The sequence below is a fragment of the Streptomyces sp. NPDC096193 genome (assembly GCF_040302905.1).
Lineage (GTDB): Bacteria > Actinomycetota > Actinomycetes > Streptomycetales > Streptomycetaceae > Streptomyces.
Map to the genome: position 1 here is coordinate 57,672 of NZ_JBEOSJ010000020.1, position 56,695 is coordinate 114,366.

51 protein-coding genes, 1 pseudogene and 1 riboswitch (2 of these 53 only partly in view) are annotated in these 56,695 nt (G+C 71.8%); of the genes and pseudogenes, 32 read left to right on the forward strand and 20 right to left on the reverse strand.

Features of this window, described 5'->3' with window-relative positions; genetic code table 11:
- A protein-coding gene (locus tag ABTX78_RS25910; RefSeq protein ID WP_352209193.1) for a flavin monoamine oxidase family protein crosses the window boundary here: on the forward strand, window positions 1–1,141 show its 3' portion. It extends 551 nt beyond the left edge of the window; only the last 1,141 of its 1,692 coding nucleotides appear in the window; its start codon lies off the left edge, out of view; the stop codon is at window positions 1,139–1,141.
- A gap of 23 nt (window positions 1,142–1,164) precedes the next feature.
- Here ABTX78_RS25910 and ABTX78_RS25915 read toward each other — a convergent pair whose 3' ends face one another.
- Both ABTX78_RS25915 and ABTX78_RS25920 read right to left on the reverse strand, forming a co-directional pair.
- The gene (locus ABTX78_RS25915; RefSeq protein WP_352209194.1) at window positions 1,165–1,869 is read right to left on the reverse strand and encodes a DUF5995 family protein; all 705 of its coding nucleotides are present in this window, start codon (window positions 1,867–1,869) and stop codon (window positions 1,165–1,167) included.
- A gap of 79 nt (window positions 1,870–1,948) precedes the next feature.
- Window positions 1,949–3,346, reverse strand: a complete 1,398-nt coding sequence (locus ABTX78_RS25920; RefSeq protein ID WP_352209195.1) for a uracil-xanthine permease family protein — start codon at window positions 3,344–3,346, stop codon at window positions 1,949–1,951.
- Window positions 3,347–3,517: 171 nt separating this feature from the next.
- On the opposite strand from ABTX78_RS25920, the gene ABTX78_RS25925 reads away from it, so the two are divergent.
- On the forward strand, window positions 3,518–4,801 hold the full coding sequence (locus ABTX78_RS25925; RefSeq protein ID WP_352209196.1) for an alginate lyase family protein: 1,284 nt from the start codon (window positions 3,518–3,520) through the stop codon (window positions 4,799–4,801).
- Window positions 4,802–4,874: 73 nt separating this feature from the next.
- Here the strand turns inward: ABTX78_RS25925 and ABTX78_RS25930 are convergent, their stop codons facing one another.
- Window positions 4,875–6,089 (reverse strand): MFS transporter, encoded by a 1,215-nt coding sequence (locus ABTX78_RS25930; protein WP_352209197.1) that lies wholly within the window; start codon window positions 6,087–6,089, stop codon window positions 4,875–4,877.
- 91 nt (window positions 6,090–6,180) lie between these two features.
- Here ABTX78_RS25930 and ABTX78_RS25935 point away from each other — a divergent pair, with 91 nt between their 5' ends.
- Window positions 6,181–7,350, forward strand: coding sequence for an ROK family transcriptional regulator (locus ABTX78_RS25935; RefSeq protein WP_352209198.1), 1,170 nt, complete (start codon window positions 6,181–6,183; stop codon window positions 7,348–7,350).
- Window positions 7,351–7,815: 465 nt separating this feature from the next.
- Here the strand turns inward: ABTX78_RS25935 and ABTX78_RS25940 are convergent, their stop codons facing one another.
- Window positions 7,816–8,565, reverse strand: coding sequence for an SDR family oxidoreductase (locus ABTX78_RS25940; protein WP_352209199.1), 750 nt, complete (start codon window positions 8,563–8,565; stop codon window positions 7,816–7,818).
- Between the two features lie 286 nt (window positions 8,566–8,851).
- A riboswitch (FMN riboswitch) is annotated at window positions 8,852–8,982 on the forward strand.
- 153 nt (window positions 8,983–9,135) lie between these two features.
- On the opposite strand from ABTX78_RS25940, the gene ribD reads away from it, so the two are divergent.
- From ribD to ABTX78_RS25990, 10 genes are all read left to right on the forward strand, one after another.
- Entirely contained in the window at window positions 9,136–10,209 is a 1,074-nt protein-coding gene (gene ribD / locus ABTX78_RS25945; protein WP_352209200.1) for a bifunctional diaminohydroxyphosphoribosylaminopyrimidine deaminase/5-amino-6-(5-phosphoribosylamino)uracil reductase RibD, read from the forward strand.
- Between the two features lie 2 nt (window positions 10,210–10,211).
- Window positions 10,212–10,820 (forward strand): riboflavin synthase, encoded by a 609-nt coding sequence (locus ABTX78_RS25950; protein ID WP_313947511.1) that lies wholly within the window; start codon window positions 10,212–10,214, stop codon window positions 10,818–10,820.
- Window positions 10,817–11,470 (forward strand): nicotinamide mononucleotide transporter family protein, encoded by a 654-nt coding sequence (locus tag ABTX78_RS25955; RefSeq protein WP_352209201.1) that lies wholly within the window; start codon window positions 10,817–10,819, stop codon window positions 11,468–11,470. The genes ABTX78_RS25950 and ABTX78_RS25955 overlap by 4 nt, the downstream gene beginning before the upstream one ends.
- Window positions 11,467–12,756: a bifunctional 3,4-dihydroxy-2-butanone-4-phosphate synthase/GTP cyclohydrolase II gene (locus ABTX78_RS25960; RefSeq protein WP_352209202.1), complete on the forward strand. Its 1,290-nt coding sequence runs from the start codon at window positions 11,467–11,469 to the stop codon at window positions 12,754–12,756. Before ABTX78_RS25955 ends, ABTX78_RS25960 begins: the two co-directional genes overlap by 4 nt.
- 24 nt (window positions 12,757–12,780) lie before the next feature.
- The gene (ribH, locus tag ABTX78_RS25965; RefSeq protein ID WP_313947514.1) at window positions 12,781–13,266 is read left to right on the forward strand and encodes a 6,7-dimethyl-8-ribityllumazine synthase; all 486 of its coding nucleotides are present in this window, start codon (window positions 12,781–12,783) and stop codon (window positions 13,264–13,266) included.
- A 71-nt stretch (window positions 13,267–13,337) separates the two neighbouring features.
- Window positions 13,338–13,610: a phosphoribosyl-ATP diphosphatase gene (locus tag ABTX78_RS25970; protein ID WP_142215995.1), complete on the forward strand. Its 273-nt coding sequence runs from the start codon at window positions 13,338–13,340 to the stop codon at window positions 13,608–13,610.
- 51 nt (window positions 13,611–13,661) lie between these two features.
- Window positions 13,662–14,510, forward strand: coding sequence for an ATP phosphoribosyltransferase (hisG, locus tag ABTX78_RS25975; RefSeq protein ID WP_352209203.1), 849 nt, complete (start codon window positions 13,662–13,664; stop codon window positions 14,508–14,510).
- Window positions 14,511–14,524: 14 nt separating this feature from the next.
- Complete coding sequence (locus ABTX78_RS25980) at window positions 14,525–14,980, forward strand: PH domain-containing protein (protein WP_352209204.1); 456 nt, start codon at window positions 14,525–14,527, stop codon at window positions 14,978–14,980.
- 203 nt (window positions 14,981–15,183) lie between these two features.
- On the forward strand, window positions 15,184–16,524 hold the full coding sequence (locus tag ABTX78_RS25985; RefSeq protein WP_352209205.1) for a hemolysin family protein: 1,341 nt from the start codon (window positions 15,184–15,186) through the stop codon (window positions 16,522–16,524).
- On the forward strand, window positions 16,521–17,612 hold the full coding sequence (locus ABTX78_RS25990) for a hemolysin family protein (protein WP_313947519.1): 1,092 nt from the start codon (window positions 16,521–16,523) through the stop codon (window positions 17,610–17,612). The genes ABTX78_RS25985 and ABTX78_RS25990 overlap by 4 nt, the downstream gene beginning before the upstream one ends.
- Before the next feature lie 3 nt (window positions 17,613–17,615).
- On the opposite strand, the gene ABTX78_RS25995 is transcribed toward ABTX78_RS25990, so the two are convergent.
- Window positions 17,616–19,508, reverse strand: coding sequence for an AAA family ATPase (locus ABTX78_RS25995; RefSeq protein WP_352209206.1), 1,893 nt, complete (start codon window positions 19,506–19,508; stop codon window positions 17,616–17,618).
- Window positions 19,509–19,895: 387 nt separating this feature from the next.
- Window positions 19,896–20,528: a uridine kinase family protein gene (locus tag ABTX78_RS26000; protein WP_352209207.1), complete on the reverse strand. Its 633-nt coding sequence runs from the start codon at window positions 20,526–20,528 to the stop codon at window positions 19,896–19,898.
- A 176-nt stretch (window positions 20,529–20,704) separates the two neighbouring features.
- Between ABTX78_RS26000 and ABTX78_RS26005 the strand changes: the two genes are divergently transcribed.
- The 3 genes from ABTX78_RS26005 to ABTX78_RS26015 all read left to right on the forward strand — a co-directional run bounded on the left by ABTX78_RS26005 (window position 20,705) and on the right by ABTX78_RS26015 (window position 23,093).
- A complete protein-coding gene (locus ABTX78_RS26005) occupies window positions 20,705–22,099 on the forward strand; it encodes a C39 family peptidase (RefSeq protein WP_352209208.1) in 1,395 nt (464 codons plus the stop codon).
- Window positions 22,100–22,220: 121 nt separating this feature from the next.
- The gene (locus tag ABTX78_RS26010) at window positions 22,221–22,364 is read left to right on the forward strand and encodes an SCO1431 family membrane protein (protein ID WP_313947523.1); all 144 of its coding nucleotides are present in this window, start codon (window positions 22,221–22,223) and stop codon (window positions 22,362–22,364) included.
- Between the two features lie 60 nt (window positions 22,365–22,424).
- Entirely contained in the window at window positions 22,425–23,093 is a 669-nt protein-coding gene (locus tag ABTX78_RS26015) for a TetR/AcrR family transcriptional regulator (RefSeq protein WP_502993961.1), read from the forward strand.
- 122 nt (window positions 23,094–23,215) lie between these two features.
- Here ABTX78_RS26015 and ABTX78_RS26020 read toward each other — a convergent pair.
- Window positions 23,216–23,518 (reverse strand): annotated as a pseudogene (locus ABTX78_RS26020) (glycosyl hydrolase family 18 protein); the annotation flags it as partial.
- Between the two features lie 380 nt (window positions 23,519–23,898).
- Here ABTX78_RS26020 and ABTX78_RS26025 point away from each other — a divergent pair.
- Entirely contained in the window at window positions 23,899–25,071 is a 1,173-nt protein-coding gene (locus ABTX78_RS26025; protein ID WP_352209210.1) for an acyl-CoA dehydrogenase family protein, read from the forward strand.
- 60 nt (window positions 25,072–25,131) lie between these two features.
- On the opposite strand, the gene ABTX78_RS26030 is transcribed toward ABTX78_RS26025, so the two are convergent.
- Entirely contained in the window at window positions 25,132–25,428 is a 297-nt protein-coding gene (locus ABTX78_RS26030) for a hypothetical protein (protein ID WP_352209211.1), read from the reverse strand.
- 319 nt (window positions 25,429–25,747) lie between these two features.
- Window positions 25,748–26,155 (reverse strand): hypothetical protein, encoded by a 408-nt coding sequence (locus tag ABTX78_RS26035; protein ID WP_352209212.1) that lies wholly within the window; start codon window positions 26,153–26,155, stop codon window positions 25,748–25,750.
- Between the two features lie 203 nt (window positions 26,156–26,358).
- On the opposite strand from ABTX78_RS26035, the gene ABTX78_RS26040 reads away from it, so the two are divergent.
- The 4 genes from ABTX78_RS26040 (at window position 26,359) to fxsA (ending at window position 30,426) form a co-directional block, all read left to right on the forward strand.
- Window positions 26,359–26,799, forward strand: a complete 441-nt coding sequence (locus tag ABTX78_RS26040) for an Lrp/AsnC family transcriptional regulator (protein ID WP_313947529.1) — start codon at window positions 26,359–26,361, stop codon at window positions 26,797–26,799.
- Between the two features lie 9 nt (window positions 26,800–26,808).
- On the forward strand, window positions 26,809–28,449 hold the full coding sequence (locus tag ABTX78_RS26045) for an amidohydrolase (RefSeq protein WP_352209213.1): 1,641 nt from the start codon (window positions 26,809–26,811) through the stop codon (window positions 28,447–28,449).
- Between the two features lie 516 nt (window positions 28,450–28,965).
- Window positions 28,966–29,757: a polyprenol monophosphomannose synthase gene (locus ABTX78_RS26050; protein WP_352209214.1), complete on the forward strand. Its 792-nt coding sequence runs from the start codon at window positions 28,966–28,968 to the stop codon at window positions 29,755–29,757.
- 90 nt (window positions 29,758–29,847) lie between these two features.
- On the forward strand, window positions 29,848–30,426 hold the full coding sequence (fxsA, locus tag ABTX78_RS26055) for an FxsA family membrane protein (RefSeq protein WP_352209215.1): 579 nt from the start codon (window positions 29,848–29,850) through the stop codon (window positions 30,424–30,426).
- Window positions 30,427–30,666: 240 nt separating this feature from the next.
- Here the strand turns inward: fxsA and ABTX78_RS26060 are convergent, their stop codons facing one another.
- From ABTX78_RS26060 to yczE, 4 genes are all read right to left on the reverse strand, one after another.
- Complete coding sequence (locus ABTX78_RS26060) at window positions 30,667–31,041, reverse strand: RNA polymerase-binding protein RbpA (RefSeq protein WP_003959706.1); 375 nt, start codon at window positions 31,039–31,041, stop codon at window positions 30,667–30,669.
- 266 nt (window positions 31,042–31,307) lie between these two features.
- On the reverse strand, window positions 31,308–32,654 hold the full coding sequence (locus ABTX78_RS26065) for an MFS transporter (RefSeq protein WP_352209216.1): 1,347 nt from the start codon (window positions 32,652–32,654) through the stop codon (window positions 31,308–31,310).
- A gap of 38 nt (window positions 32,655–32,692) precedes the next feature.
- Window positions 32,693–33,457 (reverse strand): glycerophosphodiester phosphodiesterase family protein, encoded by a 765-nt coding sequence (locus tag ABTX78_RS26070; protein WP_352209217.1) that lies wholly within the window; start codon window positions 33,455–33,457, stop codon window positions 32,693–32,695.
- Window positions 33,454–34,110, reverse strand: coding sequence for a membrane protein YczE (gene yczE, locus ABTX78_RS26075; RefSeq protein ID WP_502993962.1), 657 nt, complete (start codon window positions 34,108–34,110; stop codon window positions 33,454–33,456). The genes ABTX78_RS26070 and yczE overlap by 4 nt, the downstream gene beginning before the upstream one ends.
- A 99-nt stretch (window positions 34,111–34,209) precedes the next feature.
- Here yczE and ABTX78_RS26080 point away from each other — a divergent pair, with 99 nt between their 5' ends.
- Window positions 34,210–35,709, forward strand: a complete 1,500-nt coding sequence (locus tag ABTX78_RS26080) for an SCO1417 family PLP biosynthesis transcription factor (protein WP_352209219.1) — start codon at window positions 34,210–34,212, stop codon at window positions 35,707–35,709.
- A gap of 27 nt (window positions 35,710–35,736) precedes the next feature.
- On the opposite strand, the gene ABTX78_RS26085 is transcribed toward ABTX78_RS26080, so the two are convergent.
- Entirely contained in the window at window positions 35,737–37,341 is a 1,605-nt protein-coding gene (locus tag ABTX78_RS26085; protein WP_352209220.1) for an ATP-binding protein, read from the reverse strand.
- Between the two features lie 51 nt (window positions 37,342–37,392).
- Window positions 37,393–37,587 (reverse strand): hypothetical protein, encoded by a 195-nt coding sequence (locus ABTX78_RS26090; RefSeq protein ID WP_313947538.1) that lies wholly within the window; start codon window positions 37,585–37,587, stop codon window positions 37,393–37,395.
- A 299-nt stretch (window positions 37,588–37,886) separates the two neighbouring features.
- Between ABTX78_RS26090 and ABTX78_RS26095 the strand changes: the two genes are divergently transcribed.
- The 6 genes from ABTX78_RS26095 (at window position 37,887) to ABTX78_RS26120 (ending at window position 47,148) form a co-directional block, all read left to right on the forward strand.
- A complete protein-coding gene (locus ABTX78_RS26095; protein ID WP_352209221.1) occupies window positions 37,887–38,279 on the forward strand; it encodes an ankyrin repeat domain-containing protein in 393 nt (130 codons plus the stop codon).
- A 255-nt stretch (window positions 38,280–38,534) separates the two neighbouring features.
- A complete protein-coding gene (locus ABTX78_RS26100) occupies window positions 38,535–39,953 on the forward strand; it encodes a HEAT repeat domain-containing protein (RefSeq protein WP_352209222.1) in 1,419 nt (472 codons plus the stop codon).
- 94 nt (window positions 39,954–40,047) lie between these two features.
- On the forward strand, window positions 40,048–41,172 hold the full coding sequence (locus tag ABTX78_RS26105) for a glycosyltransferase family 4 protein (protein WP_352209223.1): 1,125 nt from the start codon (window positions 40,048–40,050) through the stop codon (window positions 41,170–41,172).
- Window positions 41,169–42,347: a glycosyltransferase gene (locus ABTX78_RS26110; RefSeq protein ID WP_352209224.1), complete on the forward strand. Its 1,179-nt coding sequence runs from the start codon at window positions 41,169–41,171 to the stop codon at window positions 42,345–42,347. The genes ABTX78_RS26105 and ABTX78_RS26110 overlap by 4 nt, the downstream gene beginning before the upstream one ends.
- 359 nt (window positions 42,348–42,706) lie before the next feature.
- A complete protein-coding gene (locus ABTX78_RS26115) occupies window positions 42,707–43,558 on the forward strand; it encodes an SGNH/GDSL hydrolase family protein (RefSeq protein ID WP_502993964.1) in 852 nt (283 codons plus the stop codon).
- Window positions 43,555–47,148: a hydantoinase B/oxoprolinase family protein gene (locus ABTX78_RS26120; RefSeq protein WP_352209226.1), complete on the forward strand. Its 3,594-nt coding sequence runs from the start codon at window positions 43,555–43,557 to the stop codon at window positions 47,146–47,148. The genes ABTX78_RS26115 and ABTX78_RS26120 overlap by 4 nt, the downstream gene beginning before the upstream one ends.
- A gap of 40 nt (window positions 47,149–47,188) precedes the next feature.
- On the opposite strand, the gene ABTX78_RS26125 is transcribed toward ABTX78_RS26120, so the two are convergent.
- From ABTX78_RS26125 to ABTX78_RS26145, 5 genes are read right to left on the reverse strand one after another with little or no spacing between them, the layout of a single operon-like run.
- A complete protein-coding gene (locus tag ABTX78_RS26125) occupies window positions 47,189–48,055 on the reverse strand; it encodes a 5-oxoprolinase subunit C family protein (RefSeq protein WP_352209227.1) in 867 nt (288 codons plus the stop codon).
- Window positions 48,052–48,669 carry a 5-oxoprolinase subunit PxpB gene (pxpB, locus tag ABTX78_RS26130; protein ID WP_352209228.1) on the reverse strand — a complete coding sequence of 206 codons (618 nt, stop codon included), beginning with the start codon at window positions 48,667–48,669 and terminating at the stop codon, window positions 48,052–48,054. Before pxpB ends, ABTX78_RS26125 begins: the two co-directional genes overlap by 4 nt.
- Entirely contained in the window at window positions 48,666–49,430 is a 765-nt protein-coding gene (locus ABTX78_RS26135) for a LamB/YcsF family protein (protein ID WP_352209229.1), read from the reverse strand. Before ABTX78_RS26135 ends, pxpB begins: the two co-directional genes overlap by 4 nt.
- 51 nt (window positions 49,431–49,481) lie before the next feature.
- Entirely contained in the window at window positions 49,482–50,294 is an 813-nt protein-coding gene (locus ABTX78_RS26140) for a putative hydro-lyase (RefSeq protein WP_352209230.1), read from the reverse strand.
- Window positions 50,291–51,568, reverse strand: coding sequence for an MFS transporter (locus tag ABTX78_RS26145; RefSeq protein ID WP_352209231.1), 1,278 nt, complete (start codon window positions 51,566–51,568; stop codon window positions 50,291–50,293). Before ABTX78_RS26145 ends, ABTX78_RS26140 begins: the two co-directional genes overlap by 4 nt.
- Window positions 51,569–51,727: 159 nt before the next feature.
- Here ABTX78_RS26145 and ABTX78_RS26150 point away from each other — a divergent pair, with 159 nt between their 5' ends.
- The 4 genes from ABTX78_RS26150 to ABTX78_RS26165 all read left to right on the forward strand — a co-directional run.
- Window positions 51,728–52,444, forward strand: a complete 717-nt coding sequence (locus ABTX78_RS26150; RefSeq protein ID WP_352209232.1) for a GntR family transcriptional regulator — start codon at window positions 51,728–51,730, stop codon at window positions 52,442–52,444.
- A gap of 202 nt (window positions 52,445–52,646) precedes the next feature.
- Entirely contained in the window at window positions 52,647–54,173 is a 1,527-nt protein-coding gene (locus ABTX78_RS26155; protein ID WP_352209233.1) for a hypothetical protein, read from the forward strand.
- Window positions 54,174–54,390: 217 nt separating this feature from the next.
- Window positions 54,391–55,290, forward strand: coding sequence for a hypothetical protein (locus ABTX78_RS26160; RefSeq protein ID WP_352209234.1), 900 nt, complete (start codon window positions 54,391–54,393; stop codon window positions 55,288–55,290).
- Between the two features lie 75 nt (window positions 55,291–55,365).
- A protein-coding gene (locus ABTX78_RS26165) for a hypothetical protein (protein WP_352209235.1) crosses the window boundary here: on the forward strand, window positions 55,366–56,695 show its start. The gene runs 3,815 nt beyond the window's last position; the window shows 1,330 of its 5,145 coding nt (coding positions 1–1,330); its start codon is at window positions 55,366–55,368; its stop codon lies beyond the right edge, outside the window.

Consider the following 56,695-nt stretch of genomic DNA (forward strand, 5'->3'; position numbering starts at 1 on the left):
GCGCGACCGTGACGTGCCCCGTATCCGTGAGATCTGGGCGAAGCTCGTCGAGAAGCTCGACAACCAGACCTTCTACGGGTTCCTGTGCGACTCGGAGGCCTTCAAGTCCTTCCGGCACCGCGAGATCTTCGGCCAGGTCGGATTCGGCACCGGCGGCTGGGACACCGACTTCCCCAACTCCATCCTGGAGATCCTCCGCGTCGTCTACACCGAGGCGGACGACCACCACCGCGGGATCGTCGGCGGTTCGCAGCAGTTGCCGGTGCGTCTGTGGGAGCGCGAGCCGCGGAAGATCGTGCACTGGCCGCTGGGCACCTCGCTCGCCTCCCTGCACGACGGCGAGCCCCGTCCGGCCGTGACCCGACTCAACCGCACGGCGGGCAACCGCATCACCGTCACCGACGCGTCCGGCGACATCCGTACCTTCCAGGCGGCGATCTTCACCGCTCAGTCCTGGCTGCTGCTCTCCAAGATCGACTGCGACGACTCGCTCTTCCCCATCGACCACTGGACGGCGATGGAGCGCACCCACTACATGGAGTCGTCCAAGCTCTTCGTCCCGGTCGACCGGCCGTTCTGGCTCGACAAGGACGAGACGACCGGCCGCGACACGATGTCGATGACGCTCACCGACCGGATGACGCGCGGCACGTATCTGCTGGACAACGGCCCGGACAAGCCGGCCGTCATCTGCCTCTCCTACACCTGGTGCGACGACAGCCTGAAGTGGCTGCCGCTGTCTGCGAACGAGCGCATGGAGGTCATGCTCAAGTCGCTCGGCGAGATCTACCCGAACGTCGACATCCGCAGCCACGTCATCGGCAACCCCGTCACCGTGTCCTGGGAGAACGAGCCGTACTTCATGGGCGCGTTCAAGGCGAACCTGCCCGGCCACTACCGCTACCAGCGCCGGCTGTTCACCCACTTCATGCAGGACTCGCTGCCCGCCGACAAGCGCGGCATCTTCCTCGCCGGTGACGACATCTCGTGGACCGCGGGCTGGGCGGAGGGCGCGGTGCAGACCGCGCTGAACGCCGTGTGGGGTGTGATGGCGCACTTCGGCGGCACGACCGATCCGACCAACCCGGGTCCCGGTGACGTGTTCGACGAGATCGCTCCCGTCGAGCTGCCGGAGGACTGACCTCCGGGGTCCCGGCCCTCCGGTCAGGACCAGGGCGTCAGCAGGCAGCGCCCGACCAGGCCGACGCCCGTGTCCAGCCGTTCGGTGAACTCGTCGGCCAGCTCCGGCAGCGTCCGTACGCCCCACAGCAGCCGGGCCGCGGACCAGGCGCCGTCGCGCGCCCGGTCCAGGCTCCACGCGCCCAGCAGATGGGTGAGTGGATCCGCGATCTCCAGCAGATCGGGTCCCGGCATCAGGTCCTCCCTGATGCGCTCCTCCAGGAGCGTGAGGATGTCGCCGACCCGGTCGAACTCGCCCTCCAGATCGGCCGGTTCGCAGTCGAGCACCCGGCAGCTGTCGACGACGGCGAGCGCCAGGTCGTGCCCGATGTGGGCGTTGATCCCGGCGAGGGCGAACTGCACCGGGTGGATGCCGGGGTGGCGCCGGTACTGGAACAGCGGACGCCAGCACGCCGGCGGCCGCTCGCCCACCGCAGCCGCGTCCACGACCGCCAGATAGCGCCGGGCGAAGAGCACGTCCAGCGTGGCGGCGGCCCGCCGGTCGGGGAAGTCGCCCGCCGCGATGCGCCGGTCGATCTCCTCGGTGACCGTCAGATAGACGCGGTTGAAGACCGCGACCCCGTCCGTCGCGGGCCAGATCGAGCGGAACGAAACCATCCGCTCCACCACGGAGTCGACCGGGGACGGGCGGCAGTCGGCCGGCGGTGCGAGCAGTTCCCTCTGCGCCATACCGGAAGCGTCCCAGCCGCAGGCCCACGGGTGCGGTGACCGGCCGGGACTTCCCCGAAACGAGGGAATACGCGGGCGGCTACGGCTGCTCGTCCGGGTGCTTGTCGGCCTCGTCGTACGTGGAGGTGCCCGAGTCCAGCAGGGGCTCCTGCCGCTTGAGATGGGCGGGGGCGAAGGCCCGCAGCAGGTGGTAGCCGGCGATGACCACGATCGTTCCGAGGGCGATGCCGCTGAGCTCGAAGGTGTCGGTGATCTTCAGGCTGACCCCGCCGACGCCGATGATGATGCCCGCCGCCGCCGGTACGAGGTTCAGCGGATTGCGCATGTCCACCTTGGCGTTGATCCAGATCTGGGCGCCGAGCAGGCCGATCATGCCGTACAGGATCACGGTGATCCCGCCGAGGACCCCGCCGGGGATGGCGGCGACCACCGCACCGAACTTCGGGCAGAGTCCGAACAGCAGGGCGAAGCAGGCCGCGGCCCAGTAGGCGGCGGTCGAGTAGACGCGGGTGGCCGCCATGACGCCGATGTTCTCGGAGTACGTCGTGTTCGGCGGCCCGCCGACGGCCGTCGACAGCATGGAGGCCGCGCCGTCCGCTGCGATCGCGGTGCCGAGCTTGTCGTCGAGCGGCTCGCGGATCATCTCGCCGACGGCCTTGACGTGTCCGGCGTTCTCCGCGATCAGCGCGATGACCACCGGCAGGGCGACCAGGATCGCCGACCACTCGAAGCTCGGTGCGTGGAAGGACGGGAGGCCGATCCAGTCGGCCCTGCCCACGCCCGACAGGTCGAGCCGCCAGTGGTCGACGGCTTCCGCGCCGCCGGCGGGGGAGTGGATCCTGCCGAAGATCCGGTCGAGGACGAAGGACAGCGCGTAACCGAAGACGAGTCCCAGGAAGATGGCGATCCGGGAGAAGAAACCGCGCAGACACACCACGGCTAGCGCGGTGAACAGCATCGTCAGCAGGGCCGTCCACTGGTCCTGCGGCCAGTACGTCGTGGCGGTCACCGGCGCCAGGTTGAAGCCGATGAGCATGACGACCGCACCGGTCACGATCGGCGGCATCACGGTGTGGATGATGTGCGCCCCGAAGCGCTGCACCGCGAGGCCCGCGAGGAAGAGCGCCGCGCCGACGACGAAGACCGCGCCGGTCACGGTGGCGCTGTCACCGCCCGAGGCCCGGATGGTGGCGGCGACGCCCACGAAGGAGAGCGAACAGCCGAGGTAACTGGGCACCTTCCCGCGGGTCGCCAGCAGGAAGATCGCCGTCGCGATGCCGGACATCATGATCGCGAGGTTGGGGTCGAGCCCCATCAGGATCGGGGACACGAAGGACGCCCCGAACATCGCCACCACATGCTGGGCCCCGAGACCCGCGGTGCGCGGCCAGGAGAGCCGCTCGTCGGGGCGTACGACGGCGCCCGGAGCGGGAGTCCGCCCGTCGCCGTGCAGGGTCCAGCGCACGCCGAGGTTCACGGGCCGCTCCACTTCCACAGTCGTTCGATGATCGGCGCAATCGTAGTGGCCGATAAGCGCCGCAGTCCCATCCGTGAATCGTGCGCGCAGCATTGTCACTCGTACCTGGTGGCCCTACGCTCGCACGGTCCCGTTCATGAATCTCGTTCACGTATCTGATGGGAGTGCTCGATGACCGTAAGACCTCGACGCCGCTGGGGAGTTGTGCTCACCGCTCTCGCCGGCTGCGTCGCCGTCCTCGTACCGACCGCGGCGTCCCAGGCCGCCACCGCCGGCTCGCACCAGGTGCCGAGGACGGCGGTCATCGACGGCAAGCGGCTGGAAGACGCCAGAAAGCGGCTGGAGCGCGGTGATCCGGCCCTGCGCCGGGCCGTCAGGGATCTGACCGTCCGCGCGGACGGCTGGCTCGGGCAGGGGCCCTGGACCGTGGTGGACAAGCCCAAGCCCGCGCCGAGCGGCGATGTCCACGACTATCTGAGCCAGGCGCCCTACTGGTGGCCCTCGCACCCCAAGACCCCCGAGAATCCCTGGGGTTGCCCCTACGTCCAGCGGGACGGCGAGCGCAATCCCGAGGTCGACACCGGCACCGACCGCCCCGACATCGGCAAGGTCGTCAACTCCACCACCACGCTCAGCCTCGCCTGGTACTACACCGGCGAGAAGAAGTACGCCGAGCACGCCTCGAAGATCCTGCGCACCTGGTTCGTGGACCCGGCCACCCGGATGAACCCCCACCTGAACCACGGGCAGTTCATCCCCTGCAAGTACGACGGCCGAGCGATCGGGATCATCGACTTCTCGCAGATGTACACCAGCGTGCTGGACGCCATCGCGATCCTCGACACCGGAGCCCCCGGCTGGTCCGGGAAGGACCGCTCCGGCATGCGTGCCTGGAACACCGCGTTCCTGGACTGGCTGGTGAACAGCCCGTTCGGCAAGCAGGAGGCGGCGGCCAAGAACAACCACGGCACCTTCCACGACATGCAGGTCGCCGCTCTCGCCGTCGCGACCGGGGACAAGGCGCTCGCCCGCCGGACCGTCCTCGACGCGCGCGCGAAGCGCATCGACCCGCAGATAGCCGCCGACGGGAGCCAGCCGCAGGAGCTCGCCCGCACCCGCAGCTGGCACTACTCGACCTTCGACCTGGTCGCGTACACACGGCTCGCGGACATCGGCAGGAAGGTCGGCGTCGACCTGTGGGCCTACCGCGGGCCGCAGGGGCAGAGCCTGTTCAAGGCTGTCGACTATCTGCTGCCCGCGGCGACCGGCGCGGCCCCGTGGCCGCATCCGGAGCTCGAGTTCTACCGGTACGCGGCGACCGATGTCGTGCACGCGGCGGCCGACGCGGGTGACCGCAGGGCCAAGGCGGCCGTCCCCCGGCTCCAGGCACCTCCGGGCGGAGATCTCTGGGCGCTGCGGCCCGCGGCGGAACAGCTCGATTCGATCGCCGGCTGACCGAGGCCGGGAAGCGGAGAAGCCCGGCGCGCGCGGAGCCCGCCGGGTTCCATGAACGGCTCAGGTCCGGGCCTCAGGTCCGGGGCTCGGATACGGCCCGGTCCTGAGTCCCCGCCTTGGCCTGCTCCCGCCCGGCCGACCGCAGCACGCCCGCCCCCAGGGTCAGCCCGAACGCCAGGGCCGTCACCAGGGAGAAGGAGACCACCAGGCTGGTGGCGTCGGCGACCGCACCGATCGCCGAGGGCGCGATCAGGCCCGAGGTGTAGGTGATGGTCGCGACGCCCGCGATGGCCTGGCTGGGGTTCGGGCCGCTGCGTCCGGCCGCCGCGAAGGCGAGCGGGACGACGACGGCGACACCCAGTCCGATGAATCCGAAGCCGGTCATCGTCAGCGCCGGATGCGGTGCGAGGACGACCGTGAGCCCGCCCGCCGTCGCGAGGACTCCGCCCCAGCGCACCGTACGCACGGGACCGAAACGGTCCACGATCCGGTCGCCCGCGAGCCGGGCGACGGCCATCGTCAGAGCGAAGGCCGTGGTCGACGCGGCCGCGAGACCCGGCGACGTGTCCATCACGTCCCGCAGGTAGACCGCCGACCAGTCCAGGCTCGCGCCCTCGGCGAAGACCGCGCAGAACCCGATCGCCCCGATGACGACGGCCGATTTGGGCGGCAGGGCGAAGCGCGGCGGCGGCTCCTCGTCGGGCGCGCTGCGCAGATCCAGTACGCCCTGGCAGGCGATCAGTCCGAGCACGGTCAGGGCAAGCGCCGCGAGGGTGTGGTGCAGGCGGGCGTCGGTACCCAGATGGGCCGCGAGGGTGCCGCCGGCCGATCCGATCAGGGCGCCCGCGCTCCACATGCCGTGCAGTCCGGACATGATCGAGCGGTCGAGCCGGTTCTCGATCTCCACCCCGAGGGCGTTCATCGCCACGTCGGACATGCCTGCCGTCGCGCCGAACACGAACAGCGCCGCGCACAGACCGAGCAGGTTGGGCGCGAGGGCCGGGAGCGTCAGGGCGAGGGTCCACAGGGCGAGCAGTCCGCGCAGCGCGTTGCGCGCGCCGAAGCGATGGCTGACCGCGCCGGCGAGGGGCATCGCGACCGACGCGCCGAGGGCGGGGAAGGCGAGAGCGAGGCCCAGCTGTCCCGCGCTGACCGCGGCATGGTCCTGGATCCACGGAATGCGGGTGGCGAAGCTGCCGGTGACCGCGCCGTGCACACAGAAGACCGCGGCGACGGCGAACCGCGCCCGCCGCAACCGCCGCTGCCCGTAGGCCGCTTCCTCCGCCATGACTCTGCTCCTCCCCTTGGTTGGTCGGCGTAAACTATCAGGAACCCTGCCTGATAAATAGTGGGCGGGTCAGATCTGGAAGGATCCAGGCATGCCCGCATCCCCCAGTACCGCCCGGGCCATCAACGACCGGGTCGCCCTTCAACTGCTCCAGCGCGAGGGCCCGTTGACGGCAGGGCAGCTCAAGGTCATGACCGGCCTGTCCCGGCCCACCGTCGCCGACCTGGTGGAACGGCTCCAGGGCTCCGGCCTGATCCAGGTCGTCGGAGAGTCGGGGGAGCAGCGGCGTGGGCCCAATGCCCGGGTGTACGGGATCGTCGCCGACCGCGCGCATCTCGCCGCCCTCGACGTCCGCACCCAGGGGGTGACCCTCGTCGTCGCCGATCTGCTGGGCGTCACCCTCGCCGAGGCGTCGCTGCCCATCGGCGACGACACCGGCACCGAGCCCGCCGTCGAGCGGGCGGTCGCCCTCCTGGAACGGACCGTGCGCGAGGCGGGTGCGGCCCGGCTGCACAGCGTCGGCATCGGGGCGCCCGGCCTCATCGACCCTTTGAGCGGCGAACTGCGCGACACCTCCGGGCTGCCCGCCTGGCACCGCCGCCTGGTCGCCGCGCTCCAGGACCGGCTGCCGGCCCGGGTCGTGGTGGAGAACGAGACCAATCTCGCCGCGCTCGCCGAACAGCGGGCCGGCGCCGCGCGCGACCGCGACACCTTCGTCTATCTGTGGCTCGGCCACGGGGTCGGCGCCGCGCTCTTCCTGGACGGCAGGCTCCGCCGCGGAGCTTCGGGCGGTGCGGGCGAGATCGGCTTCCTGCCGGTGCCGGGCACGGCCGGGCTGCCGTCGGCGAACGACTGTGACGGCGGCTTCCACTCGCTGGCGGGCTCCGCCGCGATCTGCGAACTGGCCGAGCAGTACGGCATCGAGGCAGCACCGGCGCGCGGCCCCGCGGCGGCCGCGCTGGTCGCCGCCGCGGTCGCCGGGGACCACGCAGGCTTCCTCGACGCACTGGCGCACCGCCTCTCGCTCGGTGCGGCCGCGGTCGCCTCGGTCCTCGACCCGGGCTGTGTCGTCCTGGGCGGCGAGGTCGGCCGGGCGGGCGGCGAGGAGCTGGCCGCCCGGGTCGAGACCAGGCTGGCGGCGCTGACCCCGCTCCCGACCCAGGTCCGCGCCGGTGATCTGGGCGGCGACGCGGTGCTGCACGGTGCGCTGCTGACGGCCCGGGAGGCGGCGCAGGACGAGCTGTTCGCCCCGGGGGCGTGAACTCGCCGGTGCGGGACGCTCGACGCGATGTGCTCTGCGGGGCCGGGCGTGCGGGGCGCGGGGCCCGCGGGAGCGGGACGCTCGGCGTGCGGGGCGCCCGCGCGGCGGTTCAGGACGCTCGACGCGAGGACGCGAGCCCAGCCGTAGCGGGGCGTTGGGCGTACGGGGCGCCGCGGGAGCGGGAGGCTCATCGTGCGGATCGCCCGCCCGGCGGTCCAGGACGCTGGGCGCGGGGACGCGAGCCCGGCGGTACCGGGGCGCTCCGCGCCGGGTGCCCAGCACAGCTCTGCGGCGCCCGTGTGTTCAGCGTGCGGGGCGCGGGCCCTGCGGGAGCGGGGCGTTCAGCGTGCGGATCGCTCGCCCGGCGGTAGCGGGACGCTCGTCGTGCGGATCGCCCGCCCGGCGGTTCAGGACGCTCGGCGCGGGGGCGCGGGGGCGCGAGGACGCGACGCGTCGGGGCGGCGCTCAGTCCTTCCGCCGCGCCAGGAACTCCTCGAACGTGACCCGCCCCACCGCCCGTTCCGGTGTCAGATGGCCGCCCGCGCGGAAGCCCGCGTACGCCTTGCCCGCGAGCCGCACCGGCACGATCCGGCGGCGGCGTCCGGTCGCCCGGAGGTGTACGCGGGCCAGGTCGGCGAGCGGCCGGATCTGCGGGCCGCCCATGTCGGCGACCCGGCCAACGGGCGGTCCGAGGGCCAACTCGGCCAGCCGGTCGGCCACTTCGCCCGCGTCGACCGGCTGGACGCGTACACCCGACGGCAGGGGCAGTACAGGAAGCCTGGACGCGCCGGCCAGCAGGCTCAGCACCAGCTCGTGGAACTGGGTCGTGCGCAGCACCGTCCATCCCGGGCCGCCGGACGCGCCCGACCGCTCGATCAGTTGCTCCACCTCGCGCTTCACCCGGTAGTAGCCGAGCGGAACCCGGTCCACGCCGACGATGGAGATGTAGATCAGATGTCCGACACCGGCCCGGCGGGCCGCCGTGAGCAAGCGGGCAGCGGACCGGTCGTCGCCGCCGCGGGGGCTCGTCGCGCAGTGGACGATCGCGTCGACCCCTTCGACCGCAGCGTCCAGGCCCGTACCGTCGCGCAGATCCACGGCGTACGGCTGGGCACGGCGGCTGAGGACGCGGACGTCGTGCCCGTCGCGGCGCAGACGCGCGCTCACCAGAGTGCCCAGTGTCCCCGTGCCGCCCGTCACCAGGATCGAGGTCATGGTGCTCACCCTGCCAGGTCCGGCAGAAGCCCGACGGCGGCAAGGGCCGGGACTCCGCCGCCGGGCAGTCCACACCCCGCAGGCATGCCGAGGTGGGCCAGAGACTAAAAGGACTAGACCAGTGCGTCAATAGGTCCGAACCGACCGCGGTCCGAGGGGGGTTCACCCCGCGGTCCGGCCGGGCGCTCGCCCTCTTGCGTGGCATGTCTAGACTTGTGAGTCAGCACACATCTGATCACTCGCATGGCCCACGCCCAGGCGTGGCAGAATTGCCCTGTATCAGCAGCAGCGCACTCCGGGGTCGGTGAAATTCCGAACCGGCGGTTACAGTCCGCGACCCGTCCGCATCCAGCGGCCGGTTGACCAGGTGAAATTCCTGGACCGACGGTTAAAGTCCGGATGGGAGGCAGTGCGCGGCGGGCGGCCCTACGCGGCATGCCGGTCGTAGTGGCTGGTCGTCTACCGGCGACCGGCGTGCTCGGCCCAGGCGCAGCCGTACGGCGACGTCCCGCTTCTCTGTCGTTCGTCGACAGGCCCCGGAGTCCGTGCCCGAAGAGGCAGGAGGACCCGGTGGCCACCGCAGCCGACATCACCGCCATGCGCCGAGCGATCACGCTCGCCGCCCGCGGACTCGGCTCCACCAGCCCCAACCCGGTAGTCGGGTGTGTCATCACCGATGCCTCCGGCCGGATCGTCGGCGAGGGCTACCACGAGCGCGCCGGCGGCCCGCACGCCGAGGTCCACGCCCTGCGCGACGCGGGTGACCGGGCCCGTGGCGGCACCGCCTACGTCACCCTCGAACCCTGCAACCACACCGGTCGCACCGGCCCCTGTTCCCAGGCTCTCGTCGACGCGGGGATGGGCCGCGTGGTGTACGCCGTCGCCGACCCCAACCCACAGGCCACCGGCGGCGGTGACACCCTGCGCGCCGCCGGGATCCCGGCGGAGGCGGGCCTGCTCGCCGAGGAGGCCGCGGCGGGCAACACCGCCTGGCTCACCGCCATGCGCCGCGGCCGCCCGTTCGTCCGGTGGAAGTACGCCGCGACCCTGGACGGCCGTATCGCCGCCGCCGACCGCACCAGCCGCTGGATCACCTCGTCCGAGTCCCGCGCCGACGTCCACCGGCTGCGCGCCGAGGCCGACGCGGTCGTGGTCGGCTCCGGCACGTTCCGCGCGGACGACCCGCACCTCGCGGTCCGCGGGATCGAGGGCGCGACCCAGCCCCTGCGGGTCGTTCTCGACACCGAGGCCACTGCGGTGAAGCCCGGCGCCCGGATCCTCGACGACGCGGCGCCCACGCTGGTCGCGATCGCCGACGACGCGACCACCGATCTCCCCGATGTCGTACGGCTGCCGAGGGCCGCGCGCGGGCTGTCCGTGCCTGCACTGCTGGCGGCCCTCCACGAACGCGGCGTCCGCTCCGTCCTGCTCGAAGGCGGGCCCACCCTCGCCGGCGCCTTCGTCGCCGAGGGAGCGGTCGACCAGGTGGTCGGCTATCTGGCCCCCGTCCTCCTCGGCGCGGGCCCCGCGGCCCTCGCCGACGCCGGAATCTCCACTCTCCCCGAGGCGTTGCGCCTCGACGTGACGGAGGCCGTCCGTATCGGCCCCGATCTGCGTATCACTGCCACACCGAAGGAGCGCTGAGCGTGTTCACCGGAATCGTCGAAGAATTGGGTGAGGTCACCGCCGTCGAGAATCTCGGCGACTCCTCGCGTTTCCGACTGCGCGGACCCGTCGTCACCGACGGCGCCAAGCACGGCGACTCGATCGCCGTCAACGGCGTCTGCCTCACGGTGGTCGACACCGCCGACGGCGAGTTCACGGCCGACGTGATGGCCGAGACGCTCGACCGCTCCAGTCTCGGTGCGCTTCAGGCAGGTTCCCGCGTCAACCTTGAACGGCCCATGGCCGTCGGCGGGCGGCTCGGCGGGCACATCGTCCAGGGACATGTCGACAATGTCGGCACGGTCCTGGAACGCAAGCCCTCCGAGAACTGGGAGATCGTCAAGATCTCGCTCCCCGCCGACCTCACGCGCTATGTGGTCGAGAAGGGCTCCATCACCGTCGACGGCGTCAGCCTCACCGTCGTCGACGCCGGACCCGACTACTTCACGATCAGCCTCATCCCCACCACCCTCGCGCTGACCACGCTCGGCATCAAGCAGAGCGGTGACCCGGTCAACCTCGAGGTCGACGTCATCGCCAAGTACGTCGAGCGGCTGCTCGGCGCCGGTACCGAGGAGACGGCACGGTGAGCGCTCTGTCCTGGCTCAACACCGAGGCCTTCACGGCCTTCGACCAGCACATCCTGTGGTCGGACATGATCGGGAACTGCGTCGGGCTGTTCGCGCTCGCGCTCGGCTGGCGGCGCTCCATCTGGACCTGGCCGGCCCAGTTCGCCTCCGGCGTCATCCTCGTCGCGGCGTACGCCTCCGCCCAGCTCAGCGGCGGAGTCGGCAAGCAGCTCCTCGTCATCGGTGTGGCGCTCTGGGGCTGGCAGCAATGGCGCCGCGGCCGGCAGCAGGCCCAGGACGGGTCCATCGCCGTCCGCTTCGCCACCTGGAAGGAGCGCGGCCTCCTCGCGGGCGGTGCCGTCGTCGGCACACTGGCCGTGGGCGGGCTGTTCACCCTCTACCCGTCGCTGTCGTGGAGCCCGTGGGCCGACGCGTACATCTTCGTCGGCACGCTCGTCGCGATGGTCGCCCAGGCCCGTGGGCTGGTCGAGTTCTGGTTCGCCTGGCTGCTCGTCGACCTCGTCGGCGTCCCGCTGGCCTTCAACAGCGGCCTGGCCTTCTCCGGTCTGGTCTACGTGGTCTACTTCGCGCTCGTCCTGTGGGGCATGCGCGACTGGTGGCTGCGCTCCCGTGGGAGCGTCAAGCCCGCTCTGGAAGGAGCAGCAGCATGACGGCACAGCCCACCTGGTACTCCACCGACAACGTCGAGGACTTCGCCCTCGACCCGGTCGAGCAGGCCATCCGTGACATCGCCGCCGGCCGCCCCGTCGTGGTCGTCGACGACGAGGACCGCGAGAACGAGGGAGACCTCGTCATCGCCGCAGAGAAGGCCACCCCCGAGATCGTCGCCTTCATGATGAGCGAGTGCCGCGGGCTGATCTGCGCGCCGATGGAGAGCGGCGAGCTGGAGCGGCTGGAGCTGCCCCAGATGGTGGAGCACAACACCGAGTCCATGCAGACGGCCTTCACCGTCTCCGTCGACGCGAGCTCCGCCCACGGGGTCACCACCGGAATCTCGGCTGCCGACCGCGCCACCACACTCCAGCTGCTCGCCGGCGGCCGCGCCGAGGCCTCCGACTTCGTGCGCCCCGGCCATGTCTTCCCGCTGCGGGCCAAGTCCGGCGGCGTCCTGGTCCGCAACGGTCACACCGAGGCCGCCGTCGACCTCGCCCGGCTCGCCGGCCTGCGCCCCGCCGGCGCGATCGTCGAGATCGCCGGCGAGGACGGGGTGATGCTGCGGCTGCCCGAGCTGATCCCGTTCGCCCGCAAGCACGGCCTGACGATCATCTCCATCGAGGACCTGATCGCCTACCGGCGCTCCGCCGAGCCGACGGTCAAGCGCGAGGCCGAGGTCAATCTGCCCACCTCCTTCGGGCAGTTCACGGCCTACGGCTACCGCTCCACCGTCGACGGCATCGAGCATGTGGCGCTCGTCCACGGCGACATCGGCGACGGCGAGGACGTCCTCGTGCGGGTCCACTCCGAGTGCCTGACCGGCGACATCTTCCACTCGCTGCGCTGCGACTGCGGTCCCCAGCTCCAGGAGTCCATGGAGCACATCACCAAGAACGGCCGGGGAGTGGTCGTCTATCTCCGCGGTCACGAGGGCCGCGGCATCGGCCTGCTGTCCAAGCTGCGCGCGTACGAACTCCAGGAGCGCGGCCGCGACACCCTCGACGCCAACCTCGAACTGGGGCTGCCCGCCGACGCCCGTGACTACGCGGCCGGCGCCCAGATCCTCGAGGATCTCGGTGTCCGCAGCCTGCGGCTGATGACCAACAACCCCGACAAGATCAGCGCGCTGGTCCGGCACGGCCTCACCGTGCACGGCCGCGAGCCCATGCCCGTCCACGCGGGCGAGCACAACCTCCGGTATCTGCGCACCAAGCGGGACCGGATGGGACACGATCTGCCCCGGCTCGACGCCACCGGCGCGTCCGCCTGCGGCAACCAGTAAAGCCAGTAAGCGTCAAGGAGAGACATGAGCGGCAAGGGTGCACCCGAACTGTCCGTACGCAACTGCGGCGATCTGCGGGTCGCGGTGATCGCGGCGCAGTGGCACGAGAAGGTCATGGACGGGCTGGTCGACGGCGCTCTGCGCGCACTGCACGAGCTGGGCATCGACGAGCCGACACTGCTGCGCGTCCCCGGCAGCTTCGAGCTTCCGGTGGTCGCCAAGGTGCTGGCCGGCCGCGGCTACGACGCGATCGTGGCGCTCGGCGTCGTCATCCGCGGCGGTACACCGCACTTCGAGTACGTGTGCCAGGGCGTCACCCAGGGCCTCACCCAGGTGTCGATCGACACCGGTGTCCCGATCGGGTTCGGCGTGCTGACCTGTGACAACGAGGAGCAGGCGCTGGACCGGGCCGGGATCGAGGGGTCGCACGAGGACAAGGGGCACGAGGCAGTGACCGCCGCCGTGGCCACCGCGGCCACGCTCCGGACCGTCAGCGAACCCTGGCGCTGAGCGTCCCGCCGGCGCCCCTCGGCCGAGGCGCTGCATGTCCGCCCTTCCGCACCCTTTACTCTGAGACCATCATGGCGAACAAAACCTTCGAAGAGCTCTTCGCAGAGCTGCAGCTCAAGGCGAAGAACGGCGACCCGGCCACCTCCCGCACCGCCGAACTGGTGGACAAGGGAGTGCATGCCATCGGCAAGAAGGTCGTCGAGGAGGCCGCCGAGGTCTGGATGGCCGCCGAGTACGAGGGCAAGGAAGCCGCCGCCGAGGAGATCTCGCAGCTGCTGTACCACGTCCAGGTGATGATGGTCGCGCGCGGGATCTCGCTCGACGACGTCTACGCCCACCTCTGAGCACACCCGTCACACGCAGAACACTCCCTACGCACGAAGGAAGCCCGACTCATGCTGCGCATCGCCGTCCCCAACAAGGGTTCACTGTCCGGACCTGCGTCGGCGATGCTCCATGAGGCCGGCTACCAGCAGCGCAAGGAGTCCAAGGAGCTCGTGCTCGTCGACCCCGAGAACGAGGTCGAGTTCTTCTACCTGCGTCCGCGCGACATCGCGATCTATGTGAGCTCCGGCCGGCTCGACATCGGTATCACGGGCCGCGATCTGCTGCTGGACTCCGGCGCCAGCGCCGAGGAGATCCTCCAGCTCGGCTTCGCCCGTTCCACCTTCCGCTACGCGACCAAGCCCGGCACCGCGTCCGGGGTCGGCGAGTTCGGCGGCATGACGGTCGCCACCTCCTACGAGGGCATCGTCGCCAAGCACCTCGCCGAGCACGGCGTCGACGCCTCCGTCGTCCACCTCGACGGCGCGGTCGAGACGGCGATCGAGCTCGGCGTGGCCCAGGTCATCGCCGACGTCGTGGAGACCGGGACCTCGCTGCGCAACGCGGGCCTCCAAGTGATCGGCGAGCCGATCATGACCTCCGAGGCGGTCGTCATCCGGCGCACCGGCGCGGACACCGACGACCCGAAGGTGCAGCAGTTCCTGCGCCGCCTCCAGGGCGTCCTGGTCGCGCGGAGCTACGTGATGATGGACTACGACTGCCGGGTCGAGCACCTGGAGCAGGCCGTGGCCCTCACCCCGGGCCTCGAGTCCCCGACCATCTCGCCGCTGCACCACGAGGGCTGGGTCGCCGTGCGCTCCATGGTCGCCGCCAAGGAGGCGCAGCGGATCATGGACGATCTCTACGACCTGGGCGCTCGCGCCATCCTCACCACCGCCATTCACGCCTGCCGGCTCTGAGGATGTCCGACACCATGCCCGCTTCCGCGCCCGAAGTCCCCGCGCTCCCGGTCACGTTCCGGCCCACACGCACCCGTGTCGTCCTGCTGACCGTGGGTGCGGCGATGTTCGTCGTCATCACCGCCGTCGCCCTGCTGCTGGAGAACCTCAGCGCTGCGGAGCGGAGCAGCTTCGTCTTCACCGCGGTGCTGTTCTTCGGCGTCCTGATGCTGCTGAGCCGGCCCAAGGTCGTGGCCGACACGAGCGGGGTCACCGTCGTCAACCTCACCAGGACCCGTCGCCTGGAGTGGGCGGAGATCCTCCGTGTCAACCTCCGTCCGGGTGACCCCTGGGTCTTCCTGGATCTGAGTGACGGAACCAGCCTGCCGGTCCTGGGCATCCAGCCCGGAATCGCCAGGCAGCACGCGATCCGTGACTTCCGCGCGCTGCGGGCGCTGTCGGAGTCCCGCGGCAGCTCGGACGCTCACTGAGCCTTTCGAGCGGCGATGCCCCTGCCGCGTCCGCGGCTTGCTTGTCTACTCTTGGGGACGGCGGCGCCAGGCGCGCCCCGTCCCGCCCACCCCCGGCCGCCCGCGGCCCGCGGGACTCTCCACCGACCCGAGGAGTGACTCCCTCCAGCAATGGACGGATCGTCCGGTAGTACCTGCGCCGCCCCCTCCCAGGAGGCGGCGGCATGATCATCCCCCTGTCGCTGCTCACCGCAGCCTTCCTTCTGATCCTCGCCAACGGCTTCTTCGTCGCGGCGGAGTTCGGTCTCGTCACCGTCGACCGGCCCGACGCCGAACGGGCCGCCGCCGAGGGCGACCGCCGGGCCGGCAACGTCGTCCGGGCGCTGCGCGAGCTGTCGTTCCAGCTGTCCGGCACCCAGCTCGGCATCACCATCACCTCGCTCGTCGTCGGCATGCTCGCCGAACCGGCACTCGCCCGGCTGCTCCACGGGCCACTGACGGCCACCGGGCTGCCCGCGGGGGCCGTCTCCGGAGCCGCGGTGGTGATCGGCATGCTGCTCGCGTCCGCCGTCCAGATGGTGATCGGCGAGTTGGTCCCCAAGAACTGGGCCGTCTCCCGGCCGCTCCAGGTCGCGCGGTTCGTCGCCGGCCCGCAGTATCTGTTCTCGACCCTCTTCCGCCCGGTCATCACGCTGCTCAACTCGACCGCCAACCGTCTCGTACGGCTGTTCGGTGTCGAGCCGGCCGACGAGCTGGCGTCCGCGCGCACCCCCGGCGAGCTGATGTCCCTGGCCCGCCATTCGGCCCTGGCCGGCGCGCTGGAGCAGGACACCGCGGACCTGTTCGTCCGCACCCTCTCGCTCGGCCATCTCACGGCGCAGCATGTGATGACGCCGCGGGTGAAGATGAGCGCGCTCCGGACCGATGCCACGGCGGCCGACGTCCTCAACCTCACCCGGGCGACCGGGCTTTCACGCTTCCCCGTCTACCGCGAGCGCATCGACGAGATCGTCGGCATGGTGCACCTCAAGGACGCCCTCGCGGTCCCCGCCGACCAGCGCACGCGCGTCCCCGTCGGCGAGGTCGCCGTAGCGCCGCTGCTGGTCCCCGAGACCCTGCCGGTCCAGCAGTTGCTGGAGCGGCTGCGCAGCGAGCAGCCGATCGCCGTGGTGGTCGACGAGTACGGCGGCACCGCCGGGGTCGTCACCCTGGAGGACATCGTCGAGGAGCTCGTCGGCGAGGTGCGCGACGAGCACGACGCCGAGGCCGACGCCCAGCCCGAACTCGCGCCGGTGGCCGCCGAGGACGGGCGGCCGGCCTGGGAGGCCGACGGCAGCTGCCGGGTGCTCACCCTGCGCCGCATAGGCCTCGATGTGCCCGACGGCCCGTACGAGACCGTGGCCGGACTGGTCGCCGATCTGCTGGGCCGCATCCCCGCCCCCGGTGACCGGGCCGAACTTCCCGGCTGGCGGCTCTCCGTGCGTCAGGTGGAGCGCTACCGCGCCGAGCGGGTGCGCCTCGTGCGCACCGCCGACGTCCCGGTGCTCACGGAGGCCGCGCGATGAGCGTTCTCCAACTCGCCTTCGCCGGCCTGCTGGTGCTCGCGAACGGGTTCTTCGTGGGGGCCGAGTTCGCGCTCGTGTCCGTCCGCCGCAGCCAGGTCGAACCCCTCGCCGCGGAGGGCTCGGCCCGGGCCCGCCAGGTGCTGCACGGACTGGAGAACCTGCCACAGATGATGGCGGCCGCCCAGTTCGGCATCACCATCTGCTCGCTGACCCTCGGCGCTGTCGCCGAGCCGACCGTCGCGCATCTGCTGGAGCCGGTCTTCCACGCGGCACACGTCCCCGAGGGCCTGATCCATCCGCTCGGCTTCGTGATCGCGCTCGCCGTGGTCGTCTTCCTGCATCTCGTCATCGGCGAGATGGTCCCCAAGAACCTCGCCATGGCCGCACCGGAGAAGACCGCGCTCTGGCTCAGCCCGGGCCTCGTCGCCTTCGCCCGGCTGTGCCGTCCGGTCACCGCGGCACTCGGCGCCTGCGCCCGGCTGGTGCTGCGTGCCTTCCGGGTCGAGCCGAGGGACGAGGTGGAGTCGGTCTTCACCAGCGACCAGCTGGGCCAGCTGGTCGAGGACTCGGGGCAGGCCGGGCTGCTGGAGCCGGCCGAGCAGGAGCGGCTGGAGGACGCGCTCGAACTGGGCTCCCGCCCGGTGAGCGACGTCCTGATCACCCGCGCCGCCCTCGTGACGGTGCCGCCGTCGGTCACTCCGCGCCGGATCGAGGAACTGACCGTCCGTACCGGCTACTCCCGCTTCCCCGTGAGCGCCGAGGGGCCGGGGCCGTACATGGGGTACCTCCATGTGAAGGACGTCCTCGACCTGGAGGACCGTGAACGGGCGGTGCCCCAGCACATCTGGCGGCCCATGGCCACGTTGCGGGCCGAGCTGCCGCTGGACGACGCCCTCACCGTGATGCGCCGGGCCGCCACCCATCTGGCGCAGGTCGCGGACGCGTCGGGACAGGTACTGGGCCTGGTCGCCCTGGAGGACGTGCTGGAGATGCTGGTGGGCGAGGTCCGCGACCCGTCCCACCGGATCACCGTGCCGTCCACGCCCCGGACCACGCCCCCGGCCCGGGACACCGCGCTGGTCGGCTGAGGCTCAGAGCGGTGGAGGCTCCTGGGAGCCGCGGTCCCGCGGACCGCGGCCCGACAGGACCTCGCCGTACGCCTGCATGAGATCGGGCAGCCGCAGGGTGGCCAGATCCTCGCGGGTCGGCGTGCCGGGGTAGCCGGACAGCCGCAGATCGCGGTACGCGCAGCTCTTCTCGTACAGGGTGCGCAGAAAGCGGCCGTTGCCCAGCTCGTCGATCCAGCTCTGGTCGACCACATGGCCGCTGATGGACCGCAGCTCGTCGACGGCCTCCTCGTCCCACGTGTCGCCGTTGTCGGCGGCCAGCACCTGCCCGATCGCCGTGAGCTCCAGGGGTCGGTACGAGGGAAAGTCGACGCGGGTGGTGAAGCGTGACGACAGCCCGGGGTTCGTGGCGAGCAGCCGGTCCATGCCCTCGGGATAGCCGGCCAGGATGACCACGAGATTGTCGCGGTTGTCCTCCGCCCGCTTCAGCAGCACCTGCAGAGCCTCGTCGCCGTACGCATCGCCCTTGCTGTAGCCGGAGTTGGACAGGCTGTACGCCTCGTCCACGAACAGCACACCGCCGAGCGCCGAGTCGATCAGCTCGTTGGCCTTCACCGCCGTCTGGCCGAGAAACTCGCCCACCAGATCGGACCGTTGGGCCTCCACCAGATGGTCGCCGCCGAGCAGCCCCAGCGCGTAGAAGACCCGGCCGAGGATGCGGGCCACGGTGGTCTTGCCGGTGCCGGAAGGGCCGGAGAAGACGAAGTGGCGCTTGGGCGGCTGTACGGGCAGCCCCTGGCCGGCCCGCAGCCTTGCCATCTTCAGCTGCGCCGACAGGGCGTTGACCTGCCGCTTCACCGGTTCCAGACCCACCATCCGGTCCAGCTCGGCGAGAGCGTCGGCGAGCAGGTCCGGGTCGGTGGGGCCGGCCGGGAAGAGCGGGGGCGCCGGCTGTGCGGGCACCGCCGCCCGGTGGCGGATGGTCTCGGGCGGTGCGGCGGGCACCGAGCCGGGCAGCTGCGTCTGCGGATCGATGCCGATACGGGCGTCGGCGGCCGGGGAGCCTTCCCCCTCCGCCTGAGCGTCCACCGCGTCCTGGCCGTATCCGGCGAGGGAGACGGCGAGCCCGGCCGAGTCGTCGAAGCCGTCCATCCCGTCGTACTCGGCGATCGCGGCGAGCCGGGCCGAGGTGTCCATGAACGCCGGGTCGATACGGTGCACCGCCCGGTACAGTGGCAGCGCGGCCGCGCTGCGCCCGGTGCCCTCATGAGCGCGCGCCAGCCAGTACCGCAGCTCCTTGCGCTGCGGCTGCTCGCTGCGACAGCGCATCAGGGCGGCCGACAGCAGCGGCTCGGCCTGTCCGTACATCTCCAGACGCACCCGGGCCATGCCGCCGAAGAGCCCGGCCTCGATGCCCAGCACCTGATCGTTGACCAGCGGCTCGGTGTGGCGTACGAGCTGCTCCCAGTCCTTGACCAGGTAGGCGCGGCAGGCGTGCAGAAACCGGACCTGCGGGTCCGCGTCCACCGGCGGCAGCCCGGCGAGCGCCCGGTCGAGCTCGGGCACATGGCGGCCGTCGAGCCAGTGGGAGGCGTGCGCCAGCAGGAGATCGCGCGGGCTTTCGAGCACGGGCTGGACCCACCAGCCCAGCCAGTACCAGGAGTTGAGTGTGCGGCGGTGCCGGGCGCGCTGTTCGCCGAAGCGTTCGCGGTTGCGGTACATGCGCAGCAACGCGGTCGTCGTGTCGACGCGCAGCGCATGGAGCCCGAGCCAGCCGTCCGCCATCCCGGGGTCGAGCCGCACGGCGCTGCGGAACTCCTCCTCCGCCTGGGGGTAGGCCCCCATGGTGTAGGCGTCCACGCCGCGCACCCAGGCGAGGTCGGCCGGGGCCGGTGCGCCCTGAGTGCCGATGTCCATCAGGTCCCCCACAAAGTGCACCTGGGCTGTGTTTTCCGGGGGAGCCCCCCGGACCCCCGGCGCCGGGAGGGCGACCGTGGGCAATGCACTGAACCGCCTTGCCGAGGACGGGAATTGACCCCACCGAGGTGCATCGTACCTGCGCAGAGGGGTTGGGCCTAAGGGCACCACAAATGATCCATTGGCGGTGACCCTGGGTGAGCGAAGGCGGGCTGTCGCGCCGGTGAAGTGGGGGAGAGGGGCAGAACGAAGCCCCCGATCACGGGGGAACAACCGGGGGCTTCGCGTCCGCGGCGACTCCGGAAAGCCGCACATTGAGAACGTAAGACCTGTACGCCCCGTCGGTCAAGAAGAGTTGGAGCACTCTTGAGGCGGATTTACGACTGCTCAATATGGGGGTGAAATCCGGTTACCCTCTGTGATGATTCCGTTCAATCGTGCTGTCGCAGAAGGCCTCGGCAGTACCTCATATCCCTCGGAACACTCGCGTACCAGCGAATTCGCGAATGAATACGAGGGGTCGGTCAGGAAATGGCGAGTCTCCGCCATCGTCCAGTCGTCCCAGAACGCCGAAAGCGCATCCCCGTCGCGCAGACGGCCCCGCTGCCAGGACCCGTCGGCGTCCCTGTCCATCCAGAACAGCCATGCCAGATGAGGGCGCAGCGCCCGCCGGCCGGCGCCGACGCCCTCGACCAGCACTATGGGCGCCGGTTCGAGCGTCCGCGCCGAGGTGTACCGCCGCCGGTCCCAGTCGTACGGCTCGTAGCGCGCCTCCGCGCCCCGCGAGAGCGGGGCGAGTACCTGGCGGAGCAGCCGGTGCGTCCAGTCGAAGAACTCCTCGTGGCTCGCCAGGTCGTCGAGATGCAGCACCGGCACTCCGCCCCCGAGGGCCTCCGCGAGCCGTGCGGTGAAGGTGCTCTTGCCCGACCCCGCGTGGCCGTCCACGGCGATCAGCCGCACCGGCCCGCAGGAAGGCGGCAGCGCCCGCAGGACCGGTGCCAGCTGTTCGAGGTCGTCCATTCGGCCACCTTACGAGGGCGCGGTGGAATGCCGCAGGTCACTCCCTATGCGCCGGCCCGCAGAACTTTCAAAGGACAAGACCGATATTGGTGGCGCGACGCGATGCCGGGATGCTGGCAGAACTTGGCAGGGACCCGTAATAGTGGGCCCACTGCAGGCACCGACTTGGGAGCCCCATGGCCAGAGCCACTTCCACTTCCCGCAGAACCGTGCTCGGCGCCGCGTTCGCGGCAGCGGCGGGAGCGGGCGTCCTGTCCTCGTCGGCCGCCGCGGCCACCGCACCCCGGGCGCGAAGAGGTGCCGTGAACGCCGCCGCGGCTCGGAACGGTGCAGGAACGATTCCGTTCGTCGACAACCAGTTCTGGGCGACGTACACCGACTGGCGAGGTGGCACCCTCGCAGGCACCAGGGCGGTCGACGGCAGCCGTCCCGGCGTCGTGATCGCCGCACCCGCCGGCCGTGTCGACTACACCGACCCGCACACCGGGAAGACCGCCGCCTGGGAGTACGCCACCTGGACCTCCCCGGTCCACCGCACCGCGGTGCCCGCGACGGAGCTCGTCGCCTCCTGGAACGCGCACACGCCGCCCGGCACGTGGATCCAGGTCGACCTGCGCGGCCACTACTCCGACGGCACCGTCAGCCCCTGGTTCGTGATGGGGCGCTGGGCGGCGGGCGACGGCGACATCCGGCGGACCTCCGTCGACGGTCAGTCCGACGGCAAGGCCTCCATCTGGACCGACACCTTCTCGATCGACGACGCGGCGAGCGGTCTGCGCCTCGCGACCTACCAGCTGCGCGTCAGGCTCCACCGCAGGCCAGGCTCCGGCCTGACGCCCACGGTCCGGCGGCTCGGCGCGATGGCCTCGGACGTTCCCGACCGGTTCACCGTCCCGGCCTCCACCCCGAAGCTCGCGCGCGAGCTGGCCGTGCCGCGCTACTCGCAGAACACGCACGTCGGCCAGTACCCCGAGTACGACAACGGCGGCGAGGCCTGGTGCAGCCCCACCTCCTCTCAGATGATCATCGAGTACTGGGGCCGGAAGCCGTCCCCCGCGGACCTCGCCTGGGTCAACCCGGCCTTCGCCGATCCGCAGGTCTGCCACGCGGCCCGCTTCACCTTCGACCACCAGTACGAGGGCTGCGGGAACTGGCCGTTCAACGCCGCGTACGCGGCGACCTACCCGGAGATGAACGCGGTCGTCACCCGGCTGTCCTCGCTCGCCGACCTGGAGACGCTGGTGCGCGCGGGCATCCCGGCCATGACGTCGCAGTCGTTCCTCAAGGAGGAGCTGACGGGGGCGGGCTACGGCACCGCCGGTCATCTGATGACCGTGATCGGGTTCACAGCCGCGGGCGATGTGATCGCGAACGACCCCGCGTCGCCGGACAACGCGGCCGTACGCAGGGTCTACCGCCGCCGCGAGTGGGAGAACATCTGGCTGCGGACAAAGCGGTACAACGCGAGCGGGAACGTGTCCTCCGGCACAGGGGGCGTCTGCTACCTCTACTGGCCGGAGGGCCCGACGGCCGCTCAGCGCAAGGCTCTGGAGGCCTTCGGCATCCACTGAGGCGCCGACCGGGCCCCGGGGGCAGTGACGTACGTCTCTACCCTCGGGTCCCGGTCTTTGGCACTGTGGTCGGGTCACCCGGGGGGACGTACACCTGTCAGCCGACCGAGCGAGATGCCCCATGACTTCTTCCGCCACCACCGCAGACCGCGTCCGGACCCGTACCGGCGGCCCCGACGAGGACTCGAACCTCCTCGAGCACATTCTCGGCTGGACCCTCGTCGTCGTGTTCGCCATGCTCGTGACCCAGATCGGCCTGATCTAGCCGCTGCGCAGGTCTGCCATACTGCGGGAATCCTGTGGCAGTTGGAGACTAGGGCGCAATTTGAATAATAGTCAACAACGCGGTGCGACCGAACGATCCCAGGTGCGCCGCGTTGAACTCATCGCAACCGGGCGGAAGTTGTTCGCCGACACTTCCTACGACGCGCTGTCGATGGACGACATCGCGAAACACGCCGGTGTGGCCAAGGGTTTGATCTACTACTACTTCAAGAGCAAACGCGGCTACTACCTCGCGATCATCGAGGACTCGGTGGCCGATCTCGTCTCCGGCGCGGCGAGCGACACCGAACTGCCGCGCGCCCAGCGGGTGCAGCGCACCGTCGAGGGCTATCTGCGCTACGCCCAGCACCACGAGGCAGCCTTCCGCACCATCGTCACCGGCGGCGTCGGGTTCGACACCGAAGTGCAGTCCATACGCGGGGCGGTGCGCGAGGAACTGATCGCCACCATCGCCGAGGGTGCCTACGGCAGACGCGACATCCCCATGATCGCCCGCCTCGCGCTGCTCGGCTGGCTCAGCAGCGTCGAGCAGATCACGCTGGACTGGCTCGCGCACCAGGAGCTGGAGCGGGAGATCGTCTGCGCTCTGCTGATGCGCCAGCTCCGGGCCACTCTCGGCACCATCGAGGAGTTCGAGCCGAAGTGCCCGCAGCCACCGCGCGAACACGTGCCGCCGCCGTATCCGCAGGACACCGTGGTCCAGGCCTGACCTGGGTCTTTCGGGTCTGAGGGGCGGTTTCGGGCCCGACCGGGTGCGTCCGGACCTGTCAGCGGGGCGGGAAGCCCGACCGGCTCCCCGCCCCGCTGACCGTTCTCCTCCGGCTGGCTGCCGGCCTTGATCGGCTCCCCGCTGGCGGTGTCGCCGCTGAGCTCCCAGAAGAGGGTGCCTCCCAGCCCCTGCCGGCTCTTGTCGTCCATCTTGCCGGTGATGGTGGCGGGGGTGTCGTAGCTCCACCACTGGTTCCCGCAGCGCGCGTACGCGGTGCCGGCGACCGTCCCGTTCGCCGGGCACTTCGTCAGTTCCTTGTAGTCGTCGATACCGGGCTCGTACGTGCCGGGCGCGGGTCCCGTCGCCGTGCCGCCGGGCGCCTTCCGGGGCACGCCCGTCCAGCCGCGTCCGTAGAAGCCGATGCCGTGCCGGGGCGGCGGCCGTCGCCGCCGACTTCTCCTGTGGGGCGCTTTCGCCCGCGGCGGCGGCGTGGGCACCCGTCAGCAGGGTCGCGCGGAGCGCGGCGGTGCGGGGAACGCGGTACGCGTTGCGGGAACGACAGAAGGACTAGACCATTGGGTCAATGGTTCGGACCTGGTTCCCCCGCAGGGGAACGGGGGCCGGGCCGGACGGCTCCACCCGTGACGGAAGTCCGCTGATCGGGCATACTCAACCCGCCACAGCCGCCGTCCAGCCCCATCCGTGATCCGGAAAGGCAGCATCGGCCTGGCAGGAAGACCCGGCGGCGCGCACACACCCTTCGCGCGCGACCGCCGCATCGCCCGACAGGGAGGAGAGCGCCGCCATGCCCGACCGCGCCCCGCAGCCGGTGGAACGTCAACTGCCCACCGAGGAGTCCAGGGATCTCATCGCCCTGGTGCGCGACATCATCGAGCGGGAGATCGCTCCACGGGCGGCCGAGGAGGAGGAGGCGGGACACTTCCCCCGCGAGCTCTTCACCCTCCTGTCCCAGTCAGGTCTGCTCGGCCTTCCCTACGACAGCGAGTACGGCGGCGGGGACCAGCCGTACGAGGTCTATCTCCAGGTCCTGGAGGAGCTGGCCGCCGCCCGGCTCACCGTGGGTCTCGGCGTCAGCGTCCACTCCCTTTCCTGCCACGCACTGGCCGGATACGGCAGCAAGCAGCAGCAGAGCGACTATCTGCCCGCCATGCTCGGCGGCGGACTGCTCGGCGCGTACTGCCTGTCGGAGCCCTCGTCCGGCTCGGACGCCGCCTCCCTGCGCACCAAGGCCGTCCGCGACGGCGACGACTGGGTGATCACCGGCACGAAGGCCTGGATCACGCACGGCGGGATCGCCGACTTCTGCACCGTGCTCGCCCGCTCCGGCGGGGAGGGCGCTCGCGGCATCACGGCCTTCCTGGTGCCCGGGGACGCCGACGGTCTGAACGCGGCCGCGCCCGAGAAGAAGATGGGCATGAAGGGCTCGCCCACCGCCCAGATCAACTTCGACGGAGTCCGGGTCTCGGACGCCCGCCGCATCGGCGACGAGGGACAGGGCTTCGCGATCGCGCTCTCGGCCCTGGACTCCGGCCGACTCGGCATCTCCGCGTGCGCCATCGGCGTCGCGCAGGCCGCTCTCGACGAGGCCGTCTCGTACGCCACCGGCCGCCTCCAGTTCGGCCGGCCCATCGCCGACTTCCAGGGCCTGCGCTTCATGCTGGCCGACATGGCCACCCGGATCGAGGCGGGCCGTTCGCTCTATCTGGCGGCCGCCCGGCTTCGGGACGCGGGACGCCCGTTCTCCCGTGAGGCCGCCATGGCGAAACTCTTCTGCACGGACACGGCGATGAGCGTGACGACCGACGCCGTGCAGGTGCTGGGAGGCTACGGCTACACCATGGACTTCCCCGTCGAGCGCTACATGCGCGAGGCCAAGGTCCTGCAGATCGTCGAGGGCACCAATCAGATCCAGCGCATGGTCATCGCGCGCCACCTGGCCGGTCCCGAGACCCGCTGAACCGACGGCGCCGCGGACCGCTCCCGGGCGGTCCCCGGCGCCGTCGGGCGTTCGGCCGCGTCAGCGGATCGAGACGCTGCCCGCCATCTCCGTGTAGTGGGTCCGGCCGGGGTGGACGATCGCGTCGACGGTCCCCCGGCAGTCGAATCCGGTCCACACGGTGGCCGTCGCGTCGGTCCTGTTGGTGATCGAGGACGGGAACCAGGTGACCGGGTAGCACCCGCTCGGATTCTCGTACGCGTCCCGGTTGATGATCAGCGTGCCCCGGGCCGCGTACGCGGAGTTCGGAACCGCGAGCGTCAGCGCCGCCGCCGTCGCGAGCGCACCGAGCACCGTGGCCGTCCGTCTGTGCGTCATCCGTCAGCTCCTTCCACCGGCAGTGGGCCGCGCCCGAAGCGGCCCGCAGGTGGTCCCCACGTAAGCACGCGGGGGGAGAGCGGACGGACGGAGCGCGCAGGCCCGGTCCCGTCAAGTACCGCGTTCACGCCACCAATTCACGACGGGAACCGGGCGCGGTGGAGCAACTCCTGTGAACCGGGGCCGCGTTCGGCTCCAGCTCGCGGCCGTACGAGCGCCGGAGACCGGCGGCGTGGTCGGGCGGGACTCAGCCGTCGGCAGCGCGCAGCCCGAACTGCCCGACAGGGACTGCGCGTTACGACATCCTGCCGGGACGCCCTCAGGCGCGGCGGCTGCGCATCGACGGCATCCGCACCGGACGCGAGCCCGGGCCGCCGACGTGCGAGAAGGGCTGCATCCGCCAGTCCAGGCCCTGAGGCAGCGTCAACAGCAGTGCGGTGTCCTGCTCCTGGACCTCCAGCGACTCGTCCGCGGCGCTCGCCTGCGAGGCGGGCCGGCCGGTGCCGGTGCACACGGTGAGACCGAACGGGTTCCACGGAGTCGGGCACAGCGCGTGCTCCGGAAGGACGTCCTCGTCGGCCAGCAGCGCGATCGGCTGCACGCAGTCCGGGCAGATGACCCGGTACATCTCGTAGGTGTCGTACGCGTCCAGCTCGTCCATCTCGGCGGGCTCAGCCGGATCAACGGGCTCCGGTTCGGTACGGCCGGTGTTCTTGACACTCTGCATGGAGATCTCCCCCTCGGGTGGGCCGACCAGGCACGTGCGGCCTCGACCACAGCAAGCACTTCCCCACGCGCCCGGCAGGTAACCGTGCGGTCACGGCGGAGGCGCCGCCGGGGCTGTGGTGTTCGTCACATGCCCCCCGCAGGTGCCCTCGCATGCCTCTTTCGGCTGTGCCGGAAGCCACCTGGGCAATTAGGTTGATCCGCATGGAGGAGCTGGATCGTCAGATCGTGGAGTTGCTCGTCAAGGACGGGCGGATGAGCTACACCGACCTGGGCAAGGCCACCGGCCTGTCCACATCGGCGGTGCACCAGCGCGTCCGCCGTCTCGAACAGCGCGGCGTCATCCGCGGATACGCGGCGGTCGTCGACCCCGAGTCGGTCGGGCTCCCGATCACCGCGTTCATCTCGGTCAAACCGTTCGACCCCAGCGCCCCCGACGACATCGCCGAACGACTCGCGGACGTCCCGGAGATCGAGGCCTGCCACAGCGTCGCCGGCGACGAGAACTACATCCTCAAGGTCCGTGTCTCCACCCCGCACGACCTCGAGCACCTGCTGGCCCGCATCCGCACCCTCTCCGGCGTCTCCACCCGCACCACGGTCGTGCTGTCGACCCCGTACGAGGCACGCCCGCCGCGTATCTAGGCTGGTCCCATGACCGAGAGCACCGCCCCCCGCGCCGAAGACCGCACCGTCCTGCTGCGCGGCGGAGAAGTCCACAGCCCCGCCGACCCCTTCGCCACCGCGATGGTCGTCGAACGAGGCCACATCGCCTGGGTGGGCTCCGAGGGGGCGGCCGACGGCTTCGCCGACGGGGTCGACGAGATCGTCGACCTCGAAGGGGCCCTCGTCACCCCGGCGTTCACCGACGCCCATGTGCACACCACGGCCACCGGCCTCGCGCTCACCGGGCTCGACCTCTCCGGCGCCGCCACCCTCGCCGACGCCCTGCGTCTCGTACGCGAGCACAGTGCGGCGCACCCCGGAGCTGCCGTCCTCCTCGGCCACGGCTGGGACAGCGCCCGCTGGCCGGAACGGCGTCACCCTTCCCGCGCCGAACTCGACGAGGCGGCCGGCGGCCGACCGCTCTATCTGCCGCGTATCGACGTCCACTCCGCCGTGGTCACCACCGCGCTGCTCGACCTCGTCCCCTCGGTGACCGGTCTGTCCGGCTACCACCCGGACGAGCCGCTCACCGGCGCCGCCCACCACGCGGTGCGGGCCGCCGCGCACGCGGCCGTTGCCCCGGCCCAGCGCGAGGCCGCCCAGCGGGCCGCGCTCGACCACGCCGCGTCCCTCGGCATCGGCACCCTGCACGAGTGCGCCGGTCCCGACATCTCGGACGAGGACGACTTCGCCGGTCTGCTCGCACTCGCCCGCGGCGGAGACGTGCCGCGCGTCGTCGGCTACTGGGCCGAACGCGTGGCCGGCGAGAAGGACGCCCTGCGCCTCAGGGAACTCGGAGCGGCCGGGGCCGCCGGCGATCTCTTCGTCGACGGCTCCCTCGGCTCCCACACCGCCTGCCTCCACACCCCCTACGCCGACGCCGACCACACCGGAACCGCTCACCTCGACGCCGGGGCCGTCGCCGCCCATGTGGCCGCCTGCACCGAGGCGGGGCTCCAGGCCGGCTTCCACGCCATCGGCGACGCCGCCCTCACCACCGTCGTGGACGGCATCCGGGCCGTCGCCGACACGCTCGGCCTCGCCCGCGTCCGCGCCGCCAGACACCGCGTCGAGCACGCCGAGATGCTGACGCCCGAAACCATCGCCGCCTTCGCCGAGTTCGGCCTCACCGCCTCCGTGCAGCCCGCCTTCGACGCGGCCTGGGGCGGCGACGAGGGCATGTACGCCGAGCGGCTCGGTGTGGAGCGGGCGCGCACCCTCAACCCGTACGCCGCCCTGCTGCGCGCGGGCGTCCCGCTCGCCCTCGGCTCCGACGCCCCCGTCACGCCGCTCGACCCCTGGGGCACCATCCGCGCCGCGGCCTTCCACCGCACCGCCGAGCACCGGGTGTCCGTACGGGCCGCCTTCACCGCCCACACCCGGGGCGGCTGGCGGGCCGTGGGGCGTGATGACGCGGGCGTCCTGGTCCCCGGGGCGCCGGCCGACTACGCCCTGTGGCACACCGACGAACTGATCGTCCAGGCGCCGGACGACCGGGTAGCCCGCTGGTCGACGGACCCGCGCTCCGGCACCCCCGGCCTGCCCGACCTCACCCCCGGCACCGAGCTGCCGGTCTGTCTGCGAACGGTGGTATCTGGACAAACGATCTTTGAGCGGCCGAAAGAGTGACGTACGGACATTTCGTACCGCCGACCGGTGCTTCCGAGGTTCGGCCACGACCTGCGGATCTTCGTCTCCGGCCCGGGAAATTGGGCAAATCGCGCAGATCGCACGACTGTTGACACGGAGCGCCCACCGGCCGGTAGGTTCGGCCGAGTCCACCACAGGACGTCCGGCCGGAGAACTTTCTCCCAGTCGTCGAACGCCGCTGGGCCATGGGGCAGAGCACCGCACCGGTGCCCTGCCACTGGGAGCCAGGTTCAGCGCCCGCGCCTCGGGGGCGAGGGAAGGATTCAGCCGGCCGGCAGGTGTGACCCGGGTAGGGCCCGGCGTTCAGTAGACAACGGCTCTCGGTCGACCCGCAGCCAGCGGGTCCCAGGTCGGCCCGAAGGACGCCGGGCCCTGATCCGCACCCGCTGCCTCTCCCCGCCGCACGGCACCCGACACCCCAGGTCCGTGCCGCCGCAGCCTCCCGCCGCACGATCGCTATGGTGGGGCTCTGTGCACGGACATTAAGGGGCAGCAGTGAACGACGGCGCTGGGTCTACCCAAGGCGAAGCCCAGGGGAGGCGGTACGAACCGCTCGGCAGATCCTTGGTGATCATCCCGACCTACAACGAGGCCGAGAACATCAAGGCGATCGTCTCCCGGGTGCGCGAGGCCGTGCCCGACGTGGACATCCTCGTCGCCGATGACAACAGCCCCGACGGCACCGGCAAGATCGCGGACGAGCTCGCGGGCCACGACGAGCAGGTGCACGTCCTGCACCGCAAGGGCAAGGAAGGCCTCGGCGCCGCTTACCTCGCCGGCTTCGCCTGGGGCATGGAGCACGACTACGGCGTCCTGATCGAGATGGACGCCGACGGCTCGCACCAGCCCGAGGAACTGCCCCGTCTGCTGACCGCCCTCAAGGGCGCCGACCTGGTGCTCGGTTCGCGCTGGGTCCCCGGCGGCCGGGTCGTCAACTGGCCCAAGTACCGCGAGTTTCTGTCCCGCGGCGGCAGCACCTACTCCCGCCTCCTCCTCGGCGTCCCGATCCGCGACGTCACGGGCGGCTTCCGCGCCTTCAGGGCCGACACCCTCAAGGGCCTCGGACTCGGCGACGTCGCCTCCCAGGGCTACTGCTTCCAGGTTGACCTCGCCCGCCGCGCGGTGGCCGAGGGCTACCACGTGGTCGAGGTGCCGATCACCTTCGTCGAGCGGGAGCTGGGCGACTCCAAGATGAACCGCGACATCGTCGTCGAGGCGCTGTGGCGCGTCACCGCGTGGGGTGTCGGCGACCGGGCGAATCGTCTCCTCGGCCGCAAATCCTCGTAGCGGCGACGGTGGTGCCCCTCCCGTCCGTACCGCGATCTTCTTGATCACCCGCTTACGCCACTCCGGCGGGCGCCCAGGCACACTGGGAGCATGACGACCGGCGCAATGCCCCCGACAGCCCCCAAGCGCTCACGCGCCCGCAACCTGATTCCCCTCGCTGTTGCCGCCTGGCTGGTGCTCGAGATCTGGCTGCTGACCCTCGTCGCCGGGGCGGCCGGCGGGCTGACCGTTCTCGCCCTGCTGATCGGCGCCGGCATCGTCGGCGGCGCCGTAGTGAAGCGCGCCGGACGGAGGGCCTTCCGCAACCTCACCGAGACCGTGCAGAGGCAGCAGAACGGCCAGGCGCCGCCCCCGGAGAGCGGCAGCACCGGCAACGGCTTCCTGATGCTCGGCGGGCTGCTGATCATGCTGCCCGGCTTGATCTCCGACGTGGTGGGCCTGGCCCTGCTCGTCCCGCCCGTCCGCTCGTACCTCGGGCGCCGCGCGGAGCGGTCCCTCGAGCGCCGGATGCGGGCGGCGGACCCCGGCAGCCTGGGAGACGCCTTCCAGCAGGCCCGTATTCACCGCCCCGACGGCAAGATTGTGCAGGGTGAAGTCATCCGCCAGGACGCGGGACAGCAGTCCGGCGGGTACCAGGACGAGGGCCCGAGGCCGCCGCTCACGCCCTGAGCGGCACCCTTTTGGCGCGCGGCGGGTTCGCGGGTGGCGTGCGTGTGGCCCGGTGCGCACCCGCTCCGAGTTTGAGCCGCCGTCCTGCTGACCCCGAACGCCGCCGTCCTGCGGACCCCGGACACAACAGAGCCGCGGGCCGTCTCACCTGGTCGGTGAAACGGCCCGCGGCTCTTGTCGTGCGTCATGCTGTTGTAGGTGGCGCCAGATGGTGCGATGCGGTGTACGCGGTCAGGCGGATCAGGCAGACTTCCGGCTGTCCCGCGGGTGCACGGCGATGTTCATGGCACCGGAGCGCAGGACGGCCAGCCTCTCGGCCAGCACCTCCTCCAACTCCTCGCGGGTACGCCGCTCCATGAGCATGTCCCAGTGCGTTCGCGCCGGCTTGCCCTTCTTCTCCTCGGGGCCATCCCCGTCGACCAGGAGTGCCTGGGCGCCGCACGCCTTGCACTCCCACTCCGGGGGAATTTCCGCCTCGACCGAGAACGGCATCTCAAACCGATGTCCGTTCTGGCATGCGTACTCCACCGCCTGGCGCGGGGCCAGATCGATGCCGCGGTCCGTCTCGTAGCTGGTAACCACGAGGCGCGTGCCGCGGAGAGCTCGCTCACTCATGAATCGTGCCTCCCGGGCTTGTCGCCCACAGGACAGGTGTCGCTGTCGTCGTCATCCGGTCAACGTCCGGTCGGCGGTAAAGATTCCCGTTCCGGGTCATGCGTCGCCCGTCGTGCCGCTGGTATCCCATTGGTTGGGGTACCCACCAGTGCCCGGTTTGTCACATCTGACAGGAAGTGTCACCCAGTGATTTCACTTCTTCAGCTCGCAGTAACGGTCCGCCTGGCAGGCCAAAGGCGTACACTACCGGCCTTTCACTTCAACGTCTAAATCCGGTCCGGCACGGGGTTGCCCGCGGCTGCCACCGCACGGCGTACGGGTACCCGGGCGAGCAGCACGAAACCCAGCCCGAAAAAGACCACCAAAGAGATGATCGCGTCCCGATAACTCCCGGTCAGCTGGTACGCGAGGCCGAAGACCAGCGGTCCGAGCCAGCTCAGGCCGCGATCGCTCATCTCGTACGCCGAGAAGTACTCCGCCTCCTTGCCGCGGGGGACCAGGTGTGAGAAGAGCGACCTCGACAGGGCCTGGCTGCCGCCGAGGACGAGCCCGATCGCGGCGGCGAGGGCGAAGAACCACACCGGAGCCTTCGCCGGGAGGAAGAACCCGCCCGCCAGGATCACGGCCCACACTGCGAGCGACCCGAGAATCGTCCGCTTGGCCCCGTGCGTTCTGGCCAGCCGTCCCATTCCGAGAGCACCGGCCACGGCCAGCACCTGCACCAGCAGAACCGCGACGATCAGGGTCGTCTGGTCGAGCTCCAGCTCCTCGGAGCCGTAGATCGAGGCCTGCGAGATGACCGTCTGGATGCCGTCGTTGTAGACGAGATACGCCAGCAGGAACGACATCGTCAGCGGATGCTTCCGCATGTCCTTGAGGGTCGCCACCAGCTGCCGCCAGCCCGATCCGACCGCCCCCTCGCCGTTCGGCGCGATCCGCCGGTCCCGCAGACGCCGCAGCGGAACCAGCGTGAAGGCGCCCCACCACACACCGGCCGACGCCAGACAGATCCGTACGGCGGCGGATTCGGAGAGGCCGAACGACTCGTGGCCCGAGTAGACGATCAGATTGAGCACCAGGACCAGAGCGCCGGAGGTGTAGCCGAAGGCCCAGCCGCGCGACGAGACCGCGTCGCGTTCGTCCGGCTCGGCGATCTGCGGCAGATAGGCGTTGTACAGGACCATGGAGACGGACAGCGAGGCGTTCGCGACGACCAGCAGAAACGCGCCCAGCAGATAGCGGTCGCCGCCCACGAGGAACATGGCCGTCGTGGCCGTCGCACCCACATACGCGGCCACGGCCAGCAGCGGCTTCTTCCGCCCCGTCCGGTCCGCCCACGCGCCCGCCATCGGCATCAGCAGCACGGCCAGCACCACGGACGCGGAGACCGCGTAGGCGAACACCGATCCCGCGCGTATCGGGACGCCGAGGGGATGGACGAAGCCGTCCGCGTCGGCCGCGGCCTTCGCCACCGACGTCAGATAGGGGCCGAGGAAGACGGTGAGCACACTCGTCGAGTAGACGGAGCAGGCGAAGTCGTAGAAGTACCAGCCGCGTTGCTCGCGCCGGCGGTCGCCCGCCCCCGTCGTCTCCGCCGCGATGTCGGTCGTCACGCCCGCCCCCTGGCTCGTCCGTGGTGCAGACGCGCGGGTCAGACCCAGACTCCCCGGTCGGTCAGTACCGTGCGCAACGTCTCCAGATGATCGGTCATGATGCCATCCACTCCGAGGTCCAGGAGCGCTGCCATCCGGTCCGCGTCGTTGATGGTCCAGACGTGCACCTGAAGACCCCGGGCGTGCGCCGACTGCACGAAGCGGCGGTCCACCACGCGTACCCCGCCATGGGACTCCGGTACCTGCGCGCACACGGCGCCCATCCGTACCGCCGCCGGAATGCCGAACGACCGCAGCCGCAGGCCCACCACTCCCCGCACGCCGTAGGACGTGGCGAGGCGCGGACCCGCGAGGCGCATCGCCCGGGCCACACGGCCCTCGGAGAACGAGCCGATGCAGACCCGGTCCCAGGCGCCGGCCCGGCGCACGAGATCCACCAGCGGCACCAGCGCGGGCTCCGCCTTGATGTCGATGTTCCAGCGGGCCTCGGGGAATTCCTCCAGCAGCTCCTCGAACAGCGGCAGCGGCTCCTTGCCGGCCACCTTCGCCTGCTGGATCTCGCTCCACGGGAGGTCCGAGATCCGGCCCTCGGCGTCCGTCAGCCGGTCCAGCGTCGAGTCGTGGAAGGCCACCAGCTTGCCGTCGGCCGTGGTGTGCACATCCGTCTCGAAGTAGCGGTAGCCGAGATCGGCCGCACGGCGGAACGCTGCGGTGGTGTTCTCGATCCCGTCCGCCGCGCCGCCGCGATGGGCGAAAGGCAGGACGGAGGGGTGGTCGAGATAGGGGTGGAGTACACGGTTCACTTGCGCAGTATCGCCGGTCCGGGTGTCGAACCGGCGACGACCGTGCTGCTTGCGTCCTGATCGGAGATGGCGAAGACGCGCAGGAAAAGCTGCGCGAGCGGGCCGATGGCCAGGGCGTAGGCGATGGTGCCGATGCCCACCGAGCCGCCCAGCACGAAGCCCGTCGCCACGACGGCCACCTCGATCGCCGTACGCACCAGTCGGATCGAGCGTCCCGTGAGCCGGTGCAGACCGGTCATCAGACCGTCGCGCGGGCCCGGTCCGAACCGTGCCGCGATGTAGAGCCCGGTCGCCACCCCGTTGAGCACGATGCCCGCGACCAGGAGCGTGACCCGGACGGGCAGGGCGTGGGCGTCCGGGACGAGCGCGAGCGTGCCGTCCATCGCCAGACCGACGACGAAGACGTTCGACACGGTGCCGAGGCCCGGTCGCTGCCGGATCGGCACCCACAGCAGCAGCACCACGGCGCCGACGATGATCGAGACCACGCCCATGGTCAGACCGGTCCGCTCCGCCAGGCCCTGGTGCAGCACCCCCCAGGGTTCGAGTCCCAGCCCGGCGCGCACCAGCAGTGCCGCACTCACGCCGTAGAGGGTGAGACCGATGTACAGCTGCGACAGCCGGCGAGTGAGATGCGCGGACTTCCCCGTCACGATGACGCCCCTCTGGTGATGGTGGACTGACCCATGACACTCTGTGGCTATGCCACACACGGCAACCATGGCCAATTCGATGAAGGTGGACTGACTTCCATGACGCAGTGGACCTCTGCGGTGGGCGCAGCCCAGCTCGCCCGGCAGCTCACCGCCCAGCAGCCGCGTCCCGCCGGCCCGGGGACCCGTAAGCCGCCGGCCTACCGGGCCCTCGCCGACGGTATCCGGCTGCTCGTTCTCGAAGGCAGGGTCCCCGTCGCCGCCCGCCTCCCCGCGGAGCGCGAACTCGCGGTGTCCCTCTCCGTCAGCCGCACCACGGTCGCCGCCGCCTATGAGGCGCTGCGTACCGAGGGCTTCCTCGAGTCCCGCAGGGGTGCGGGCAGCTGGACCGCCGTACCGGCGGGGAACCCGCTGCCCGCGCGGGGCCTGGAGCCGCTGCCGCCCGAGTCGCTCGGCTCCATGATCGACCTGGGCTGCGCCGCCCTGCCCGCGCCCGAGCCGTGGCTGACCCGAGGTGTCCAGGGAGCGCTGGAGGAACTGCCGCCGTACGCCCACACCCACGGCGACTACCCGGCGGGCCTCCCCGCCCTCCGGCAGATGCTCGCCGACCGCTACACCGAGCGCGGTATCCCGACCATGCCCGAACAGATCATGGTCACCACCGGCGCGATGGGTGCCATGGACGCCATCTGCCATCTGTTCGCCGGGCGCGGGGAGCGAGTGGCCGTCGAGTCGCCCTCGTACGCCAACATCCTCCAGCTGATGCGCGAGGCCGGGGCACGTCTCGTGCCCGTGGCGATGGAGGAGGGGCTGGGCGGCTGGGACCTGCCGCGGTGGCGGCAGGTGCTGCGGGACGCGGCACCCCGGCTCGCGTATGTCGTGGCCGACTTCCACAACCCCACCGGCGCGCTCGCGGACGAGGACCAGCGCCGCCGGCTGGTCGACGCGGCCCGCTCCGCCGGCACGGTCCTCGTCGTGGACGAGACGATGTCCGAGCTGCATCTGGAGGACGGTCTCGACATGCCGCGGCCCGTCTGCGCCTTCGACCCGGCGGGCAGCACCGTGCTCACCGTCGGCTCGGCCAGCAAGGCCTTCTGGGCCGGTATGCGCATCGGCTGGGTGCGGGCCGCACCGGATGTGATCCGCTCGCTCGTCGCCGCCCGCGCCTACGCCGACCTGGGCACCCCGGTCCTGGAGCAGCTCGCCGTGAACTGGCTGATGCGCACCGGCGGCTGGGACCAGGCGGTCTCCATCCGGCGCGACCAGGCCCGGGAGAACCGCGACGCGCTGGTCGCCGCACTGCGCCGGGAACTGCCGGACTGGGAGTTCGCCGTCCCGAGCGGCGGTCTCACCCTCTGGGTGCGCACCGGCGGGCTGTCCGGCTCCCGGCTCGCCGAGGTCGGCGAACGGGTCGGGGTGCGCGTCCCCTCGGGGCCGCGCTTCGGAGTGGACGGGGCCTTCGAAGGTTTCGTCCGTCTGCCGTTCACGGTCGGTGGGCCGGTGGCCGACGAGGCGGCAGCGCGGCTGGCCGCTGCCGCGCGGCTGGTGGAGGCGGGAGCGAAGGCGGGCACGGAGACGCCGCGCACCTTCGTCGCCTGATCTCTCCCGGCGCCGTCCGGGCCGGGGTCAGCCCTCGGCCGGAACCGGGTCGGGCGCCCCGGCCTCGGCCTTCTCCGCCTTCTTCAGCCCGTTCACCGGCTCCGCGGGCTCGTCCGGCGCCCGCCCGTCGATGTGCTCGGGCAGCAGCTCAAGCACCGCTTGGCGGTGTGCCTCGCTCGTCGCGTCGTCGTAGGGGTCCGGGGTCGCCGGCACCTGGAGCCGCAGCACCGGTCCGGTGCCGAGCCGTGCGTAACCGCGGCCGGGCGGGACGTCCGGCCGCGGGGTGGTGTGCGGCGTCTTCCCGAGCACGGTGCTGATCTGCTCGGGGGTCGCGGGGCCGAGCACCACGCGGCCGCGGGTGTGCGTCCGTACGGTCTCGGTCAGTGCGTCCAGACTGTCGAACTGCTCCGCCACCACGACCGTGACCTGGGCGGCGCGGCCGTGCCGCAGCGGCACCTGGAGCAGCTGCTGGGGCTCGGTGTCCCCGTCGGCCGCGGCCAGGTGGCCGAAGATGCTCGGGCGGTCCACCAGGATCCACAGCGGCCGCTTGGTGTCCTCGGGCGCGGATCGCCCGGCCTGGCGGGCGCGGTTCGCGGCGATCAGGCGGCGCTCGGTCTCGTGCGCCGCCCACTCCAGGCTGGCGAGCGCCCCGGCCAGTCCGCATTCGACGGCCAGCACGCCGGAGCGTCCGGTCAGGCAGGCGTACTCACCGGTGCCGCTGCCCTCGACGATCAGTACGTCGCCGTGCTGGAGCGCCTGGAGGGCGATGGACCGGAGAAGGGTCGTGGTGCCGCTGCCCGACTCGCCGACGACCAGCAGATGCGGCTCCGTGGAGCGCGGGCCCGTACGCCAGATCACCGGCGGTGCGTCCCGTGTCTCCTCGCCGTGGGCCACCGGCACGGTGCGCTGGACCGCACCCTCGTCGGTGAAGCCCAGCACGGTCTCGCCGGGGACCGTGACGAAGCGCTGGGCGGCGATGGCGGTGGACAGCGCGGGCAGGACGCTCATGACGAGGCGGTTGCCCTCCTCGTCCCAGGTGAAGTGGTACTCGCGGCCGCGGCCCGACTTGGCGTGCAGAAGCTGCTCGATCCGGTCGCGGGACTCCGCCTCGCCGTCCGTGAAGTACGCCGGGTAGGCGATGTGCAGCCGGGTCAGACGGCCGTCCTCGTCGAAGGCGTACTCACTGAAGGCGCCTGACCAGTCGCCTCCGTGGGCGAAGAGCGGGGCCGGGTCGTCGGGGACCGAGAAGTAGGGCACCAGGGCTTCGTAGAGCGCCTTGAGCCGTCCGATCTCCGCCTCGTCGGGCCCCGTCTTCACCGGTTCGGGCATCCGCCCCTTCCAGGCGGCCGCGGCCATCACCGAGATGAGGGCCAGCAGCGGCCCGTACGGGATGAGCGCGACCACCAGGACGCCGCCCGCGACCAGGAACAGGGTGGGACCACGCCGTTCCTTGGGTGTGGCGGCCCACCGCAGCCGGGTCAGTCCGGCCAGCCTCCGCAGACCACGCGAGACCGTGATCAGCGGATGGAGTACGTCCGTGGCGTTGTCGGCGGCCGTGCGCGCGATCTCCCGGCTCCGGGCGATCTGCGCTGTTCCGCTGCTCAGAATGCGGGGGAGTGGTCGCCGGGCCACGTGGGTCTCCTGGGGGTGCTGAATGCGGATGTACCGAAGGGGCGGGAGTGGTCAGAACTTGATCCCGCCCAGCAGGCTGGCGAGGCTCTGGCTGCCGGCCTTGATGCTGGGGGCGATGGCGGTGCCCGCGAGGAAGAAGCCGAAGAGGGTGCAGACGACGGCGTGGGACGCCTTGAGGCCGTCCTTCCTGAAGAACAGGAAGACGATGATCAGCAGCAGCACGACGCCTGAGATGGACAGGATCATGATGAGTTCTCCTGGGTGAGGGGACAGTCACCTTGAGTACTTCCAACCTGACAGGAAGTATCTATGCGATAAAAGGTGCAAATGGGTGAAAATCTCAGGATTTCACTCCACTGGCGGACGTCGGCTCTCCACCCGAGGGGCACACTCCGCGCTCGCACGGCACAGTGCCTCCCTCGTGGGTGATCCATGCCTCGGGCAGGGCGCTCCGTCCCGGTCGCCGGGCAGTACTCTGACGATTCACTCGTACGGCTGTCCCTGCCGTGCGCCCCAGGTCAACGAAGTGAGAGGCGGTCCGTCCGATGAGCGAAGCCCCGGACCCCGAGGTGATCGAACTCGCGACCAAGGTCTTCGACCTGGCGCGGCAGGGCGAGACCGAAACGCTCGCCGCGTACGTCGACGCCGGTGTGCCCGCGAACCTCACCAACGACCGCGGCGACACCCTGGTGATGCTCGCCGCCTACCACGGCCACGCCTCCGCCGTCGAGGCGCTGCTCGCCCGCGGCGCCGAGCCGGACCGTCCCAACGACCGCGGCCAGACCCCGCTCGCCGGCGCGGTCTTCAAGGGCGAGGACGAAGTCATCCGCGTTCTGCTGGCCGGCGGAGCGGATCCTTCCGCCGGGATGCCCTCCGCCGTGGATACTGCGCAGATGTTTGGGAAGACAGAGCTCCTGGAGCTCTTCGGCGGCCGGTGACCGGCCGCCGGAAGGCCGCCGGGAGGGACGCCGTAAATGTGGTCGCGGTGGCGAAATGGGTGGGTCATCATGACGTCGGGCCCTATCCCGGACTTCATCCGGGAGTTCCCCTGGGGCCACCGACGAGAGGCAGGACGATGGTCTACACCAAGCGGAAGACGACGACGGGCGGCCCTACATGTTGCTGCGCGGCCTAGGCATCCCCTTTCCCGGATTTCCCCGGTTGCGTCGACAGCTTGATGTGAGGCTCTCCCCATGTTCGATCCAGTCATAGCGCCGAGCGGCACGTTGCTCGGCCTGCTGCAGAGGGGCCGCGGCGACGGCACGCTGCACGCGCTCGCCGCGCCGCGCGCCGAAGCGCTCGCCGCCCTCAACCACTGCGTGCTCAACGACCCCCGCCACGACTGGCAGGTCGAGAACCGCTCCCTGTACTACGCCCGCCTCTACCTCGACCTCCACGGCGGTCTCGAGGAGATCGAGCGGCACCTGAGCGACACCGACGACCACCTCGACACCGACGAGTCCAGGACCGGCCTCGCGCTCGCGGTGCTCGGCCATCTCGCCTCCTACGGCAGGACCGACGCCCTCAGGCTCTTGCGCGGCTATGCCGCGACCGGCGCCAACTGGGCGTGGGCCCTGGACGAACTCGCCCTGCGCGACGACGACGCCGGCCTGCGCGCCCTCGCGGCCCCCGTCCTCGCCCGTTTCCCGGCCACCCCCGAGGGCGAGGCCGAACTGGCCGCCGCCGTCCGCGACGCCTTCGAACCCCGGCCGTGGCGGCTGTGGGCGGACGACCGGCGCGAGAACGTCGGCGCGCGGGTCCGCGCGGCCCGGGAGGCAGGCTCCTTCGACCGCTGGCAGCGCCAGATGCGACCGTCCGGGCCCCGGCCCGGCTGGAGCGTCCAGGCCGTCTTCGACTGGGCGGACGAAGGCGTCGAACGCGGCGCCGCACTGCATGTGCCCGCCGCCCGATGTCTGTCCGCCGTGGCCGGCTCCGAGGACCGGCCCGCCATCCTCGCCGCCGCACGCGACGGGGCCGACGGCGCCCGCTGCGCCGCGTTGCACTACCTCGCCCAGTCACGCGACCCCGCCGTCCTCGACCTGATCGAGGCCGCCGTCGGCACCGGCTCGCGGACGGTCGCCGAGGCCGCCGTCGCCGCGTTCGAGCGGATGTGCGGCGACGAAGCCGTGGACCGGGCCCGCGGCTGGGTCCACCGGCCCGACGCCCTCGGCGCCTCCGCCGCCGGTGTCCTCGCCTGCCGCGGCACCACCCAGGACGCCACGCTGGTCCTCGGCGCACTGCGGGAGACCGTGCGGGCCGACGGCCCGGACGCCCCGCTGCTGTGGACCCTCGTCGACGGAGCGGGCCGGCTCGGCATCGCCTGCGCCGCGCCCGTCCTGCGCCACATCTACCGCGAGACCGCGTCCTCCTGTCTGCGCGGCAGGGCCGCCCGCGCCCTGGCCTGCACCGATGGCTCGTTCCCGACCGGATTCGCCGTGGAATGCCTGTGGGACTGCGAGGAGACCACCCGGGAAGTCGCGGCCCTCCACGCCGAGACCGGTGACGTCCGCGTGGCCGAGAGGCTGCGCCGGCTGGCCGCCGATCCGGCCGAGGAGGCCGAGGTACAAACGGCCGTACGGAGCAGAATCGGCCCGGACATGCCCGCCGTGTGACATTAGGGACGCCGCCACAAACGCTCATGGGACGTTCCACAAGCGGAAAGATCCACGTTGTCGCAGCCACCCCGGGCCAGACGACAACACGGGTATGCGAGTCGTCATCATCACCGAATCATTTCCGCCAGACGTCAATGGTGTGGCGCACTGCGCCCTGCAGACCGCCCGGCATCTCGCCGCGCGCGGCCATGACCCCCTCGTCATAGCCCCGGCGGTCGCCGGGGCGGACGGCTCCGACGAGAGCGCGCCCTGCCCCGTGGTGCGCGTGCCCTCCCTGCCGCTCCCCGGCTATCCGCAGGTGCGGGTGGCGCTTCCCAGCCGCAAGGTGGCGGCGACGATCGCCGCCCACCGGGCCGAGCTGGTCCACCTGGCCAGCCCGTTCGTCCTCGGCGTACGCGGCATGGCCGCCGCGTCCAAGCTTGGGCTGCCGGCCGTCGCGGTCTACCAGACCGACCTCGCCGGCTACGCCCGTACCTACGTCGGAGCGGGTGAGAACGCCGCCTGGCGGCGCATCCGCACCGTGCACAGCGCGGCCGACCGCACCCTCGCCCCCTCCACCGCGGCCCTGCGGGACCTGGAGGAGCACGGGGTCGAGAGGGTGCGGCTGTGGCCACGCGGCGTGGACACCGCACGATTCCGGCCGGAACTGCGGGACGAGCAGCTGCGCCGCAGCCTCGCCCCGAACGGCGAGCTGATCGTCGGCTATGTGGGGCGCCTCGCCCCCGAGAAGCACGTCGAACTCCTCGCCGGGGCCTGCGCCACACCCGGGGTACGGGTGGTCGTCGTCGGCGACGGCCCGAGCGAGCCGTCCCTGCGCACCGCGCTGCCCGGAGCCGTCTTCATCGGCCGCAGGACCGGCGCGGACCTCGCCCGGATCTTCGCGTCGCTGGACGTCTTCGCGCACACCGGACCGTACGAGACCTTCTGCCAGACCGTGCAGGAGGCCATGGCCAGTGGCGTTCCCGTCATCGCGCCCGCCGCGGGCGGACCGCTCGACCTCGTCGACCACCTGCGCACCGGCCTGCTCGTCGAGCCGCGGGACGGGGACGCGGTACGGACCGCCGTCGCCACCCTCGCCGCGGACCCGCAGCTGCGGGCCGCCTACGGCCGGGCCGGAAGGGCCGCCGTCGAAGGACGGACCTGGGCCGTGATCGGCGACGCCCTGCTCGACCACTACGCCGAGGTCCTCGGCGCCCGGACGGCGGTGGCGGCATGAGCGGGCTGCGGATCGTACGACTGGCGAACTTCGTCACCCCCGCCTCCGGGGGCCTGCGCACCGCGCTGCGCGAACTCGGCCAGGGCTACCTCGCCGCCGGCCACGAGCCGGTGCTGATCGTGCCCGGCGACGTGGAGAGCGACCGGATGACCCCGCAGGGCCGGGTGATCACCCTGCCCGGACCCGAGATACCCGGCACCGGCGGCTACCGCGTACTCGCCGCCAAGCGACGCCTGCGGGAGGTGCTCGACAGCATCAAACCCGACCGGCTGGAGGTCTCCGACCGGACCACCCTGCGGTGGACCGGCGAGTGGGCACGGCGCCACAGAGTCCACTCCGTGATGGTCTCCCACGAGACCGCGGACGGGGTACTGCGCACCTGGGGCCTGTCCGAAGCAGTCTCGGCCCGCGCCGCCGACCGGCTGAACCGCCGCAGTGCCTGGGCGTACTCGCGGATCGTGTGCACCACCGAGTGGGCGGAGCGCGAGTTCGTCCGCATCGGGGCACGCAACGTCGTACGCGCGCCTCTCGGCGTCGACCTGGTCCACTGCCGTCCCGGCCGGCGCAGCACGGTCCTGCGGGCCAAGCACGCGGCCGGGGCCGAGGTGCTGCTGCTGCTCTGCTCCCGGCTCTCGGTGGAGAAGCGCCCCGGCATGGCACTGGACGCCCTCGCCGAACTGCGCCGGCGCGGCGTACGGGCCACGCTCGTCGTCGCCGGCGACGGCCCGCTGCGGACCTCTCTGATCCGCCGGGCACGGGCGGAGCGGCTGCCGGCCGAGTTCCTCGGATACGTCGGGGACCGCGAGGCCGTGGCCGACCTCCAGGCGGCGGCGGACATCTGTCTCGCCCCCGGCCCCGCGGAGACGTTCGGGCTCTCCGCCCTGGAGGCACTGGCCTGCGGAACCCCCGTCGTCGCGAGTGCCTCCTCGGCGCTGCCCGAGGTGATCGGCGACGCGGGAGCGGCGGCCGAGGACACCCCGCGGGACTTCGCCCAGGCCGTACAGGTGCTGCTGGCCCGCCCGGAACGGGAACGCCGCGAGGCGGCCAGGGCGCGCGCCGAGCTCTTCGACTGGCAGCGCTCGGTGACCGCCTTCCTCGACGCGCTGGAAGCCCCGGCGGTCCGGCCGACCGGCCGGCCCGCACCGCACGTCCTCGGAGAGGGAGTGACGGTATGACGGCCTCGCCCGCCGGGGCGCTCGCCGACGAGTCGAAGGACGACCCGTCAGCAGCCTCCCCGGGCCCGACAGCAGCCACCCGGCATCTGACGGCAGCCTCCCCGCAACCGACGACGGCCACCGCGGACCCGACCGGGGCGGGGCGTACGGCGATCGTCGCGGGCGCGGAGGTCTACCCCGTACCGGACCTCGCCCCCGCGCCCGAACTGCCGGGCTCCGGCGTCATCGTCCGCCCGGCACCCCCGGCACCCCCGGAAGCGCCGGCACTCCCGGCCCGCCCGGCCCGCCCGGCACGGGTCCGACCGCTCACGGCGGTACCCGGCCCGGGGAGCGGCACCCCGTCCGCTCCGCCGCGCGCCCTGCGGTTCGCGGCCCTCGGCGACTCCCTCACGGAAGGCGTCGGCGACCGGGTCGGCGACGGCTGGCGGGGCTGGGCCGCCCTCCTCGCGGCCGGGCTGGGGGACCGCTCGGCACCCGCCGAGTTCCGCAACTTCGCCGTCAGCGGCGCCCTCACCGAGGACGTCGCCGAGCGGCAGGCACCCGAGGCGCTGGCATTCCGGCCCGACATCGCCTCCGTGCTCGTCGGCGTCAACGACACCCTGCGCTGCACCTTCGACATCGAGGAGCTCACCCGCCACCTCGACTCCGTCTTCGACCGGCTGACGGCACGGGGCACCGTCCTGCTGACCGCCTGCCTCCCCGACCCGGGGACCATGCTGGGGCTTCCGCTCCCGCTGGCCCGGCCGCTCGCCCGCCGCCAGCGCGCGGTCAACGCGGTCGTGCACGCCCTGTCCGCCCGCTACGACGCCGTCCACCTCCACGCCGGCGACGGCGCGTGGGTCCTCGACCGGTCCATGTGGAGCGCGGACCGGCTGCACCCGGGGGAGCGCGGCCACCGCATGATCGCGCTGCGCTTCCACGAGCTGCTCGGCGGGTACGGGCTCGCCCGTGGTCAGGCGCCCGGCGCCGAACCGACCCAGCCCGCGCCGACCAGGGCGGCCTCCCTGCTGTGGCTCGCCACGGCCGGCACCGGCTGGGTGGCCCGGCGCTGCACCGATCTGCTGCCGCAGTTGATGCGACTCGCCGGTTCCGAGGTGCGCCACTGGGCGCGCGGCACCAGCGAACGCCTGGACCGGAGCGCGGAGCACGCACTCACCGCCGCTCTCGCCGCCGTGTCCCTGGAGGTCCCGCTTGCCAGAATGGGGGAATGAGCGGGCGCTGGGAGTTCTGGATCGACCGTGGCGGCACCTTCACCGACGTCGTGGGCCGGCGCCCCGACGGCAGGCTGGTGACCCGGAAGCTGCTCTCGCACAACCCCGAGCGTTATCGGGACGCGGCCGTGGCGGGGATCCGGCTGTTGCTCGGCACCGGGCCTGACCAGCCCGTGCCCGGCGATCGCGTCGACAGCGTGAAGATGGGCACCACCGTCGCCACCAACGCCCTGCTGGAGCGCCGCGGTGAACCGACCGTCCTGGTCGTCACCGAGGGCTTCCGTGACGCCCTGCGCATCGCCTACCAGAACCGGCCGCGGATCTTCGACCGCAGGATCGTCCTGCCCGAGGCCGTGTACGACAAGGTCATCGAGGTCCCCGAACGCGTCGACGCGCACGGGGAGATCATCCGGCCGCTCGACCTGGACGACGTCACCGAGCAGCTGACGGCCGCCCGCGACGACGGCTTTCGCAGCGCGGCCATCGTGCTGATGCACGGCTACCGCCACCCCGGCCACGAGCAGCGCATCGCCGAAGCCGCACGCGCACTCGGCTACACCCAGATCAGCTGCTCCCACGAGGTCAGCCCGCTCATCAAGATCGTGCCGCGTGGCGACACGACCGTCGTCGACGCCTACCTCTCGCCCATCCTCCGGCGCTACGTCGACGAGGTCGCCTCCGAACTCGCCGACATCCGGCTGATGTTCATGCAGTCCAACGGCGGACTGCGCGAGGCCGCCCACTTCCGGGGCAAGGACGCCGTCCTGTCCGGCCCGGCCGGCGGGGTCGTCGGCATGGCGCGCACCGCCCAACAGGCCGGTCACGGGCGGGTCATCGGCTTCGACATGGGCGGTACGTCCACCGATGTGTCCCACTACGCGGGGGAGTTCGAGCGCGAACTCGGCACCCAGGTCGCCGGCGTCCGGATGCGCGCGCCGATGATGAACATCCACACCGTCGCCGCCGGCGGCGGTTCCGTGCTCCATTTCGACGGCCGCCGGTACCGGGTCGGGCCCGACTCCGCCGGCGCGGACCCCGGGCCTGCCTGCTACCGCCGCGGCGGGCCTCTCACCGTCACCGACGCCAATGTGATGCTCGGCCGGATCCAGCCCGACCACTTCCCCGCCGTCTTCGGGCCCGGCGGCGACCGGCCGCTGGACGCCGGCGTCGTACGGGAACGGTTCACCGAACTCGCCGAGAAGGTCCACCGGGAGAGCGGAGCCCGGCGCACACCCGAGGAGGTCGCCGCCGGATTCCTCGAGATCGCCGTACTGAACATGGCGAACGCGGTCAAGAAGATCTCCGTCGAGCGCGGCCACGACGTCACCGGCTACGCCCTCAACTCCTTCGGCGGCGCGGGCGGCCAGCACGCCTGTGCCGTCGCGGACGCCCTGGGCGTCGACACCGTGATCGTGCCGCCGCTCGCGGGGGTGCTCTCCGCGTACGGCATCGGCCTCGCCGACGCGACCGCCATGCTGGAGCAGTCCGTGGAGGCGGAGCTGGACGAGGAGACGTGCGCGCGGGTCGCCACCCTCTGCGACGAGCTGGCCGGCCGCACCCGGGACGAACTGCGCGACGACAACGTCCCGGACGACGCGATCACCACCCGCGCACGCGTCCTGCTCCGCTACGCCGGCACGGACGCGAGCCTGCCCGTACCGCTGGACAGCGCGTCCGCCATGCGGGAGTCCTTCACCTCGGCCCACCGGGCCCGTTACGCCTTCACCATGGACAAGCCGCTCGTCGTGGAGGCGGTCTCCGTCGAGGCGGTGGGGACGGCGGGCGAGCACGGCGCTCATGTCGTCGAGGAGACCGAGGGCGGGGGCGAGTTCGTCCCCCGGGCGCGCGTGCCGATGTTCGTGGGCGGCGAGCGGCTGGAGGTGCCGCTGTACCGGCGCGGCGATCTCGGGCACGGCGACACCGTCGAAGGGCCCGCGATCATCGCCGAGTCCGACGCCACCACGGTCGTCGACCCGGGCTGGCGGGCCGCGCCGGACGAGGGCGGTCATCTGCTCCTGACGCGCGTACGGCCCCGGCCCGGCAGGACCGCCGTCGGCACCGACGTCGACCCGGTGCTGCTGGAGGTCTTCAACAACCTCTTCATGGCCATCGCCGAGCAGATGGGGGTGCGGCTGGAGAACACCGCCCACTCCGTCAACATCAAGGAACGGCTGGACTTCTCGTGCGCCCTCTTCGACGCCGAGGGCAATCTGATCGCCAACGCGCCCCACATTCCCGTCCACCTCGGCTCGATGGGTGAGTCGATCAAGGAGGTACTGCGCCGCAACGGGGACGGTCTGCGGCCGGGCGACGTCTACGCCATCAACGATCCGTACCACGGGGGCACGCATCTGCCCGATGTGACCGTCGTGACGCCCGTGTTCGACGGTGACGAGCTGCGCTTCCTCGTCGCCTCCCGCGGGCACCACGCGGAGATCGGCGGCATCACCCCCGGCTCGATGCCCGCCTTCAGCGAGACGATCGACCAGGAGGGCGTGCTCTTCGACAACTGGCTGCTCGTCCGGGACGGCGTGCTGCGCGAGGAGGAGACCCGCGACCTGCTGACCACGGCGGCCCACCCCTCCCGGGCACCCGACACCAACCTCGCCGACCTGCGCGCCCAGATCGCGGCCAACGAGAAGGGCATCGAGGAACTACGCCGTATGGTCGACGAGTTCGGGCTCGACGTCGTCCAGGCCTATATGCGTCACGTCCGGAACAACGCCGAGGAATCCGTTCGCAGGATCGTGGCCGGACTCGACGACGGTGAGTACTGCTACGAGACCGACGGCGGCGCGGTCATCCGTGTAGCGCTGCGGGTGGACCGCGACGAACGCAGTGCCGTCATCGACTTCACCGGCACCTCGCCGCAGCAGCCGGGGAACTTCAACGCGCCCACCTCGGTGGTGATGGCCGCCGTGCTCTATGTCTTCCGCACGCTCGTCGCCGACGACATCCCGCTCAACAGCGGCTGTCTGGAGCCGCTGGAGGTCCGGGTGCCGGAGGGATCCATGCTGGCGCCCGTCCACCCGGCGGCGACCGTCGCGGGCAATGTCGAGACCTCGCAGGCCATCACCGGCGCCCTGTACGCGGCGCTCGGCGTGCAGGCGGAGGGCTCCGGCACGATGAACAACCTGACGTTCGGCAACGACCGCGTGCAGTACTACGAGACGGTGGCGAGCGGTTCGGGGGCGGGTGACGGGTTCGACGGCGCCGACGCCGTCCAGACGCACATGACCAACTCACGGCTCACCGACCCCGAGGTGCTGGAGTGGCGCTACCCGGTGCGGGTGGACGCCTTCGCGGTACGCGAGGACAGCGCGGGCGACGGGCGCTGGCACGGCGGACAGGGCGTGGAGCGCAGGATCCGCTTCCTGGAGCCGATGACGGTGGCGCTGCTCACCGGGCACCGCCGCGTCCCGCCGTACGGGATGGCCGGCGGCGCGACGGGCGCGCTCGGCGAGAACCGGGTGGAGCGCGCCGACGGGGGTGTGACGGAACTGAAGGGCGTCGACTCGGTGGACGTGGGGCCGGACGACGTCCTGGTGGTCAGGACGCCCGGCGGCGGTGGCTACGGGGAGAGGGCCTGAGGTCTGCGCCGTGTCCGCCGGCCGCCGAACCGGGGCCGGGTCAGCGGACGGGGACGAAACGGACCGGGGTGCCGGGTGCCGCCTGGGCCGCGGCGGGGAGGTCACGCCCGTCCACGACGGCCACGACCGGATAGCCCCCGGTCGTCGGGTGATCGGCGAGGAAGACCACGGGGCAGCCGTCCGGCGGCACCTGGACGGCCCCCAGGACCATGCCCTCGCTGGGCAGTTCACCGGTCCGGGCCCGCTCCAGCGCCGGGCCGTGCGTCCGCAGCCCGATGCGGTTGCTCGACGCCGAGACCCGGTATCCGCCGGAAGCCAGCGTCCGCAGGGCCCCGTCCGTGAACCAGTCCGCGCGCGGTCCGAGCCGTACCCGCAGGATCAGCTCCGCGGGCGGCGCGGGCCAGGGCACACCGCCGTCGAGCCGCGCCGGCGGCCCGGTGGGCCTGCCGAGCGGCAGCACCGCGCCGTCCGCGAGCGGCGCCGGTCCGAGACCGGACAGCAGGTCCGTGGAGCGGCTGCCCAGGACGGGTTCCACGGCGAACCCTCCGGCGACCGCCAGATACGACCGGACGCCCCGCGCGGCCCAGCCGGCCTCGACGAGGGAGCCCGCGGCCACCCGGACCGGCGCGCCCCAGGCCACGGGCCGTCCGTCGACGGTGACCGGGCAGGGCGCCCCGCCGACCGCCACCGTGACCGCGCAACGCGGCCGCAGCGCACAGCCGTTGAGCGTCGTCTCCAGGACGGCCGCGCCCTCCGCGTTGCCCACCAGTCGGTTGACCGTCCGGGCGGCCGGCGGATCGAGCGCCCCGGACCGGGGCACGCCGAGGTGGGCGTGCCCCGGGCGGCCCAGATCCTGCACGGTGCTCAGCGCCCCGGCCCGTACGACGGCGATCGCTCGGTCGGTCATCGGCCCTCCGGCACGAAGCGCACCCGGGTCCCGGGGGAGAGGAGGGCGGCCGGTTCACGCGCCGGGTCCCACAGCTCCAGAGCCGTGGAGCCGATCAGCTGCCAGCCGCCGGGGGAGGAGCGCGGATAGATCCCGGTGTACGGACCGGCGAGACCGAGGGAACCGGCGGGGACCGCGGTGCGCGGGGTCGCCCGGCGCGGCACGGCGTACTGCTGCGGAAGACCGGTGAGATAGCCGAACCCGGGGGCGAACCCGCAGAAGGCGACGCGGAATTCGGTCGCTGCGTGGATCTCCACCACCTGCTCCCCCGTCACCTGCCACAGCGCGGCGACGTCGGCGAGATCGGGGCCGTCGTAACGCACCGGCACCTCGACGGCGTCGTCCACGCGGGCCCGGAGCGGTGGCACGTCCCACGCCGCGAGCTCCTCGGCCCAGTGCCCCGGGTCGTCGAGTCCGTCCAGCAGGACGGTCCGCGCCGCCGGGACGATCTCCCGCACCGGCCGGAGCGTGCCCGCCGCCCGGCGGCGCATCAGCTCGGCATGGAGCGCACCCACCTCGTCGCCGTCCACGAGTTCCACGAGCAGCGCCCGGTCACCGACCGGCAGCACCCTCATACGAACGCCTCCACGCGCACGCCCGCGGTCTCCAGCTGTCGCCGTACGCGCCGGGCGAGGGCGACGGCGCCGGGGGTGTCACCGTGCAGACAGAGCGAACGGGCCCGCACCGGAACGGACTTGCCGCACCGAGCCGTGATCACCCCGAACCGGGCCATGCTGACGGACCGTTCGACCACGGCCGAGGGATCGGTGAGGACCGCGCCCTCCTCCCTCCGGGGCACGAGCGTCCCCTCGGCGGTGTACGCGCGGTCGGCGAACGCCTCGGTGATCGCGGGCAGTCCGGCCTTCTCCGCCATGGTGTGCAGCTTTGAGCCGGGGAGTCCGAGCAGCGGCAGACGCTCGCCCGACAGCAGGACGCCCTCGACGACGGCGGCTGCCTGCTCCTCGTCGTGCACGACGCGGTTGTAGAGCGCGCCGTGCGGTTTGACGTACGAGACACGGGAGCCGGCCGCGCGGGCGAAGATCTCCAACGCACCGATCTGGTAGGCGATCTCGGCCGCCAGCTCGTCCGGCGGCACGTCCATGGAGCGCCGTCCGAAGCCGGCGAGATCGCGGTAGGAGACCTGGGCGCCGATCCGCACCGACCGTTCGGCCGCGAGCGCGCAGACGCGGCGCATGGTGGCCGCGTCACCGGCATGGAAGCCGCAGGCGACATTGGCGCTGGTGACGACGGACAGCAGCTGTTCGTCGTCGGTGAGTTGCCAGCGGCCGAATCCTTCGCCGAGGTCGGCGTTGAGGTCGATCGACGCCCAGGTCATGTGCTCCTTCTTTCCTGCCTCTGCTCGGTTCACGCGGATCGGGCCGCGGGTTCAGGCCACGCGGTACTGCTCGTCGCGGACGTCCGTGATGAACATCCGCCCCGGTGCGTGGGTGATCGCGAACGGCGGCCGGGAGGCCATGACCGCCGCCTGCGGGGTGACTCCACAGGCCCAGAACACCGGGATGTCGCCCGGCTCCGGGACCACCGCGTCACCGAAGTCGGGGCGGTCCAGGTCCTTGATGCCGAGTTCCGCCGGGTCACCGCAATGCACCGGGGCGCCGTGGACGGCCGGCATGGCAGCACTGGCACTCACCGCGGCGGCGAGGTGCCGGGGCGGTACGGGACGCATAGAGACGACCATGGGTCCGTGCAGCCGTCCCGCCGGGTGGCAGAGCCGGTCGGTCACGTACATCGGGACGTTGCGCCCCTGCTCGACATGGCGCAACGGAACCCCGGCCGCCGACAGAGCCCACTCGAAGGTGAAGCTGCAGCCGATGAGGAAGGCCACGAGGTCCTCGCGCCACCACGCGACCGCATCGGTGGGCTCGTCGACGAGTTCGCCGTGCTCCCACACGCGGTAGCGCGGCAGATCGGTGCGCAGGTCCGCGTCCGGTGCGAGCGCGGTGGACCAGGAACCGGCGTCGGTCACGTCCAGTACTGGACAGGGCTTCGGGTTGTGCCGGCAGAACTCCCGCACATCGTGTGCCCAGTCGGCGGGGACCGCGATCAGATTGGCCTGTGCGTGGCCCGGGACCAAGCCCGCGGTCGGTCCGCTCAGCCCGGAACGGAACCGTGTGCGGGCCTCGGCCGGGCTCCACGCGCCCCCGTCGAGGGGCTCGGAGGCCGCGCTGTACGCCGTCACAGCAGCTCCCTGCCGCGCGTCTCCGGGAGGCCGAACAGCGCCACCACCGCCAGCGCGTAGCCCGCGGCGCCGAGGACGAGCGCGCCGCCGACACCCCAGCTGTCGGACAGGAAGCCGACCAGGGTCGGCAGGAAGGCGCCGACCGCGCGCCCGCTGTTGTAGGTGAAGCCCTGGCCTGTGCCGCGTACGGCGGTCGGGTAGAGCTCGCTGAGGAAGGAGCCGAAGCCGCTGAAGATCGCGGACATGCAGAACCCGAGAGGGAAGCCGAGGACGAGCAGCAGGCCGTTCGCTCCAGAGGGGATGTTCGTGTAGGCGAGTATCCCGGCCGCCGAGAGGGCGGCGAAGAGGGTGATGTTGTTCTTGCGGCCGATGCGGTCCGTGAGATAACCGCCGGTGAGGTAGCCGAGGAAGGCGCCGGAGATCAGGAAGGCCAGATAGCCGCCGGTGCCGACGACGGTCAGTCCCCGCTCGGTCTTGAGATACGTGGGGACCCAGGTGGCGAGCGTGTAGTAACCGCCCTGGACACCGGTCGACAGCAGTGTGGCGAAGAGTGTCGTGCGCAGCAGGTCGCCCTTGAAGATGGCCCCGAACGAGCCGCGTTCGGTGCTGGCGTTGCGCCGGGCGGCGGCTTCGGGAGCGTCGCTGACATGGCGCCGCACGTAGATCACCAGCAGGGCGGGCAGCGCGCCCGTCCAGAACATCACGCGCCAGGCGGTGTCCGCGTCGAGGAACTCGAAGACCAGGGTGTAGACGACCACGGCGAGTGCCCAGCCGGCCGCCCAGGCGCTCTGGACGGCACCGAGGGTACGGCCGCGGTGCTTGGGGCCGGCGTACTCGGCGACCAGGATCGCGCCGACCGCCCACTCGCCGCCGAAGCCGAGGCCCTGGAGGGCCCGGAAGACCATCAGGGTCTCGTAGTTGGGGGCGAAACCGCAGGCCACGGTAAAGACCGCGTAGGTGATCACCGTGATCATCAGGGCCTTCACCCGGCCGATGCGGTCGGCCAGGATCCCGGCGAGCGCGCCGCCCACCGCGGAGACCACCAGGGTGACGGTGGTGAGAAGTCCGGTCTGTCCGTTGTCGAGGGCGAAGTACGCGGAGATCGCCACCATGCTCAGTGGCAGCGTGAAGTAGTCGTAGGAGTCGAGGGCGTATCCGCCGAACGCACCGCCGAAGGCGCGGCGGCCACCGGGGCCGAGCGCCCGCAGCCAGGCGAAGGCGCCGGTGTCCTCGGGGAGTTCGCCTGGCTTCGACTGTGCCTGGGTCGTACTCATCTGCACCTCGCAGAGGGGGAGGGGGTGCTGGCGACTGTGCGGTAGCGCCAAGGTAGGGGATTGTTGAACGATCCGACAAGAGTCATGTCGGGTCGTTCTTCCTTCTACGATGGGACTCGCGCGTCGCCGGGAGCCGCCGGCGAGGGAGAGAGGGGTGCTGTGGGGACGACGGAGCCCGAGGTCGGCGGACTGGCGGACGACCGGCCGCTGTTGGGTCGCACCAGCACGGCCGAACGGGTCGCGGACATCCTGCGGACCCGGATCGCGGAGGGCTACTTCCCGCCGGGGGAACGGCTCTCGGAGGACAGCATCGGCAAGGCGCTCGGCGTATCGCGCAACACCCTGCGCGAGGCGTTCCGACTGCTCACCCACGAAAGGCTGCTCGTCCACGAGCTCAACCGCGGTGTCTTCGTGCGGATGCTCGCGGTCCAGGACGTCATCGACATCTACCGCACGCGGCTGCTCGTCGAGTGCGCCGTCGTGCACGGTCTCGGCGAGCCGCCGTACGCCGTCGACCGGCTCGAAGCCGCGGTCTCCGGCGGTGAACGCGCCGAGCGCGAAAGGGACTGGAAGGGCGTTTCCACCGCAAACATTCATTTCCATCGCGAACTGGTCGCCCTCGCCGGCAGTGCCCGCACCGACGAACTGATGCGCAGCGTGCTCGCCGAACTGCGGCTCGCCTTCCATGTGGTGGATGACCCCCGGCGGCTGCATCAGCCCTATCTCGTCCGCAACCGCGCCATCCTCGACGCGCTCCAGGCCGGCCACCGCACCGCCGCCGAACGGCTGCTCACCGACTATCTCGAGGACTCGCGCACCCAGATGGTGGAGACCTACGCCGACCTCGTCGCGGACGAGGACGGCGAAGGGGCGTAGCCGCGACGGCTAGCGGGCGGCGGGCCGGGCGGCGGCGGGCACCGGTGCACCGGGCGGGCATTGGGCCGGGCGGTGCGGGCCCGGACGATGGGCCCGACCCGGGACGCGGACCATGGAGCCGCCGACCCGGACCATGCCCCGTCGTGCGGTCGCTTCTGCGTCGTTTCGACCGTTGTCGGTGCGAGGACCTAATCTGTGCAGCGTGACTTCGCCTGCCTCGACGGAATTCGTTCCGCCCCAGCTCAGCGCGGGGCCGCGGCCCGCGCAGGGCCCGGCCGCCGACGAAGGGCTCGCGCGGCGGCTCCGCGCGCTCGCGTGCACCGCGCCGCTGCACGACCTGGACACCCGCAAGGCGAATCTCGCGGGGGAGTACACGGTCTACGCGATGGCGGAAGTGGCGCTGTCCGCCATCGACCTCGTCACGCTCAACATGGACTTCGACACCGGCGCCGACCACGACCAGATCGTCGCGAGGCTGCTGCCGCGCATCGGCGCCCAGGCCCCGCAGCGGCCCGTCGCCGAGCACGAGCGCGTCGCGCGCTGGGTGCTGGAGAATCTGATCAACGTCGGCAGCGTGGACCGCGGTTTCCGCGCGGTCTACGGCACCTTCGGCACCGACGGCATCTACACCCGCCGCGACTACGACTTCAAACTCATCGAGGAAGTCCCGGGCCACGGCGGCAGCGTCTACCTCCGTACCACGGACGAAGCGGTCAACGTCCTGGTCGGCGCGCTCGACACCGACGTCACCAGCGCGCAGATCGCGGCGGAGGTCAAGCTCGAAGTCCTCATCAGCCGGGGCAGGCTCGCCGACGCCCAGCTCGCCGCCGAGCAGGCGCGGTACCGTACCGTGCAGTACGCCGAGACCCTCCGCAGGACGCTGGACGCCACCCGTCGCAACGTCCGCGCGGTCGACTGGCTGAACGCCGTGCCCGACATGATCGCCGAAGCGCTGGACCACGTCGCCGACCGGTACCGCCACGAGAACGCGATCCTCACCAACATCCGCAAGGCACGCGACGAGGCCGAGGAGCCGGAGCACAAGCGCCGCGCCGCCGAACTCGTCGACATCGTCAAGGACTGCATCCGCCGGCACACCCAGTTGCAGTCGCGACTCCTGGAGGCGGGGCCCCTGTTCCGTGCCGAACAGGACCGGCAGGCGTTCGCCCGTCCCACGGCGCGCACCGGACTCGATCTCTATGGACAGCTGGTCACACCGGTGCTGCCGCTGCCGCTGCGGTCGGCGATCCGGGTCACGGACGCGTTCTTCGCCCGCGGCACCGGACTGCGCACCCCGTCCTCCGTACGGGTCGGCGACCTGGTCGAGATGTTGCTGACGCCGCCCCTGGAGCGCGAGCACCTCGGCGCGGAGATGCCCGAGCCCGATCTCATCGCCACCCCGGACGACAGTCGCTTCAGCGAGGAACAGCTGGCGAGCGCGATGGACCTGCTCGACCTGGAGCACGACGCGCCGCGCCGGCTGTCCGGCCTGCTCGCCGAGGCGCGCCGCCGCGATCCCGAACTGCCATACCTGGTCGCGCTGCTGGCCATACACGCGGCGAGCCCTCCGGTCGGCACGGCCTACCGACAGGGCGAGGAGCGGCTGCTGTTCGCGGTCGACGACGGCACCGAGCTGGACGATCCCGAGTTCGGCGGCGCGGACCTGATAGTGGGAACGGCGCTGCTGGACGCGGCGGGTATGACGGCGGACCGCACGGAGGCGGCGTGAGGACCCTCGCTGCGGCCTCTCCGACCGCGTCCCGGGCGGCGCGAGGTCCCTGTGCCGTCGCCTCCGGGGCGGTGCGAGGCCCGGGTCTCCATGGAGGGGAGACCCCAACCGCGGGCCACGGCCCCGGATCCGATGCGGCATCCGCATCCGCAGCCGCATCCGGATCCGCGTTCGCATCCCGGCCCGCGACCACCACCACGACTGCGCAGGAGCACCAGTGACCGACAACCAGGCCGAGCAGCACGCATGGCGGGAGGCGGACGCCCACGAGGCGCCCGTCCCGGCCGCGCAGGCCACGGTCACACCCGCCGACGCCGCCGACGCGGCACGTCTCGTCTCCTTCGGACTCCAGCCCAAGCTGCTGCCCGCGCGCGACGCCGAGTACGCCGAACTGCTGCGCCGCTACCGCGAGGAGGCCGCGTTCGCCCGCCTCGCCGACGCCGTCGCCACGGGCCTCGGCCTCGTCGTCCTCGAAGTGTCCCCGCGTGCCGGCATGGCGGTCACGGCCGGCGAGGACTCGGTGTTCGCCGTCCGTATGGGCGACTACGCCCGCCGCGCCACCGCCGAATCGGGGGACCGGTTCCTGCACGGTCTGGCCCATCTCGCCGTCGCCGCCATGGCGTTCCCGCGCCCCGAGGACCTCGCCGACGACGGATACATCGGCCGGATCACCGTCAACGGCGTCGACGCGTTCGTACGCCAGGCGTGCAGCCGTCTCGAGGAGCGCGCCGACGCCGAGGGCGAGAACACCGACCCGGCCACCGACGCGCCGGGTCTGGAGGCCGCCTGGCGCGTCTACGCCCGCCGCAGCGCCACCGGCGCCACCAAGGACGCGCGACGGCTCGCCGGGTCCACCACCGGCATCGTCGGCAAGGCCGTCGCCTTCCTCACCGACTCCGGCTTCCTCCAGCGCACGGGCGACGACGCCGGAGGCGCCTATCGCACCACCGCCCGGTACCAGTTGCAGGTGCGCGACATGGCGGGCAGCGCCGCCATGGCCGAACTGCTCGAACTGGGCGTCGTCCCGGTAAGCGACGGCACCGCCACCCTCGTGCCGCCGCCCGACGCGGACGGTCTGGAGCTGGCGGCCGACGCCGGGCTCCCCTTCCACACCTGACCCCGCCGGGCCCCCCACCCGGGCCCCTGCCACCCGCCCCGCCCATCCGCCTGCCGACCACGAGAGTCCGCCGCCATGTACGAGCTGTCCCGCGTTCGCCTCTACTCCATCGGGCCCGCCGGTGCGCGCTACGCCGACACCGTGCTGGATCTGCGCGGGGTCGGCGCGCCGGTGCCCCACCCCGCGCCGACGCAAGCCGAGTTCTTCGAGGAGGAGCCGGCCGGCCCGCCCCGCCGTCCGGCCCCCGCCGGCGTGCTCTTCCTGGAGAACGGCGGCGGCAAGTCCGTCCTGCTGAAGCTGATCTTCTCGGTGATGCTGCCCGGTCACCGCAACACGCTCGGCGGCGCGAGCTCGGGAGTCCTGCGCAAGTTCCTGCTCGCCGACGACTGCGGGCACGTCGCGCTGGAGTGGCAGCACACCCTCACGGGCGAGCTGATCGTGGTCGGCAAGGTGAGCGAGTGGCGGGGACGCCAGGTCTCCAACGACCCGCGGAAATTCGCCGAGGCCTGGTACTCCTTCCGGCCCGGCCCGGGGCTCAGCCTCGACTCCCTGCCCGTCGCCGAGTCCTCGGTGGTACGCCCCCCGGTCGAAGGCGTCTCCGGCGCACAGGGCCGCCGCCGCACCATGAAGGGCTTCCGGGACGCGATCACGGAGGCGGCGAAGGTGTATCCGCACCTGGACGTCTACTGGGAAGAGATCCACGACCGCTGGAACGAGCACCTCGGCGAGGTGGGCCTCGATCCCGAACTGTTCCGCTACCAGCGGGAGATGAACGCGGACGAGGGCGAGGCCGCGGGCCTCTTCGCGGTCAAGAAGGACTCCGACTTCACGGACCTGCTGCTGCGGGCCGTCACCGACACCCGCGACACGGACGGCCTCGCCGACCTCGTCAGCAGCTTCGGCAACAAATTGGGCCGCCGCGCCGAGCTGACCGCCGAGCGCGACTTCACCGCCGGATCGGCCGACCTGCTCGGCCGGATCGTGGAGGCGGCCGAAGCTCGTACGCGAGCCCGCGAGATCCACACCGGAGCCGAGCGCCGCACGCGTACGCTCGCCCGCCGGCTCTCCGCACGGGCCGAGCTGGAGCGCGCCCGCACCGAGGAGCTGACCGAGCAGGTCACGGCCGCCGCGCACACGGTCACCGAAGCGGAGCAGGCCCGCAGCCGCAGCTCCCTCATCGCGGCCGAACTGGCCTACCGGCACGCGTCCTTGGCGCTGACCGTCGCCGAGAAGGGCGCGGCGGCCCAGCGGCGCGAGCTGATGGACGCCCGCACGCTGCACTCGGCGTGGCAGGCGGCGGAGGCGGTGCTGCGGCACCGCGCCGCCTCCGACCGCTCGGCCCGCGTGGCCGTCGCCATCCGCGAGGCCGAGCGCGACGCCGCCCCCGCGCTCGCCGCCCGCGCCA

What these genes read in the sequence shown, in the direction of transcription:
- ABTX78_RS26110 (WP_352209224.1), top strand. Translation starts at nt 41,169, where the DNA reads ATGAGCGGGCTGCGGATCGTACGACTGGCGAACTTCGTCACCCCCGCC.
- hisG (WP_352209203.1), top strand. Translation starts at nt 13,662, where the DNA reads ATGCTGCGCATCGCCGTCCCCAACAAGGGTTCACTGTCCGGACCTGCG.
- ABTX78_RS25925 (WP_352209196.1), top strand. Translation starts at nt 3,518, where the DNA reads ATGACCGTAAGACCTCGACGCCGCTGGGGAGTTGTGCTCACCGCTCTC.
- ABTX78_RS25985 (WP_352209205.1), top strand. Translation starts at nt 15,184, where the DNA reads ATGATCATCCCCCTGTCGCTGCTCACCGCAGCCTTCCTTCTGATCCTC.
- ABTX78_RS25930 (WP_352209197.1), bottom strand. Translation starts at nt 6,089, where the DNA reads ATGGCGGAGGAAGCGGCCTACGGGCAGCGGCGGTTGCGGCGGGCGCGG.
- ABTX78_RS26040 (WP_313947529.1), top strand. Translation starts at nt 26,359, where the DNA reads ATGGAGGAGCTGGATCGTCAGATCGTGGAGTTGCTCGTCAAGGACGGG.
- ABTX78_RS26120 (WP_352209226.1), top strand. Translation starts at nt 43,555, where the DNA reads ATGAGCGGGCGCTGGGAGTTCTGGATCGACCGTGGCGGCACCTTCACC.
- ABTX78_RS26105 (WP_352209223.1), top strand. Translation starts at nt 40,048, where the DNA reads ATGCGAGTCGTCATCATCACCGAATCATTTCCGCCAGACGTCAATGGT.
- ABTX78_RS26035 (WP_352209212.1), bottom strand. Translation starts at nt 26,155, where the DNA reads ATGCAGAGTGTCAAGAACACCGGCCGTACCGAACCGGAGCCCGTTGAT.
- ABTX78_RS26005 (WP_352209208.1), top strand. Translation starts at nt 20,705, where the DNA reads ATGGCCAGAGCCACTTCCACTTCCCGCAGAACCGTGCTCGGCGCCGCG.
- ABTX78_RS26000 (WP_352209207.1), bottom strand. Translation starts at nt 20,528, where the DNA reads ATGGACGACCTCGAACAGCTGGCACCGGTCCTGCGGGCGCTGCCGCCT.
- ABTX78_RS26145 (WP_352209231.1), bottom strand. Translation starts at nt 51,568, where the DNA reads ATGAGTACGACCCAGGCACAGTCGAAGCCAGGCGAACTCCCCGAGGAC.
- ABTX78_RS26090 (WP_313947538.1), bottom strand. Translation starts at nt 37,587, where the DNA reads ATGATCCTGTCCATCTCAGGCGTCGTGCTGCTGCTGATCATCGTCTTC.
- ABTX78_RS26025 (WP_352209210.1), top strand. Translation starts at nt 23,899, where the DNA reads ATGCCCGACCGCGCCCCGCAGCCGGTGGAACGTCAACTGCCCACCGAG.
- ABTX78_RS25990 (WP_313947519.1), top strand. Translation starts at nt 16,521, where the DNA reads ATGAGCGTTCTCCAACTCGCCTTCGCCGGCCTGCTGGTGCTCGCGAAC.
- ABTX78_RS25935 (WP_352209198.1), top strand. Translation starts at nt 6,181, where the DNA reads ATGCCCGCATCCCCCAGTACCGCCCGGGCCATCAACGACCGGGTCGCC.
- ABTX78_RS26030 (WP_352209211.1), bottom strand. Translation starts at nt 25,428, where the DNA reads ATGACGCACAGACGGACGGCCACGGTGCTCGGTGCGCTCGCGACGGCG.
- fxsA (WP_352209215.1), top strand. Translation starts at nt 29,848, where the DNA reads ATGACGACCGGCGCAATGCCCCCGACAGCCCCCAAGCGCTCACGCGCC.
- ABTX78_RS25960 (WP_352209202.1), top strand. Translation starts at nt 11,467, where the DNA reads ATGACGGCACAGCCCACCTGGTACTCCACCGACAACGTCGAGGACTTC.
- ABTX78_RS26080 (WP_352209219.1), top strand. Translation starts at nt 34,210, where the DNA reads ATGACGCAGTGGACCTCTGCGGTGGGCGCAGCCCAGCTCGCCCGGCAG.
- ABTX78_RS25980 (WP_352209204.1), top strand. Translation starts at nt 14,525, where the DNA reads ATGCCCGCTTCCGCGCCCGAAGTCCCCGCGCTCCCGGTCACGTTCCGG.
- pxpB (WP_352209228.1), bottom strand. Translation starts at nt 48,669, where the DNA reads ATGAGGGTGCTGCCGGTCGGTGACCGGGCGCTGCTCGTGGAACTCGTG.
- ABTX78_RS26045 (WP_352209213.1), top strand. Translation starts at nt 26,809, where the DNA reads ATGACCGAGAGCACCGCCCCCCGCGCCGAAGACCGCACCGTCCTGCTG.
- ABTX78_RS26095 (WP_352209221.1), top strand. Translation starts at nt 37,887, where the DNA reads ATGAGCGAAGCCCCGGACCCCGAGGTGATCGAACTCGCGACCAAGGTC.
- ABTX78_RS26010 (WP_313947523.1), top strand. Translation starts at nt 22,221, where the DNA reads ATGACTTCTTCCGCCACCACCGCAGACCGCGTCCGGACCCGTACCGGC.
- ABTX78_RS26135 (WP_352209229.1), bottom strand. Translation starts at nt 49,430, where the DNA reads ATGACCTGGGCGTCGATCGACCTCAACGCCGACCTCGGCGAAGGATTC.
- ABTX78_RS25940 (WP_352209199.1), bottom strand. Translation starts at nt 8,565, where the DNA reads ATGACCTCGATCCTGGTGACGGGCGGCACGGGGACACTGGGCACTCTG.
- ABTX78_RS25995 (WP_352209206.1), bottom strand. Translation starts at nt 19,508, where the DNA reads ATGGACATCGGCACTCAGGGCGCACCGGCCCCGGCCGACCTCGCCTGG.
- ABTX78_RS25915 (WP_352209194.1), bottom strand. Translation starts at nt 1,869, where the DNA reads ATGGCGCAGAGGGAACTGCTCGCACCGCCGGCCGACTGCCGCCCGTCC.
- ribH (WP_313947514.1), top strand. Translation starts at nt 12,781, where the DNA reads ATGAGCGGCAAGGGTGCACCCGAACTGTCCGTACGCAACTGCGGCGAT.
- ABTX78_RS25970 (WP_142215995.1), top strand. Translation starts at nt 13,338, where the DNA reads ATGGCGAACAAAACCTTCGAAGAGCTCTTCGCAGAGCTGCAGCTCAAG.
- ABTX78_RS26060 (WP_003959706.1), bottom strand. Translation starts at nt 31,041, where the DNA reads ATGAGTGAGCGAGCTCTCCGCGGCACGCGCCTCGTGGTTACCAGCTAC.
- ABTX78_RS26100 (WP_352209222.1), top strand. Translation starts at nt 38,535, where the DNA reads ATGTTCGATCCAGTCATAGCGCCGAGCGGCACGTTGCTCGGCCTGCTG.
- ABTX78_RS26125 (WP_352209227.1), bottom strand. Translation starts at nt 48,055, where the DNA reads ATGACCGACCGAGCGATCGCCGTCGTACGGGCCGGGGCGCTGAGCACC.